48 protein-coding genes, 1 tRNA gene and 4 pseudogenes (1 of these 53 running past the window's edge) are annotated in these 57,671 nt (G+C 61.5%); 24 read left to right on the forward strand and 29 right to left on the reverse strand.

Annotated elements, in window-relative coordinates:
- Window positions 1–67: 67 nt before the first annotated feature.
- The gene (locus BC363_RS20690) at window positions 68–319 is read right to left on the reverse strand and encodes a hypothetical protein (protein WP_244519929.1); all 252 of its coding nucleotides are present in this window, start codon (window positions 317–319) and stop codon (window positions 68–70) included.
- Window positions 320–439: 120 nt separating this feature from the next.
- Window positions 440–2,332 (reverse strand): adenylate/guanylate cyclase domain-containing protein, encoded by a 1,893-nt coding sequence (locus BC363_RS20695; protein ID WP_065785300.1) that lies wholly within the window; start codon window positions 2,330–2,332, stop codon window positions 440–442.
- Window positions 2,333–2,428: 96 nt separating this feature from the next.
- Here BC363_RS20695 and BC363_RS35550 point away from each other — a divergent pair.
- Window positions 2,429–2,617, forward strand: a pseudogene (locus BC363_RS35550) (hypothetical protein); the annotation flags it as partial.
- Window positions 2,607–2,822 (forward strand): annotated as a pseudogene (locus BC363_RS33685) (transposase); the annotation flags it as partial. The pseudogenes BC363_RS35550 and BC363_RS33685, both read left to right, overlap by 11 nt.
- A 46-nt stretch (window positions 2,823–2,868) precedes the next feature.
- Here BC363_RS33685 and BC363_RS20700 read toward each other — a convergent pair.
- Genes BC363_RS20700 through BC363_RS20715 form a run of 4 tightly spaced genes read right to left on the reverse strand, consistent with a single transcriptional unit; the run spans window position 2,869 to window position 7,014 of the window.
- Window positions 2,869–3,621 carry an ABC transporter ATP-binding protein gene (locus BC363_RS20700; RefSeq protein WP_065785301.1) on the reverse strand — a complete coding sequence of 251 codons (753 nt, stop codon included), beginning with the start codon at window positions 3,619–3,621 and terminating at the stop codon, window positions 2,869–2,871.
- Entirely contained in the window at window positions 3,615–4,682 is a 1,068-nt protein-coding gene (locus BC363_RS20705) for an iron ABC transporter permease (RefSeq protein WP_202618597.1), read from the reverse strand. The genes BC363_RS20700 and BC363_RS20705 overlap by 7 nt, the downstream gene beginning before the upstream one ends.
- Window positions 4,682–5,827, reverse strand: a complete 1,146-nt coding sequence (locus tag BC363_RS20710; protein WP_065785339.1) for an ABC transporter substrate-binding protein — start codon at window positions 5,825–5,827, stop codon at window positions 4,682–4,684. Before BC363_RS20710 ends, BC363_RS20705 begins: the two co-directional genes overlap by 1 nt.
- Before the next feature lie 53 nt (window positions 5,828–5,880).
- Window positions 5,881–7,014, reverse strand: a complete 1,134-nt coding sequence (locus tag BC363_RS20715) for an ABC transporter substrate-binding protein (RefSeq protein WP_065785303.1) — start codon at window positions 7,012–7,014, stop codon at window positions 5,881–5,883.
- 106 nt (window positions 7,015–7,120) lie between these two features.
- Between BC363_RS20715 and BC363_RS20720 the strand changes: the two genes are divergently transcribed.
- From BC363_RS20720 to BC363_RS20760, 9 genes are all read left to right on the forward strand, one after another.
- Entirely contained in the window at window positions 7,121–7,924 is an 804-nt protein-coding gene (locus BC363_RS20720) for a class I SAM-dependent methyltransferase (protein WP_065785304.1), read from the forward strand.
- A 284-nt stretch (window positions 7,925–8,208) separates the two neighbouring features.
- A complete protein-coding gene (locus BC363_RS20725; RefSeq protein ID WP_065785305.1) occupies window positions 8,209–9,234 on the forward strand; it encodes a BMP family protein in 1,026 nt (341 codons plus the stop codon).
- 130 nt (window positions 9,235–9,364) lie between these two features.
- Window positions 9,365–10,894 carry an ABC transporter ATP-binding protein gene (locus BC363_RS20730; RefSeq protein WP_065785306.1) on the forward strand — a complete coding sequence of 510 codons (1,530 nt, stop codon included), beginning with the start codon at window positions 9,365–9,367 and terminating at the stop codon, window positions 10,892–10,894.
- The gene (locus tag BC363_RS20735; protein ID WP_065785307.1) at window positions 10,884–11,933 is read left to right on the forward strand and encodes an ABC transporter permease; all 1,050 of its coding nucleotides are present in this window, start codon (window positions 10,884–10,886) and stop codon (window positions 11,931–11,933) included. Before BC363_RS20730 ends, BC363_RS20735 begins: the two co-directional genes overlap by 11 nt.
- 1 nt (window position 11,934) lies before the next feature.
- Entirely contained in the window at window positions 11,935–12,876 is a 942-nt protein-coding gene (locus BC363_RS20740; RefSeq protein WP_065785308.1) for an ABC transporter permease, read from the forward strand.
- Window positions 12,873–14,165: an amidohydrolase family protein gene (locus tag BC363_RS20745; protein WP_065785309.1), complete on the forward strand. Its 1,293-nt coding sequence runs from the start codon at window positions 12,873–12,875 to the stop codon at window positions 14,163–14,165. The genes BC363_RS20740 and BC363_RS20745 overlap by 4 nt, the downstream gene beginning before the upstream one ends.
- Before the next feature lie 353 nt (window positions 14,166–14,518).
- On the forward strand, window positions 14,519–15,853 hold the full coding sequence (locus tag BC363_RS20750) for a TadE/TadG family type IV pilus assembly protein (protein WP_065785310.1): 1,335 nt from the start codon (window positions 14,519–14,521) through the stop codon (window positions 15,851–15,853).
- A gap of 721 nt (window positions 15,854–16,574) precedes the next feature.
- Window positions 16,575–17,021 (forward strand): MFS transporter, encoded by a 447-nt coding sequence (locus tag BC363_RS20755; RefSeq protein ID WP_280137951.1) that lies wholly within the window; start codon window positions 16,575–16,577, stop codon window positions 17,019–17,021.
- A gap of 34 nt (window positions 17,022–17,055) precedes the next feature.
- Window positions 17,056–18,207: an ABC transporter substrate-binding protein gene (locus tag BC363_RS20760; protein ID WP_065785311.1), complete on the forward strand. Its 1,152-nt coding sequence runs from the start codon at window positions 17,056–17,058 to the stop codon at window positions 18,205–18,207.
- A gap of 260 nt (window positions 18,208–18,467) precedes the next feature.
- On the opposite strand, the gene BC363_RS20765 is transcribed toward BC363_RS20760, so the two are convergent.
- From BC363_RS20765 to BC363_RS20810, 9 genes are all read right to left on the reverse strand, one after another.
- The gene (locus tag BC363_RS20765) at window positions 18,468–20,609 is read right to left on the reverse strand and encodes a TonB-dependent siderophore receptor (RefSeq protein WP_065785312.1); all 2,142 of its coding nucleotides are present in this window, start codon (window positions 20,607–20,609) and stop codon (window positions 18,468–18,470) included.
- A 294-nt stretch (window positions 20,610–20,903) separates the two neighbouring features.
- Window positions 20,904–21,407 (reverse strand): NUDIX hydrolase, encoded by a 504-nt coding sequence (locus BC363_RS20770; RefSeq protein ID WP_083223616.1) that lies wholly within the window; start codon window positions 21,405–21,407, stop codon window positions 20,904–20,906.
- A gap of 651 nt (window positions 21,408–22,058) precedes the next feature.
- Entirely contained in the window at window positions 22,059–22,883 is an 825-nt protein-coding gene (locus tag BC363_RS20780) for an inositol monophosphatase (RefSeq protein ID WP_065785314.1), read from the reverse strand.
- Entirely contained in the window at window positions 22,880–23,710 is an 831-nt protein-coding gene (locus BC363_RS20785; RefSeq protein ID WP_065785315.1) for a glycerophosphodiester phosphodiesterase family protein, read from the reverse strand. The genes BC363_RS20780 and BC363_RS20785 overlap by 4 nt, the downstream gene beginning before the upstream one ends.
- Window positions 23,711–23,729: 19 nt before the next feature.
- A complete protein-coding gene (locus tag BC363_RS20790; RefSeq protein ID WP_065785316.1) occupies window positions 23,730–24,560 on the reverse strand; it encodes a glycerophosphodiester phosphodiesterase family protein in 831 nt (276 codons plus the stop codon).
- On the reverse strand, window positions 24,557–25,687 hold the full coding sequence (ugpC, locus tag BC363_RS20795) for a sn-glycerol-3-phosphate ABC transporter ATP-binding protein UgpC (protein ID WP_065785317.1): 1,131 nt from the start codon (window positions 25,685–25,687) through the stop codon (window positions 24,557–24,559). Before ugpC ends, BC363_RS20790 begins: the two co-directional genes overlap by 4 nt.
- 4 nt (window positions 25,688–25,691) lie before the next feature.
- The gene (locus BC363_RS20800) at window positions 25,692–26,609 is read right to left on the reverse strand and encodes an ABC transporter permease subunit (protein ID WP_065785318.1); all 918 of its coding nucleotides are present in this window, start codon (window positions 26,607–26,609) and stop codon (window positions 25,692–25,694) included.
- Between the two features lie 3 nt (window positions 26,610–26,612).
- Complete coding sequence (locus tag BC363_RS20805) at window positions 26,613–27,503, reverse strand: sugar ABC transporter permease (protein ID WP_065785341.1); 891 nt, start codon at window positions 27,501–27,503, stop codon at window positions 26,613–26,615.
- A 71-nt stretch (window positions 27,504–27,574) separates the two neighbouring features.
- Window positions 27,575–28,882, reverse strand: a complete 1,308-nt coding sequence (locus BC363_RS20810; RefSeq protein ID WP_065785319.1) for an extracellular solute-binding protein — start codon at window positions 28,880–28,882, stop codon at window positions 27,575–27,577.
- 203 nt (window positions 28,883–29,085) lie between these two features.
- Here BC363_RS20810 and BC363_RS20815 point away from each other — a divergent pair, with 203 nt between their 5' ends.
- Complete coding sequence (locus BC363_RS20815; protein WP_065785320.1) at window positions 29,086–30,240, forward strand: ROK family transcriptional regulator; 1,155 nt, start codon at window positions 29,086–29,088, stop codon at window positions 30,238–30,240.
- A gap of 73 nt (window positions 30,241–30,313) precedes the next feature.
- On the opposite strand, the gene BC363_RS35555 is transcribed toward BC363_RS20815, so the two are convergent.
- Complete coding sequence (locus BC363_RS35555) at window positions 30,314–30,715, reverse strand: hypothetical protein (protein WP_202618601.1); 402 nt, start codon at window positions 30,713–30,715, stop codon at window positions 30,314–30,316.
- On the opposite strand from BC363_RS35555, the gene BC363_RS20820 reads away from it, so the two are divergent.
- On the forward strand, window positions 30,626–30,829 hold the full coding sequence (locus BC363_RS20820; protein WP_065785321.1) for a cold-shock protein: 204 nt from the start codon (window positions 30,626–30,628) through the stop codon (window positions 30,827–30,829). The two genes, BC363_RS35555 and BC363_RS20820, sit on opposite strands and share 90 nt — an antisense overlap.
- Before the next feature lie 140 nt (window positions 30,830–30,969).
- Window positions 30,970–31,089 (forward strand): annotated as a pseudogene (locus tag BC363_RS34580) (IS3 family transposase); the annotation flags it as partial.
- A 22-nt stretch (window positions 31,090–31,111) separates the two neighbouring features.
- On the opposite strand, the gene BC363_RS20825 reads toward BC363_RS34580, so the two are convergent.
- The 5 genes and pseudogenes from BC363_RS20825 to BC363_RS20835 all read right to left on the reverse strand — a co-directional run bounded on the left by BC363_RS20825 (window position 31,112) and on the right by BC363_RS20835 (window position 35,806).
- Complete coding sequence (locus tag BC363_RS20825; RefSeq protein ID WP_083223617.1) at window positions 31,112–32,551, reverse strand: oligosaccharide flippase family protein; 1,440 nt, start codon at window positions 32,549–32,551, stop codon at window positions 31,112–31,114.
- A gap of 190 nt (window positions 32,552–32,741) precedes the next feature.
- Complete coding sequence (locus BC363_RS20830) at window positions 32,742–33,653, reverse strand: CheR family methyltransferase (RefSeq protein ID WP_065785323.1); 912 nt, start codon at window positions 33,651–33,653, stop codon at window positions 32,742–32,744.
- 315 nt (window positions 33,654–33,968) lie between these two features.
- Window positions 33,969–34,334, reverse strand: coding sequence for a hypothetical protein (locus tag BC363_RS34585; protein ID WP_065797971.1), 366 nt, complete (start codon window positions 34,332–34,334; stop codon window positions 33,969–33,971).
- A 124-nt stretch (window positions 34,335–34,458) separates the two neighbouring features.
- Window positions 34,459–34,593, reverse strand: a pseudogene (locus tag BC363_RS36245) (sugar ABC transporter ATP-binding protein); the annotation flags it as partial.
- A 121-nt stretch (window positions 34,594–34,714) separates the two neighbouring features.
- Window positions 34,715–35,806 carry a CapA family protein gene (locus BC363_RS20835; RefSeq protein ID WP_065785324.1) on the reverse strand — a complete coding sequence of 364 codons (1,092 nt, stop codon included), beginning with the start codon at window positions 35,804–35,806 and terminating at the stop codon, window positions 34,715–34,717.
- A 243-nt stretch (window positions 35,807–36,049) separates the two neighbouring features.
- On the opposite strand from BC363_RS20835, the gene BC363_RS20840 reads away from it, so the two are divergent.
- From BC363_RS20840 to BC363_RS20875, 8 genes are all read left to right on the forward strand, one after another.
- On the forward strand, window positions 36,050–36,523 hold the full coding sequence (locus tag BC363_RS20840) for a YbhB/YbcL family Raf kinase inhibitor-like protein (RefSeq protein WP_065785325.1): 474 nt from the start codon (window positions 36,050–36,052) through the stop codon (window positions 36,521–36,523).
- 384 nt (window positions 36,524–36,907) lie between these two features.
- Window positions 36,908–36,983: transfer RNA gene (locus BC363_RS20845), tRNA-Ala, on the forward strand.
- Between the two features lie 101 nt (window positions 36,984–37,084).
- Window positions 37,085–38,563, forward strand: a complete 1,479-nt coding sequence (locus tag BC363_RS20850) for an extracellular solute-binding protein (protein ID WP_065785326.1) — start codon at window positions 37,085–37,087, stop codon at window positions 38,561–38,563.
- A gap of 131 nt (window positions 38,564–38,694) precedes the next feature.
- A complete protein-coding gene (locus BC363_RS20855) occupies window positions 38,695–39,747 on the forward strand; it encodes a sugar ABC transporter permease (RefSeq protein WP_202618598.1) in 1,053 nt (350 codons plus the stop codon).
- Window positions 39,744–40,769: a carbohydrate ABC transporter permease gene (locus tag BC363_RS20860; RefSeq protein ID WP_065785328.1), complete on the forward strand. Its 1,026-nt coding sequence runs from the start codon at window positions 39,744–39,746 to the stop codon at window positions 40,767–40,769. The genes BC363_RS20855 and BC363_RS20860 overlap by 4 nt, the downstream gene beginning before the upstream one ends.
- 4 nt (window positions 40,770–40,773) lie before the next feature.
- Window positions 40,774–41,823 carry an ABC transporter ATP-binding protein gene (locus BC363_RS20865; protein WP_065785329.1) on the forward strand — a complete coding sequence of 350 codons (1,050 nt, stop codon included), beginning with the start codon at window positions 40,774–40,776 and terminating at the stop codon, window positions 41,821–41,823.
- Between the two features lie 198 nt (window positions 41,824–42,021).
- Window positions 42,022–43,851: a hypothetical protein gene (locus BC363_RS20870; RefSeq protein WP_065785330.1), complete on the forward strand. Its 1,830-nt coding sequence runs from the start codon at window positions 42,022–42,024 to the stop codon at window positions 43,849–43,851.
- Window positions 43,833–45,191 (forward strand): hypothetical protein, encoded by a 1,359-nt coding sequence (locus BC363_RS20875; protein WP_065785342.1) that lies wholly within the window; start codon window positions 43,833–43,835, stop codon window positions 45,189–45,191. The genes BC363_RS20870 and BC363_RS20875 overlap by 19 nt, the downstream gene beginning before the upstream one ends.
- A 62-nt stretch (window positions 45,192–45,253) precedes the next feature.
- On the opposite strand, the gene BC363_RS20880 is transcribed toward BC363_RS20875, so the two are convergent.
- The 8 genes from BC363_RS20880 to BC363_RS20915 all read right to left on the reverse strand — a co-directional run bounded on the left by BC363_RS20880 (window position 45,254) and on the right by BC363_RS20915 (window position 55,414).
- On the reverse strand, window positions 45,254–46,141 hold the full coding sequence (locus BC363_RS20880) for a LysR substrate-binding domain-containing protein (RefSeq protein WP_065785331.1): 888 nt from the start codon (window positions 46,139–46,141) through the stop codon (window positions 45,254–45,256).
- Window positions 46,142–46,254: 113 nt separating this feature from the next.
- Window positions 46,255–47,829, reverse strand: coding sequence for an ABC transporter ATP-binding protein (locus tag BC363_RS20885; protein WP_065785332.1), 1,575 nt, complete (start codon window positions 47,827–47,829; stop codon window positions 46,255–46,257).
- The gene (locus BC363_RS20890; protein WP_065785333.1) at window positions 47,826–48,668 is read right to left on the reverse strand and encodes an ABC transporter permease; all 843 of its coding nucleotides are present in this window, start codon (window positions 48,666–48,668) and stop codon (window positions 47,826–47,828) included. Before BC363_RS20890 ends, BC363_RS20885 begins: the two co-directional genes overlap by 4 nt.
- Window positions 48,665–49,612 carry an ABC transporter permease gene (locus BC363_RS20895; protein ID WP_244519930.1) on the reverse strand — a complete coding sequence of 316 codons (948 nt, stop codon included), beginning with the start codon at window positions 49,610–49,612 and terminating at the stop codon, window positions 48,665–48,667. Before BC363_RS20895 ends, BC363_RS20890 begins: the two co-directional genes overlap by 4 nt.
- 100 nt (window positions 49,613–49,712) lie before the next feature.
- On the reverse strand, window positions 49,713–51,314 hold the full coding sequence (locus BC363_RS20900) for an ABC transporter substrate-binding protein (protein ID WP_065785334.1): 1,602 nt from the start codon (window positions 51,312–51,314) through the stop codon (window positions 49,713–49,715).
- A 64-nt stretch (window positions 51,315–51,378) separates the two neighbouring features.
- The gene (locus BC363_RS20905; RefSeq protein ID WP_065785335.1) at window positions 51,379–52,416 is read right to left on the reverse strand and encodes an aldo/keto reductase; all 1,038 of its coding nucleotides are present in this window, start codon (window positions 52,414–52,416) and stop codon (window positions 51,379–51,381) included.
- 72 nt (window positions 52,417–52,488) lie between these two features.
- Entirely contained in the window at window positions 52,489–53,985 is a 1,497-nt protein-coding gene (locus tag BC363_RS20910) for an aldehyde dehydrogenase family protein (RefSeq protein ID WP_065785336.1), read from the reverse strand.
- A 55-nt stretch (window positions 53,986–54,040) separates the two neighbouring features.
- Window positions 54,041–55,414, reverse strand: coding sequence for a lyase family protein (locus tag BC363_RS20915; RefSeq protein WP_065785337.1), 1,374 nt, complete (start codon window positions 55,412–55,414; stop codon window positions 54,041–54,043).
- Between the two features lie 319 nt (window positions 55,415–55,733).
- On the opposite strand from BC363_RS20915, the gene BC363_RS20920 reads away from it, so the two are divergent.
- Both BC363_RS20920 and aldA read left to right on the forward strand, forming a co-directional pair.
- Window positions 55,734–56,636 carry a LysR substrate-binding domain-containing protein gene (locus tag BC363_RS20920; protein WP_202618600.1) on the forward strand — a complete coding sequence of 301 codons (903 nt, stop codon included), beginning with the start codon at window positions 55,734–55,736 and terminating at the stop codon, window positions 56,634–56,636.
- Window positions 56,637–56,829: 193 nt separating this feature from the next.
- Window positions 56,830–57,671 carry the 5' portion of an aldehyde dehydrogenase gene (gene aldA, locus BC363_RS20925; protein ID WP_065785338.1) on the forward strand. 583 nt of this gene lie beyond the right edge of the window, so only the first 842 of its 1,425 coding nucleotides appear in the window; the start codon lies at window positions 56,830–56,832; the stop codon falls past the right edge of the window.

Raw genomic sequence — 57,671 nt, forward strand, 5'->3', positions numbered from 1 at the left:
TGGTAAACCTTTGCCCCAGCGGCGCGGTATTCTGCGCCTGTGCCGGGCGACCGACAAGCGTGGCAGGTCACTGCCAGCTATACTCCTTTGGGGTGATCTGGCGGCGCGGGCCAACCGGGTCGCTCGGATCCGCCAGCGAACGGGCCGTGCGGACATTCACCTCGGGCAGGATGTCGAGGTCGCCATCATAGGCGCCCCAGTTGATCTCGTTGCCGGGCTCGACGGCGACGAGCGGTAACCCAACCCGGTCGATCCGCTGCAGGACGTCGCCGATACCCGTCAGGTACAATTCCGGCGAGATATCGGAGAGCTGGTACATGTCCCAGATCCGACCGCGGCCGGAACGCGGCTTGGTTCCAACGTCGGATCGTTTCATAGGAAACGACAATGCCACGCTCCAAGAGCGGCGTTTCGAGCAGAGTAGTCATTGAGGTAGATCTCAGACCTGTTTGCCTGCCGGCTCGGTTCGCACCGCCGCTAGCCTTGCTTCTCCAGACGCAATCAGCGCTTGGAAATGCGGATGGCTGTGAAGCGGCACGAGATCGCCGTCCTGTTTGACCCAGAGGACAAATTCAGGGGACATCTTGCGGAGGCACGAGTCTAGTTGGTCGACAGCCTGATCCAGCTCGTTCAAATAGACAAAGGCGCAAGCCATATTGTATTGGTCTATCGGGTCGTCGTCCGGTTCAACGGTCAGGGCGCGCGACGCCCACTCCTGCGCGCGTTCCTTCTCTCCCAAATAGGCCAACGCGATAGCGCCCCTCATCATCGCATTGGCATTGTCGGGTCGAAGCGAAATTTCCCTCTCGATACGCTCCAGCTCCCAACGTGCGGAAGATTTGGCCTCTTCGTGTCGGCCGAGGGACCTGTAACTTTGGGATAAAAAGCCCGGAGAAGCGTAGTCCGTATCGAGAAGCTGCGCGGCGCGCTCGAAATGCGTGACTGCATCTTCATAACGGCCAAGCCATAAGCAGGTTCGACCAAAACTGTGCCGCACGTCATTGGAATCGGGCTCCAGGCGGAGCGATTCCTCATGCGCGGCGAGAGCTCCGTTCAAGCGGCCAAGCTCCGCTAATGCTCGCCCCTTGGCCGCATAAGCCTCAGCCAAATCTGAATCTAGCGCGAGTGCCTTTTCGGCCTCGGACAGGCCAGACTCCTCCGACTTTCCACCCGAATGCAGAATGGCTTGGCATAAGGCAACCAATGCCCAAGCGCGGGCATAACTGGGGTCGATATTCAAAGCGCGTTGGCAGAACCTGATGGCTATTTGCAGATTTCTTGCGCCCCGCTGCCTGTGATAATGCCGAGCCAAGAGATAGAGTTGGTAGGCTTCCGGATTGTGAGTCGAGCGCGTTTCGATCGCCTTCTTTTCCTCCGGTAGTAATTTGCCCTTCAGCGCCGCGACGATTGCGTGCGAGATTTCATCCTGCAGCGCGAAGATATCTTTCAGGTCGCGGTCGTAGCGCTCCGCCCAGACATGATCGCCTAGCTTTCCATTAATCAACTGTGCGCTGATTCGTACGCGCCCGTCGGCCTTGCGTACGCTGCCCTCGAGGACGTGACTGACATTCAACTGTTCCGCGATCTTGGATACGTTCACCGTCTTGCCCTTGAAAGCGAAGGCGGTGTTCCGGGCGATGACGGAGACAGCAGAAGCCTTCGAAAGATCAGTGATGATGTCCTCGGTAATGCCATCGCTGAAGTATTCCTGCTCCGGATCACCGCTGAGGTTTGCGAAGGGCAGCACGGCGACGGAAATCTTGGAAGGCCGGTCGGTCGTGCGGGGGACAACAGCGTCGACGGCAGCTCCCGAGACTTTATACATCCGAACCGGCTCCGCCATGTTCTTCAGGCTGTGCTCGCCGAGGTCCTCGAATCCGACCTGGACCTTGCCACGAACATGTTTGAACACTGTCTCTGACACGAAAACGCTGCCGGGTTCTGCTAACCCCTGGAGCCGCGCGGCAATATTGACGCCGTCGCCGTAGAGGTCGCTCCCCTCCACCAAGACGTCACCGAGGTTGACGCCGACACGCAGTACGATTCGACGATCTCCCGGCAAACCCGCGTTGTCACTCTCCATCGCCTGCTGTAGCGCGACGGCGCAGGCTACGGCGTTGACGGCACTGGCGAACTCCACCAGCACCCCGTCTCCCATCACCTTGACAATTCTGCCCTGATGCTGCCCAACCAGCGGACTGAGTATCGCGCGTCGCCGCTCTTTCAGCCTGACCAGCGTGCCGGCCTCGTCCACTTGCATAAGGCGGCTATAGCCGACCACGTCGGCGGCAAGAATGGCGGCAAGGCGCCGCTGTACGCGTTCTTCGGCCATTTGCGCCAGACTGCATCCAAAGGATATCGTGCAACAAATGTATGCCTGACACTTGTGGGAGTCTATCAGCCGAATTTCCGCCTGGGGTCACATCCGGTGGACCGACTTGTTCATCACGCAACGATCTTCGAGATGAATGTCGAAAGCTCCCGGCGACGTTCCGCCGTGGAAGCCAAACGCCAGCGCGGTAGACGCGCCTCATTCGCGACAATCAAAGCCCTTCCCATGTCGCGGAGCGGCAATCAGAACACGATGAAACTTTTGCCCTCCGACCCGACTGATTGAAGGCGGCATCCCAACGGAGGCAACCGTTGCCCAGGTCCTGGTTTCTAAATACGCCGACCACCTGCCATTGTATCGACAGGCGCAAATCTACAAGCGGCAAGGCATCGACCGCTCGACACTCGCTGATTGGGTCGGCCGCGCCGCCTGGCATCTCCGGCCCGTTCATCAACGGTTGCTCGACGTTTTGAAGACATCATCAAAACTCGGTGCCTTGTCCTTTAACGCCGCCACTTCGAATGCGTTTCTTGCTGCTATAACGACTCGTCGACGATGACCACCGGACGCCCCATCGAGCAAGCCTCGACCCGGGCCTCGACTCGGTAGACCGAGCGCAGCATGTCCATGGTGATGACCTCACGGGTCGGGCCGCTCGCCACAACCGAGCCGCCGCTGATGACAATTGTGTCGTCGCAGTAGCGCAGCGCATGGTTGAGGTCGTGCAGCGCAATCAGCACCGCCATGCCCGACTGCGCCGACAGCCGCTTCATGAAACCGAGCACCTCGATCTGGCGGAAGAGATCGAGCGCCGAGGTCGGCTCGTCCATCAACAGAACTTCGGGCTTGCGCACCAGGGCTTGGGCAATGGAAACCAACTGACGCTGGCCGCCGGAGAGTTCGCCGAGGCCTCGAAAGGCGAGGTCGGCGATCCGGAGTTCGCCAAGCACCCGGTCGATTTCGGCAAGCTCGCCATCCTTCACTTTCCAGCCGGAACCCTGCTTGGCCGACAGGAGCACCGACTCGTAGACGGTGAGCACGGCGTTGGCACCGGTATCCTGCGGCATGTAGCAGATGCCTTCAGGCCCTTTGGCCGCGTCGGACAAATGGACGGTGCCAGGACCTGACGTCAGGCCCGCAATGCGCTTGAACAGCGTCGACTTGCCGGCGGCATTCGGGCCGATCACCGCCGTCAGGCCACCGCCCCGCAGCATGCCGGTGTTGACGTCCGACAGCACCGTGCGCCGGCCGTAGTTCGCCCCGACCTTTTCCAGCGTCAGGCTTACCATGCGCGCCTCCTGTTGGTGAAAATCAGCACGAAGAAGAAGGGCACGCCGACGAGCGCGGTGATGACGCCGATCGGGAGCACCGCGCCCGGGATCAGCATCTTGCTGACGACCGAGGTAACCGAAAGCAGTAGCGCGCCGCACAGCACGGAAGCGGGCAGGAAGAAGCGTTGATCCTCGCCGACCAGCATGCGGGCGATGTGGGGCCCGACGAGGCCGACGAAGCCGATCGTGCCGACGAAGGAGACCGGAATCGCCGCAAGCAGGCTCACCGTCATCATGGCTTCGAGCCGCAGCCGACGGACATTGATGCCGAAGCTTGCCGCCTTGTCGTCACCGAGCCGAAGTGCGGTCAGCGCCCAGGCGTGCCGGGCAAAGAGCGGCAAGGCGAAAAGGAGCACGGCGCCGGTGATCCAGACCTTCGGCCAGGTAGCCTTCGTGAGGCTGCCCATCGTCCAGAACACGACCGCCGCGAGCGCCTGCTCGGAGGCGAGATATTCGAGCAGCGACAGCGCGGCGTTGAAGGTGAACACGAGCGCGATGCCGAGAAGGACGATGGTCTCGACCGTGACGCCGCGCATGGTGGAGGCAAAGTGGATGAAGAGCGCCGCCACCATCGCCATCAGGAAGGCATTGATCGGCACCATGTATTGGACGGCGACTGGAAAGATCGCGACGCCGGCGACGAGGCCGAGGGCGGCACCGAAGCCGGCGGCGGCGGAAATGCCGAGCGTGAACGGGCTTGCCAGCGGATTGGCAAGAATCGTCTGCATCTGCGCGCCGGCAACCGACAGCGAGGCGCCGACCGTCACGGCCATCAGAGCGATCGGCATGCGAATATCCCAGATCACCACCCGAAGCTGGTCACTCACCGTCTCCGACCGAAACAGCGCGGTCAGCACGTCTCGCAAGGGATAATTCGCTGGCCCAAGCGCCATGTCCACTGCGACCGACGCGAAGAGCGCGGCGAGCAGGCAGAAAATCAGCACCAGACGGCGCAGAACGAGGGCGCGGTAACGCCCGCGTCCGTCGATTCCAGAAATCCCATCGGTCATGGCAGCCATCATTCACCATCCTTGGGCAGCGAGACGAAGTAGCCCGGGCGGTAGGTCACCGGCAGGAACCTCTCGTGAAATTCGCGGAATGTCCGCTCCGGATCGATGTCGGCAAATAGCTCCGGATGGAACCATTTGGCGAATTGCTGGATCGGAACGAACTCGTAGGGCGCACCGTAGAATTGGTGCCAGACCGCATGCACGTCGCCCTCTTTCACCGCCTTCAAGCCGGGGAAGCCTGGACGCTGCATCAGACCGCGCAATCGCTCTTGTGCTGCCGCCGCATCCGCGCCGCGGCCGACGCTGACGAACTGGTTGAGATCGGATTCCGCCGACCAGTTGCTGCCGGTGATGATGACATGGTCCGGGTCGCTGACGATGAGCTGCTCGGGATTGAGGTCGCCGAAGGTGCCCTTGATCACGTCGGAACCGATATTGTGGCCACCGGCCTTTTCCACCATCTCACCGAAATTCGCAGGTCCGAAGGTTCTGCAGCAGACAACGTCGCCGGTGATGCCGGGGGAGCGCTCGATGAAAACTTTCGGCCGCGCGATCGCGCCGGCTTTGGCCAGGCGGTCCGTCACCACAGCGATCTGGGCGCTGCGATAGTCGATGAATTCACGCGCCTTCGCTTCGGCGCCGAAGAGTTGGCCGAGGATTTCGACGGATTTCTCGCTGTTGGCCGCGGGATCGACGCGGAAATCGAGATAGACGACGGCAATGCCGGCGGCCGCAGCCTTTTCGATGAAGCCCGATTCATCGACCGCCTTCTGCGCTTCGAGGTTCAGCGTCAGCACATCGGGTTTCAGCGCAATGGCCGCTTCGAGGCTGAAGTCACCTGAAGGGATATAGCCGAAGGGCGGCAGCTTTTCGATCGCAGGAAACCGCTCGAGGTAGGCGGCGTAGGAATCCGGATCCTTCTTGAGCAGGTCATCGCGCCAGCCGACGATCGTGTCGAAGACGTGCTCCCCCTTCAGCGCGGCGGCCATATGAATCTGGCGCGCCTCACCCAGCAGCACGCGCTTGGCCGGCAAGGCAATTTCGACCCGCCGGCCGGTGACGTCGACGATTTCGGCAGCGCTAGCCGGCACCGCCGCCAGTGCGATTGCGGCGATCATCGCCAGGGCGATTTTCCTGAAGATCGACATTCTCATTTCCTTTCGATCGAGACGCCGGAGGCCTCCCATCCTTCCTGCCGCCGATGCATTTACTGGCTGACGTTCAACGAGACGAAGTAACCACTCTTGTAGGGCAGCGGCAGGAAGCGCTCGTGCAACTCCTTGAACGTCGCCTCCGGGTCGAGGTCGGCGAAGAGATCCGGGTGCAGCCATTTGGCGATCTGCTGGATGGCGACGAACTGATAGGGATTGTTGTAGAACTGGTGCCAGATCGCATGGACCTGGCCGTCCTTGACCGCCTTGACGCCGGTGAAGGCCGGACGCGTGGTCAGATTCGCGAGCTTGCGCGTGGCCCCTTCCACATCAGCGCCATAGCCGACGCCGACCCAGTTGCCGCCCGGAACATAGCCCTGCCAGTTGCCGCCGGTGATGATGATCTGGTCGGGATTGGAGGCGATGATCTGCTCCGGATTGACGGTGCCGAAGGTGCCGGGAATGATGTCCTTGGCCATGTTCACGCCACCTGCGAATTCGACCATCTTGCCGAAGTTCTCGTTGCCGAAGGACATGCAGCAATCGTCGGAATAACCGCCGGCCCGCTCGACGAAAACGAGCGGCTTCTTCGGGTTCGCCTTTGCCAGGACGTCGGTGACCTTGGCGATGTTGTCGGCGCGGAACTTGATGAATTCCTCGGCCCTTTCTTCCTTGCCGAGCAGCTTGCCCATCAGCCGCATGCTCGGCTCGGTGTTTTCCATCGGCCTCTCGCGGAAATCGACATAGACGAGCGGGATGCCGACCTTCGCGAGCTTCTCGATATAGCCCGCCTCCTCCGTCGCCGTCTTGGCGTCGATGTTCATCAGGACGACGTCCGGCTTCAGCGCCACCGCCTGCTCGACGTCGAAGGTACCATCCTTCATGCCACCGAAGGTCGGCAGCGCGGCGATGTCAGGATATTCGGCGAGATAGGCGGCATAGCTTTCCGGATCGGCTTTCGCCAGGTCGTCCCGCCAGCCGACGACGCGCTTGAACGGCTCTTCGCGGTCGAGGGCGCCGAGGAAATAAATCTGGCGCCCCTCACCGAGGATCACATGCTCGACCGGTACATTGACCGCGACATCGCGGCCGGTGACGTCTTTCAACTTGACGACATCAGCGAAGGATGTCGTGGGAAAAAGCACGCAAAGTCCCGTGGCGACCGCAGCCACCCTGTTGAAAAGCCGCATTGTTTTTTGCTCCGCTGGGAAAATCGACGCGATCTAATGTTTCATGACTTTATTAGTCAACATTTATCTTTTAGAACGCCTCCAAACAGAGATGAACAGCACCAGCATGAGCGACACCCTAGATCGGCAGAACTACAACTTGCGGGATGAAATCAAGGCCTACTGGTCGGAGCGCGCCGCAACCTTCGATCTTTCGCCGGGGCACGAAATCTTCTCGGAGGAAGAGCGCGCCGCCTGGCATCGGTTGTTGCTGCGGCATCTGGGACCGGGCGACAGTCGTGCAGCTTTGGACCTCGCAAGCGGCACCGGCGTCATTTCGCATCTGCTCGATGATCTCGGCTTCAGGGTGCAGGGCCTCGACTGGGCCGAACCGATGCTCGAACGCGCACGCGAGAAGGCCCGCAAGCGCGGTCGCGCCATCCGCTTCGGGCTCGGCGACGCCGAAAACACCATGGAGCCGGATGGCCATTACGACGTGGTGGTCAACCGGCATCTGGTGTGGACGCTCATCGATCCGGCCGCAGCCTTTGCGGAGTGGCTGCGCGTCCTGAAGCCTGGCGGCACGGTGCTGATCGTCGATGGGGACTTCGTCAATACAAGTGCGCTCGAGCGGCTGTTCTCGAAACTCAGCGCCTGGGGCCAGCGCTTGGGGTTCCTCACGGCAGAAACGCCGACCGGAACATTGCAGATGATGGCGACCCATCGCAGCATTCTCTCGCGTGTGCACTTCTCCGCCGGCGCGCGGGCCGATGACGTCGCCAACCTGCTTGGCAAGGCCGGCTTCGTCGACATAGAGATCGACAGGGACCTCCGCGAGATCCATCGCACGCAGGCCAGGAACTGGAATTTCTTCAAGGGCCTGGCCAGAAAATGCCAGCATCGTTATGCGATCCGCGCGAGGAAGCCGTAAGGCCGTCACGCCCGGCATTCACGACTACAGCGCCGCGCGTCTTATCAGACGCGCAAAGGTCGCTGCAGCACTTTGAATTGCTGCATGTTTTTATCCTTAAATCGGATAGGATTTAAGGAAACATGCAGTAGCGGCCTTTGTGGTCCCGCGTTTTGCTTCCACGGCCTGAAAGCGCGGTGAACTTTCCACCGCACCCAATTGCTGCAACCCCCAACTTCACCTACATTGACCAAGTGGTAAAAAAGACGCGTTCCAAAACGCGCAATCAATCAGAGGGGAATTTAATGCATAGCAATTCCTTCAATTTCGCCATCTCCAGAAGAACCCTGATCAAAGCTGCCGGCGCCTCCGCCGTGGTGGCCGCGGCGGGTCTGCCGAGCAGTCTGCTCGCAGCGGACCCGATAAAGGTGGCAGCCATCTATACCGTCCCGGTCGAGCAGCAATGGGTCAGCCGTATCCATAAGGCGGCCAATGCCGCCAAGGAGCGCGGCGACATCGAATATGTCTATTCGGAAAACACCGCGAACAACGATTACGAGCGCGTCATGCGCGAATACTGCGAGGCCGGCCACAAGCTGATCCTGGGCGAGGTCTTCGGCGTCGAGGATGCCGCCCGCGCCGTCGCCAAAGACTATCCGGATGTCGCCTTCCTGATGGGCTCGAGCTTCAAGCCCGATTCCGCCATACCGAACTTCTCGGTTTTCGACAACTATATCCAGGACGCATCCTATTTGTCCGGCCTCGTCGCCGGCGCCATGACCAAGTCCAAGAACATCGGCATGGTGGGAGGCTATCCGATCCCGGAGGTCAACCGGCTGATGAACGCATTCATGGCCGGCGTGAAGGAAGTAGCCCCGGACACCAAGTTCCAGGTCGCCTTCATCGGCTCGTGGTTCGATCCGCCCAAGGCCAAAGAGACCGCATTCGCCCAGATCGATGGCGGTGCGGACCTTCTGTATGCCGAGCGCTTCGGCGTGTCCGACGCCGCCAAGGAGAAGAAGATCCTGGCCATCGGCAATGTCATCGATACCCAGGCGGACTATCCGGACACCGTTGTCGCCTCCGCGCTGTGGCATTTCGAATCGACGCTCGACAAGGCGATCGCCGAAGTGAAGGCCGGCACTTTCAAGGCCGACGACTACGGCGTCTATTCCTTCATGAAGAACGGCGGCTGTTCGCTCGCGCCTCTCGGTACCTTCGACAGCAAGGTTCCGGACGACATCAAGGCCAAGGTCGCGGAGAAGGAAAAGATGATCAAGGACGGCTCGTTCACCGTCGAGATCAACGACGCCGAGCCGAAGTCGAGTTAGCCCTCGCTTCCTCCCGTTCATGGGAAAGGTGGTTGGCAGTGCCGGACGAGGGATTACCCTTCGCCGGCAGCGACCATTCTCTCCCTGGACGGGAAAGGAAGCCCCCCCCACGCCACTTCCGGTCACCGACGTGTCAAGCAATCCCGTCCTTCGTCTTTCCCGCATCAGCAAGCGTTTCGGCCCGCTCAAGGCCAACGAGGCCATTTCCTTCGACCTGAAGCGGGGCGAAGTCATCGCGCTTCTCGGGGAGAACGGCGCCGGCAAGACGACGCTGATGAACATTCTCTTCGGCCACTACGTCGCTGACGAGGGAACTGTCGAGGCCTTTGGCAAGCCGCTTCCGCCGGGAGATCCGCGCGCGGCCCTTGATGCCGGCATCGGCATGGTCCACCAGCATTTCACCCTCGCCGACAACATGACAGTGCAGGAAAACATCGCGCTTGGCACGCAGAGCCTCTGGCGCATGCGGCTCGACCGGGCCGAGGCGCGGCGGCGCATCGAGCAACTGTCCGCCGATTTCGGCCTCGCCGTCGATCCTGCGGCCACCGTCTCCACCCTTTCGGTCGGCGAACGCCAGCGCGTCGAGATCCTGAAGGCCCTTTATCGCGAAGCCCGCATCCTGATCCTTGACGAGCCGACGGCCGTTCTGACCCCCGCCGAGACCGACGCATTGTTCCGGACGCTGAAGCTGCTCGTCGCCAAAGGCCTGTCGATCATCTTCATCTCCCACAAATTGCACGAAGTGATGGCTGTCAGCGATCGTGTGCTGGTTCTGCGCTCCGGCCAGCTCGTCGGCGAGCGCGAAACAGGCGCGACCGATCGCAAAGAACTGGCGGCCCTCATGGTTGGCCAGGAGGTCAAGCCGGCGGAGGTCAGCCCCGTGAAACTGGGTGCACCGCTGCTGGCGCTCGAACGCGTTTCCACGACGCCGTATAACGGGGCCGGCCTTGATAAGGTGTCGCTCACGCTCACAGCCGGTGAAATCACCGGCCTTGCCGGCGTTGCCGGCAATGGCCAGGCTGTCCTTGCTGCCCTCATCGCCGGCATCCGGCGTCCAACCGGCGGCAGCATTTCCATCGCCGGGCGGGAAGTCGCCGACTGGTCGCCGCGCGCCGCGCTCGCCCATGGCGTGGCCCGCATTCCGGAAGACCGCCACGCTATCGGCAGCATCGGCGACATGAGCGTGACGGAAAATGTCATCGCCGAACGCTACCGAAGCCCGCGGTTCAGCCGCATGGGCTTCCTGAACTGGAAGGCCGCCGGCCGCTTCGCCGAGAAACTCATTGCCGACTACGACGTCAAATGCCCCTCGCCCGAGGCCCGCATCCGCCTGCTCTCGGGCGGCAACATGCAGAAGCTCATCCTCGGCCGGGCCCTTGATCCCGACCCGGCGGTCATCCTTGCAAGCCAGCCGACCCGCGGCCTCGATGTCGGCGCCGTCGCCTATGTTCACCGCATGCTGCTTGAAGCGCGCGACAGGGGCGCGGCGATATTGCTGATTTCGGAAGACCTCGAGGAAGTGCTGGCATTGTCCGACCGCATCATCGTCATGTCCAAGGGACGCCTGTCGACGCCGTCTTCGCGCGGCGAACGCAGCATTCGGGAACTGGGGGAGCTGATGGCAGGCCACAGCGGGGAGCGCAGCGATCATGCGGCTTGAGCCGAAGCCCGCACCGTCCTTGGCGGTCACCTTGCTGTTTCCGCTGGCAGCCATCGCCACCACGCTGGTGTTGACGTCGATACTGGTTCTCGCCGCTGGCGCTTCGCCACTGTCCGTCTTCTATCTTGTGGCCAAGGGCGCGGCCGGCTCACAGTTCGCGCTGCTGGAAACCTTGACCCGCGCGACGCCGCTGATCTTCACGGGCCTGGCGATCGCCGTCGCCTTTCGGGCCAAGCTCTGGAACATCGGCGCAGAAGCCCAACTCTACATCGGCGGCGTCGTGACCGTGGTGCTGGGAACCGGCGCACTACCGCTACCTTCTGTCATTCTGATCCCGGTGATCATGGTCGCCGTCATGGCCGCAGGCGCGCTGCTTCTGCTCGGCCCGGCCGTGCTGAAGACCCGCTTCGGCGTCGACGAGGTGGTCACCACGCTGCTGCTCAACTTCATCGTCCTGCTGTTCGTGTCGATGCTGCTTGAAGGTGTGCTCAAGGATCCGATGGGGCTCGGCTGGCCGCAATCGCAGAAGGTCATCGCCGAAGCGCAACTGCCGCGCCTCATCCAGGGCAAGCGCCTGCACTACGGCTTCGTCATCGCCCTTGCTTCGGCCGTTCTCGTCTGGGTCGTCATGAAAAAGACGGTTCTCGGCTACGAGATGCGCGCCGTCGGCCTCAATCCCGAGGGCGCACGTTTTGTCGGTATTCTGGTCAACCGCGCGCTGATGAAGACGGCCTTGCTTTCGGGCGGATTGGCCGCCCTTGCTGGCTTTTCCGAAGTCTCGGGGCTCAAGGGCAATCTGACGCTCGACCTGTCGCCGGGCTACGGCTACTCCGGCATCGTCGTCGCCATGCTGGCCATGCTGAATCCGCTCGGCGTCATCGCATCGGCCATCTTCGTCGCCGGCATCTTCGTCGGCGCCGATGCCATGAGCCGTGCCGCCAAGGTGCCGAGTTACATAGCCGACGTCATGGTCGCCACCTCGCTGCTGACGATGGTTGTGGCGATTCTTCTGACGCGATTCCGGATCAGGTGGAGGTGACATGGACGCGCTTGAAATCCTCTTCACCGCCTCCTTCTGGGTTGCCGCCATCCGCATAGCATCCCCGCTGATCTTCGCGACCATGGGCGAGTTGATCTGCGAGCGCGCGGGCGTCCTCAACCTCGGCATCGAGGGGATCATGACGGCGGGCGCTTTCGCCGGCTGGTTCACCGTCTATTCTGGCGGCGATCTTTGGGCCGGCTTGCTGGTCGCTGCGCTTGTCGGTGCCATGTTCGGCCTGCTGCACGCCACGCTCACGGTACCGCTCGGCCTCTCGCAACACGTCGTCGGCATCGGCGTTACGCTGCTTGCCACAAGTCTTACCTATTACACCTATCGTCTTGCGCTGCCCGAGGTGACGTCGCCGCCCAAGATCGAGCCGTTCCAGCCCCTACCGATCCCGGGCCTGTCCAGCGTTCCCGTAGTTGGCGAGGCGCTGTTTACCCAGACGCCGCTGACCTATCTCGCATTCGTGTCGGTCGCAGCCGTCGCCTGGATCCTCTATCGCACGCCCATCGGCCTCGCCGTTCGCGCTGCCGGCGAAAACCCGTCGGCGGTCGAAGCGCAGGGCATTTCGGTCACCGGCATCCGCATGGGCGCCGTCGTCGTCGGCAGTGCGCTGATGGCGGTCGGCGGCGCCTTTCTCACCACCTCGGCCTTCAACTCGTTCTTCTTCCAGATGATCAATGGGCGCGGCTGGATTTGCATCGCGCTGGTCGTCTTCGGCTCCTGGCGGCCAGGAAAGGCGCTGATCGGCGCCATCCTGTTCGCCGCCTTCGATGCCTATCAGGTTCGCCTGCAGCAGATATCGGGCGGCATCGTGCCCTATCAGGTTTTCCTGATGATGCCCTATGCGCTGTCGATCCTGGCGCTGATCCTGGTCGCACGCCGCGCCACCTATCCCAAAGCTTTGATGATCCCGTACCAGAAAGGCGAAAGATGAGTTTCGACCTGATCGTAAAGGGCGGCACGCTGCCCGATGGAACCGTCGCCGATATCGGCATCAAGGGCGACAGGATCGCCGCGATCGAGCCAAGCATCGATGCCGAGGCCGGTCGTGTCGTCGATGCCTCGGGCAACCTCGTCAGCCAGCCCTTTGTCGATCCGCATTTCCATATGGACGCAACGCTGTCCTACGGCCTGCCGCGCATCAATGCCTCGGGCACGCTGCTCGAAGGCATCGCGCTGTGGGGCGAACTCAAGCCGCTCCTGACCCACGAGGCTGTCAAGGAACGCGCGCTGGCCTATTGCGACTGGGCGGTCTCGATGGGCCTCCTCGCCATCCGCACCCATGTCGATACCTGCGACGACCGCCTTCTCGCGGTGGAAGCGCTGCTCGAGGTCAAGAAAGAGATCGCGCCCTATATCAATCTCCAGCTCGTCGCTTTCCCGCAGGACGGGCTCTATCGCTCGCCGAATGCGCGCGAAAACACCATCCGCGCCCTCGACATGGGCGTCGACATCGTCGGCGGCATCCCGCATTTCGAGCGGACCATGTCCGACGGCACGCGTTCCGTTACCGAACTTTGCGAGATCGCGGCCAAGCGCGGCCTGATGGTCGACCTGCATTGCGACGAGACCGACGACCCGCTGTCGCGCCATATCGAGCAGCTTGCCTATGAGACCCGGAGGCTCGGCCTGCAAGGCCGGGTGGCTGGCTCGCACCTCACCTCGATGCATTCGATGGACAACTACTACGTCTCGAAGCTGCTGCCGCTGATTGCGGAAGCCGGTGTCTCGGCGATCCCCAATCCGCTCATCAACATCATGCTGCAGGGGCGGCACGACACCTATCCCAAGCGCCGTGGCCTGACGCGAGTGCCCGAGATGCTGAATGCCGGCATCCGCACCGGCTGGGGTCAGGATTGCGTGCTCGATCCCTGGTACTCCCTCGGCACAGCCGACATGCTCGACGTCGCCTTCATGGGATTGCACGTCGCCCAGATGTCCTCGCCCGCGGACATGCGCACCTGCTTCGACATGGTCACCAAGGTCAATGCCGAGATCATGGGACTCGATCATCTCGGCCTGGCCGTCGGCAAATCGGCAAGCCTCGTCGTGCTCGATGCGGGCAACCCCATCGAGGCGGTGCGCCTGCGCGCCGAGCGGCTTTGTGTCGTCGCGAAGGGCAAAGTCGTGGCTGAACGCGAAAAACGCGATACGGCCCTGTCCATCAAGGGCCGTCCGGCGACCATCAACCGCCGCCACGTCGTGCCACCGCAAGCGCGTTGAACGGACTGGACGAGAACAGAACGGCCGCGCCGCCATCGGCGGCCTTGACCTTTAAAGTGATGCGGGCGGCCGTTTTCACGGGCTAAGAATGGTTGGAATGAGACGCACTGGCTCGTCTCCGACATTGGAAAACACCCGATCGTTGGCCGAACGCGCTCGCAGCACCCACTTCGACAAAGTTTAACGAGTTCGTAAGTCATTTCGCTACTATTTTCGGCTAAATTAGCACCCTGTTTTGGAGCGCAGAGAGGGGCGCGGCCAACTGGCCGCATCTAGCTCCAACTCATGCCTTTTTGCGTTGGGGCCACGTGGCTCCGAAGTGGTGGTGATCTGTTGTGGGGGAGCGAAGCAAGATGCGCAGCAATCTGAAGAACAAGCTCGTCCGCATTTTTGAGGACGAAAACGGCAACTTTGCCATCATGACAGCTCTGGTGATGGTACCGTTGTTTACCGCCGCTTCCATTGCCATCAATCTCGCCCGCATCAACCTCGAGTCCGCCAAGATGCAGGACGCGCTCGATGCGGCCGCTTTTTCCGCGGTCAAGTCCTATGGTGAAGGGGAGGATGAGGCCCAGACGAAAGACCTGGCGAACAATACCTTCTTCGCCAATTTCGGCATGCCAGACATCGTCGACGAGATCGGGGCGGGGAGTTCGACGCCGGTGGCGACCCAGGCAATCAAGGTCGCTTTCGGTGCACTCGGCGCGGAGACCACGGCGACGACGACCTATGAGCTCAAATATGCTCCGCTTTTCTGGGGCCTTCGACCCTATACGATCCATCGCGAAAGCGTCGCCGCGCGCATGCCGGGAAGGGAAGCATGCATCCTGGCACTCCATCCGACCGCAAGCCGGGCCTTCGAAGTGAGCGGCAGTGCAAGTGTCGATACGTCCGGCTGTACCATCACCTCGAATTCGAGCGATACGCAGTCGATCTATCTCAGCGGTTCAGCCACCTTGAAGGCCGAGTGTCTTTATGCGGCAGGCAAGGTATCGGCGACGCTGGCTCATCTCGAGCTCGCCTGCGGCAAAGCGGTGGAAGGGGTTCCACCTATCCTGGACCCATTCCGGTTCAAGAAGATGCCGACGACGGCGAGCTGGGTGAACCTCGCCGGATGCGGACAGAACTTCGTGGCGGGCGGTGGCGGCAATGGCGATTGCAACGGCACGAGCAAAACGCCGAACAACGCGCCTGCCGGCTATACTGTCGAACTGAAGCCCGGGACCTATGGCGGTTTGGAGATCAAGGGCAAGGTCCTTCTGCGGCCGGGGTACTACATCATCGACGGCGGCAGTCTGAAATTCACCAGCCAATCGGTGGTCGCCGGCGAAGGCGTTACCTTCTTCCTGCTGAACGGGGCCCAGCTCGACATTCACGGCGGATCGACCTTCAAGGTCAGCCCATCGCTATCGGGTGACTGGGCGGGTTTCTCGATCGTCGCCGCCAGGAACAATACGGCGACCGCGACGATCAACGGCAACAGCGCCTCGTCGCTTGCGGGCATCGTCTACATGCCGGCATCGCGTGAGATCCAGTATGCCGGCAACGGCTCCACCGGCGGTGAATGCGTGCGCATCGTCGCGCAGGAGATCACCATGATCGGCAACAGCAGCTTCGAGCTGGATTGCAAGGCGGAGCTCGCGAACAACACCATCAACAATCCTGGTGCAATCCGTCTGGTCAGATAACAAAAATCAATCAGGCAGCTCGGGCAGCGCAGGGCGACGCGTGTCGCCAGGCGCCTGGGTGCGCCTCAACAAATCAAGCCGAAGCAGTCTCAGCTCTACTGCATAATTCCTTAAATCGGAATCGATTTAAGGACAAAATTATGCAGCAACTCAAAGTGTTACAGCGACCTTTGCGCGTCTAAATAGACGCGCGGCGCTGTATATCGGCCGCCTCCCCCAGAGAGAGCATCGTGTCGGCGGCCCGCCTTCCGACCTCGGCATTGACGGCGAAGCCGAGGCTTTTTCTTGGGTTCCTGACGATACATTGTGCGATGCCGGCGCGGCGAAAGCGAACTGCCGACTCACGGCGGAACAGACCGGCATCCCGCGGGAACCTTCAATTGACCTCGGTGTCGCGAAGATCGCGTGCCTTCCAGCCGTTCCTTATGCAGCCCCGTTGACGGGATGATCATCTATGACTAAACCAGCGACTAACTGGATAGTTACACTCATATTATTAGCATCTCTCTAAACAGTGCGAGGCCGGGCGCGTGGAGCAAGAAATCACGATTCGGTTTCGTAGTTGCTGCTTGCCGCACCGGCCCCGCCTTACCCTGGAGATTGAGGTGCGCGCGGCCCTCCTCCAATGGCCGTGGCCGACCTGCCCGGTCGTGCCGATGCATCTGGAACGCGACCGCTATTGCCTAATCGGGCGCGGCCTCTTCAGGCTCCCGAGTATCCAATGACCGGTGCAATCAGTGCCCTGCGCGGCTTCGGCCCGGTGTTCGCGCTGCTTTTCGGCCTGCAATTCATTTCCATGGGCACAATGGAAATGAGCGGCCCGTTTTGGCCGATTCAGATCCGGGAACTAAGCCCTTCCGACAGCGTCTTCGGCTTGGCCGGCATCGGCGTCTATGTCTGCCCTATGCTCGGCGTGTCGGTGACGAGCGCGTTCTGGGGTCGCATAGGCGATCGCTACGGCAATCGCCTCATGATGGTGCGAGCACTCGCCGGCCTGGCGATCACGCAATTGCTCGTCGCCTTCGCCGAGAACGTCTGGACCATCCTGGCGTTGCGCTTCCTGCAGGGGGCCTGCGCCGGCTACATCGCGCCTTCCCCATCGTTGCTGGCCTTTACGGCCTTTCAAGTCTCGTGGCGCTCGGCCTATGGCTCAAATCGGCCCGCATAATCGACAAAGGAGAACTATCTTGAGGAGAAAACCCATGGTACTGCGCGCCGTGATCGCTGCCCTTGCCTTGGTGGCGTTAAGCCCGTTAGCGGTCGTTGCGAGCGAACCGACGGCGGCCGCGCAAACGCCGACCACCGTCACCGACATCACCGGCCGCGAGGTGACTGTCAATGTCCCGGTCAAGCGCGTACTTCTCGGCGAGGGGCGGCAGCTCTATCTCCTCGCGTCGCTTGAACCGCAAGATCCGTTGGCCCGCGTCGTCGCATGGCGCAACGATCTGATCGAGGCCGACCCTGCCACTTATGACCAATATCTTCAGGCGTTTCCAGGGCTTGCAAAGCTCCCTGCCTTTCCCGGCCAAGAGAATGGACTGATCGACATCGAGTCAACCATCGTCCAGAAGCCCGACGTGGTCCTGCTCAATCTCGAAGCCATGCGAGCCAACGAGGACGCCGAATATATCCAGAAGCTGGCCGAGCTGAAGATCCCGGTCCTCTACATCGACTTCCGCCACTACCCGCTGAAGAACACAGAGCCGACGATCCGTCTTCTGGGAAAGATCCTGGGGCGCGAGGCGCGCGCGGAAGAGATCATCGCATTTCGCCACGAGGCGATGGCACGGGTGACCGATGTCATAGGCCGAGCAAAACCAAACCGGCCCAAGGTGTTTATCGAGCGCATCGGCGGCTATGCAGATGATTGCTGCCTTTCGTTCGGTGCAGAAAATTTCGGCAAGTATGTGGAGCTCGCCGGTGGTCATAACCTCGGCAGCGACTTCCTGCCGAGCACCTTCGGGCAGCTGAACCCTGAGCAAGTCGTCGCCTCCAATCCCGAGCATGTGGTCGTCACAAGCGCCAATTGGCAGGCCTATGTGCCCGGCGGCCACTGGATACCGCTTGGTCCGGGCGCTGATCCGCAGGAGATGCGCAAGAAACTCGATTGGTTCACCACCCGTGACGCCTACACCGGGATTGCCGCCCAGAGGACGCGAAGCTTTCACGGCATCTGGCACCAGTTCTACAACAGCCCTTATGAATTCTTCGCGGTTCAGCAGCTGGCGAAATGGTTCCATCCGGATCTTTTTGCCGATCTCGATCCGGATGCGACCTTCGCCGAATATCACCGCCGCTTCCTGCCTATTCCCTATCGGCCTGGCTATGCCATCAGCCTCGCCGGTGCAGACTAAGGTACTGGAAGGCTTTGCTCCGGGTCCTTCTCGATCGGTCCGAGGGAAATCGCTAACGTGGCGGCTGACATTCGTATGCTCTGAGCGGGCGAGGCTCGTCGATCGACGCCTTCGCATTTCCGCTCCGGTGCCCCGATTGAAGCGTCGATTGGGGTCTTGGACATTTGAACTTGGTTCTCCGCCAACCAAAAAAGGGAGGCGCCGGCCTCTGGCCGCGCCTCCCTTGTGATCACCAGAAACGGCGTTAACTCATGCTGTCATCAGAAATCGGTTGTCATCGAGACCTTGACCGTCAGCGGTGCACCCTGCGAAATCGTGCCGAAGCTCGCGACGCCGGACCAATAATCGAGATCGAAGACGTTCTCGATTTCGGCGCGGAACGTAACGGGCTTGTCGTTGATCTCCGTCAGATACCGGGCGCCGAGGTCTAGCCGCGTCCACGCGGGGATTTCCTGGGTGTTGGCGGTGTTGACGTATTGCTCGTCGGTGTGGATGACATTGCCCGTCAGCGTCAGCCCTTCCATGAACGGCGTATCCCACTCGGCGCCCAGATTGACTTGCACCGACGGCACGCCGATCGGCGTATTGCCACGGGTCGCGGCACTGTTGGTTTTCGTCAGCTCGCCGTGGATGAAGCTCACGCCACCGAGCACCCGGACCTCGGGCGTCACTTCACCGAAGATGTTGAGTTCGAGGCCGCGATTGCGCTGTTCACCGCCTTCGACGAAGACAAGACCGCTGCCACTCGCCTCGAGCTGGCCGAAGGGCTTTTCGATCTGGAATGCGCTGACCGTCACCGCCACACGGCCGAGATCGACCTTGGTGCCGATTTCGTACTGCTTCGACCGGTAGGGCGGGAGCGTTTCGCCGGCATTGATCGCGGTCGTGGGGGCGCTGTCGCCGACGCTGAGACCCTCGACGTAGTTCGCGTAAAGCGCGACGTTGTCCCATGGCTTAACGACGATGCCGACCAGAGGCGTGAACGCGTCCTCATCGGACGAAGTGGTGACAGCACCGGTGGCCGCGCTGTAGTTTTCGGTGTCGATGCGCTGAAGGCGTCCGCCCACGGTCAACTGCAGGCGCTCGTCGAGCATGGACATCGTGTCGGAAAGCGCAACGCCGTAGAACACGTTCTCAGAGACCCTCGGCACGTGAGAAGGTTGCGGCACGTCCTGCCTGGGGCGAGGAAGCAGATTGAAGAGATTGCTAAGCTGGGCGGTTCCCGAGTTCGAGCCGCGGGCGAGGCTCTGCTCCAGACCGCTGACCTGGAAGGTGACGGTATGTTCGACCGCATCGGTGTCGAAAGTCGCGCGAACACCTGTCTCGGCCGTCAGCCGGTCAACGTCGAAAACGAAGTTTTGCGGTGTGATACTGACATCGCCGGCAGAATTAAGAATGACGGGCGTGCCGAAAAGTCGCTCGACGCGCGAGTTGCCGCCGCCGACGGCGCCGAACAGCGTAACGTTGTCGTTCAGGTCATATTCGACCCGCCCCAGCCACGACAGATCTTCGCTCTTCGACCATTCCCACGGCTCCTGGACATTGGAGTGTCCGTCCGGCGCGTCCGGAATTTCGATGCCGGCGGTCGGGAAGAATGGACGTTGCGGAGCGTCGAAGTCTTCCCGCTGGCCAATGACGTCCAGCGTCGCCCTGAACCCTTCGCCCTCATAGTCGAGCGCAAGCGCCCCGACAGCCACGTCGCGCGACTGATTGTCGATCCCGGTGTCGCCGCCGTGATAGCTGCCGTTGAAGCGGACGCCGAGTTGGCGCTCCTCACCGAAGCGGCGGCTAAAATCAAGATGGCCACCGCCATAGAGATCCGACGCATAGTCGGTCGTGAGCCGGGTCAGGTCGGCATCGGCCGCACGCTTGGGCACGATGTTAATCGTACCGCCGACGCTGCTGTTCGGCGAGATACCATAGATGAGCGCGGTTGGACCCTTGAACACCTCGACACGCTCGACGTAGTCGGTGAACAGGCGGTAAGTCGGAGCGACACCGTAGACGCCGTCGAACGCCACCTCACCGAAGTTCCCCTCATTGAGCGGGAAACCCCTGATATAGAAGGAGTCCAACATACCGCCGGAGGCATGGGTGCTTCTGACCGAAGGATCATTGGCCAGCACGTCGGCCACTGTCCGTGCGCCCTGGTTTTCGATCGTCTGAGAAGTGTAGCTGGTGATGTTGAACGGCGTGTCCATGAAATCGCGGTTGCCGAGCAGACCCACACGGCCGCCGCGGGCGACCTGCCCGCCGGCATAGGCTTCCGGTTCATTGCCTATTGTCGCTGTCGAACGGCCCGCCGTCACCTCGATACGCTCCAGCACGGTCGTATCTTCCGCCAGCGCAACACGACTTACCGTCGCCAGCAAAACCGCCAGCGACCCCACACGCAGTATCATCCATAGCCCCCTGTAACACATTGACCAAAAACATTTCTTGGCCCCAGACAGGCCTGAATGTGTCGGTCCCAGGGGTGCTAAATAACTTGATTCTAATTGTCAAGATATCCCGCACGAAGAAAGGCTCGCGTTTATCCGCGCAAGCCGCAGCTTGGTTTCTGCCATTCGGCACCAATGAATTACGCTGTCGGCGCGCGTCGCTTGCGGGAAGCCCCCATTCCTTGGCTGTTGTTATACGGTCCGTGAAATTCCGCGTTTTGCCAAAGGCCGGGTCTCGATCAAATCGGGTGTGCATTACGGGGAGAGATTGCCTCCGAGAAGGCAGCCTATCTCGAGGTTACCAGCCAAGAGCAGCAGCAGATCTCGAAGCTTTGGGTGAGAGACTTCCTGGACCGCATTTTCAAGCGGGGCCCATCGCAGTTTCCGGCTTCGTCTCTCGGGGAAGTCCAACAGAGTTTCCTGGACCTCGAGCAAATGCACGTCGAGGTGATAGGTAAGATCGCTGCTATCCTTCATGTAAACGAACGAACCAAGTGCGTCGTTTGATATGCGGCCTCTAACGCCAGCCTCTTCCATCGCTTCCCTTGCAGCCGCCACACCGGAAGTTTCTCCTGTTTCGATGCGCCCTTTCGGTATTCCCCAGCGGCCGTTTCGGCGGCTCGCGAGAAGCAGCACCTCAGGAGAGCTATCTGCAGAGATTCGAAAGCAGATCGCGCCTGCTTGTTGGACACGCGCTCGCGAACAACCGGCGGCACTTTGAAGGGTCACTGCGCATACCGGCGAGAATTGGTCTACCATCTCTCACGGCCTTGATGGATTGCGACGAGGAGCTCGCCGGCGTTTATGACAGCTTTGCGACACCCCGTCTTGCAATGAATGATTGAAAATGCGGTGAGATGCGAAAACCGAAGGCTGGCTTGGCCGCTTGGTCAGCAGAGCGATCCGGTGACCGCAACCAAGCAAGCGACGGATCTACACCTCAACGATAAGATTTACGATCGAGAGCCTTGTCTTGCCTTCACCGCATAGACCTCAATGCCAATGCCTTCGCTCATGACCGAAGTGGCGGGCAAGCGCTCACCACACTGACTTTCGGTGCCTCAGACTGCGCGAGAACATCTGCCTTAGCCGGCTGGTCCAATGCCAAATTGCCGTCTGGCATTGCGCGCGCCTTGCAAAGCACCTGATCAGTCAGTCCTTCGCCGTGTTTCCTGACCAAAAGCTTTATGAGATGTCTGGTCCAGCCAAGAATGATCTCGACGCCTTCATCGCGGGTCCACAGCGCGGGTTTGATACGTGTGATAGGCTTGAACGGGATCGAACTATGGACTCCGTGGTCCGTCGCTTGGGGCAACATCCTTGATGCGCCGCCGGTGGATGCCCAAGCGGCGCGCTCTGGTGAAGGCGATAGGGACCCGTCAAGCTGCCCCGTCTCTGCGAATGCCAAGCTTAGGACAGCGCGTCCCTTATCGCCTTCCACGACGCCTCGTCCGGCGCCGCCAGCAGGTGGCCCTCTGTCATTGTCGGCCGATAGGTCTCTCTGGCCATGGTTGCCGCAAACCCGCCCGCTTCCGCATGGATCAGCACGCCGGCGGCGTGGTCCCACGGCTTCAGGCTCTCGTTGAGACAGAAGCCCATCGCGCCGGTCGCAAGCATACGATATTCCCAGGCCGAGCAGCGCCATGTGGTAGTGCGCAGAAAACGCAGCACACGCGGCGCCAGCTTTGCCTGCAGGTCCGGCTCGAACATATGTAGCGGAATGAAACCGTGAATTTGGTCGATCGGCGTCGGCGCGGCGACGGAAAGACGCGTTTTCGTGCCATCTGCGGCCACATGCCAGGCCCCCTCGCCGCGGCGGGCGACAAGGAAATCGCCCAGGATCGGGTAATGGATCAATCCGGCGATGGTCTCGCCGCCGGACACGATGGCGAGGATACTGCCGAACATCGGCACGCCATGGGCAAAATGCCAGGTGCCGTCGACCGGATCGATAACCGCCGCAAGGTCGGCGTCGGCCAGGCGCGTGAGGATGGAGGCGTCGTCCGACACCGCCTCCTCGCCGACGATGGCAATGCCAGGCAGGCGCTCAGCCAGCCTCTGGCTGAGCACGCGCTCGGCGGCGATATCCGCGTCCGTGACGATGTCGTCGGCTGCAGTCTTAGCGCGGATGGTGTCGGCGGTGATGGCGCGGAAGCGCGGCAGGATTTCGGCCCCGGCCGCTTCGCGCATGTCGCCCATCAGGGCGAACATGAGTTCGTTGGTGACGGGTTTCATGCGCGGCGCGCCTCGAGATAGGCTTTCAGCGCTTCCGGCTCGTCGGTCTGGAAGACGCTGATGCCGGCATCCATCAGGCGACCCCAGATACGGTCCGGATCGGTGAGCGCCGTTTCGTCTAGCCACTCGCCGCTGGCAGCCATGTCGAGTGTGTTCGACCAGAGCGCCATGCCGGCATCGCGGAACAGCTGCCGGTTGTCGGCGATCGTCTCAAGCCGGTCGAAGCGCATCTCGCACATGAATGGCTTGATTTCGGAGAGCAGCGCCATGGTCTCGTGCAGGCCTTGGGCCGTGAATTTCGCCATCGCCATGAACGGTACGCCTTCGATATTCTGGGCACGGACCCAGTCAAGTTCCTCGCGGGTCATCACGCGCGTCTTCAGGTCGACATAGGGTGCGGCATTCATCTCGCGAGCGCAGGCAGCAACCTCCGAAAACAGGCCGCGATCCTTGAGGTCGAGATCGGCGAAGATCCGGCCGCGGATGATTTCGAGCGCCTGCGTCAAGGTCGGGATGCGCTGGTCGGTGATTTCGCGATGCGCGCCGCCGTCGTCCTCGCGCAGCGCGATCGCCTGCAGTTCGGCGATGGTGAAGGTCTCGGCGTCGCGGTCGATACCGGCCATCCGCAGTAGCGTGTCGTCATGCATGATGAAGAGTTCGCCATCGGCGCTCTTGCGTACGTCGAGCTCGACGATGTCGGCGCCAACAGCGATCGCCTTTTCAATGGCGGCCAGACTGTTTTCCGGCGCACCGTGCCAGGCACCGCGATGGGCGACGATGGCGGGCGCGCGCTTGGGATCGGCGATATAGTCCTTGTAATGGGTCATTTTGTTTTCCTTGGGTAGGTCAGGCGCGGCGTGCCGCCAGATAGGATTGAAGGGCCGCCGCCTCGTCAGTCTGGATGACCGAGATGCCGGCATTGATCAGGCGACCCCAGACGGCGTCGGGATCCACAAGTGCTGCGGTATCGGTGAAGCCGGCGCAGGCGATGGAATCGAGCGTGTTGACCCAGAGCGCCATGCCGTTTTCACGCAAAGCACCATCGAGGGCGGCCAACTCTTCCAGCCGATCAAAGTAAATTTCGCAGACAGAAGGCGAGAGTTCCGACAGAAGCGCGATCTGGGCTGCGGCGCTCGGCACGTTGAGGCGGGTCTTGGCCATGAACAGAACGTCATGCGGGATGATGGTCTCGCGGATCCAGGCAAGGTCCTTTTCGGTTTTCAACGAGGCCCATAAATCTATCTGGCTTTCGACACCCATGGCCTTGGCACAGGCGATGACATCCGGGATGACATCCCGATCCTTGACGTCTAGATGCAGAAAAATGCGGCCGCGCGTCAGTTCGAAAACGTCGGCGAGGCTCGGCAGCTTTTCGCCGGTGAACGCATTTTCGGCACCGCCGTCGCGGTTGCGCAGGGCAAGCGCGGAAAGCTGCTGCGACGACAGGTTTTCCGGCGCGGCATCGAGACCGGCCATGCGCTCCAGCGTCTCGTCATGCAGCAGGAACAGCCCGCCATCGGCGCTGCGGCGGATATCGATCTCGACCACCTCGTAACCGGCGTCGATCACCCTTTCGATGGCGAGAAGGCTGTTTTCCGGCGCATCCCGCCAGAAGCCGCGATGCGCGACGATGGAGCAATCGCGGGCCGGATCGGCGATAAACTCTCTGTAGTTCACTGGTATTCTTTCACTGATGCGGGCGCGGACTTGGTCTGATCGAAGGCGTTGGAAATCGCGCGGCCGGTCTCATTCTCGAAGAGATGCAGCCGGGCCTGGGAAAAGGACAAGGACAGCGTCGATGTCGGATCGATTTCGGCGCCGTAGGGCGTGGCGATGCGCAGCGGCTGGCCGGCGATGTCCGCTTCAAGGATTTCGTGGGAGCCGAGGTCCTCACGGTAGCGGATCTGCGCCTTGATCGGACCGCCTGCCTTGACGGTGATGTCTTCCGGGCGAATGCCCAGCTGGAAACTGCCCTTGCCGGCAAAATTCGCGACCACCTGGCCGTCGGCCAGCCGCAGCGCGGAACCGTCGCCCGTCACTGCCAAAATGTTCATCGGCGGCGAGCCGATGAATTTTGCAACGAAGATGGAAGCTGGATGGTGGTAGATCGCCTTCGGGGTATCAAACTGTTCGATGTGCCCCTTGTTAAGGACGAGTATGCGATCGGCGAGCGTCATCGCCTCCACCTGATCATGGGTGACAAAAACGCTGGTGGCACCGATGCGGCGATGCAGGTCGGCGAGTTCGACGCGCATGTCGTGCCGCAGCTGTGCATCGAGGTTGGAGAGCGGCTCGTCGAACAAAAGCACGCCCGGCTCGCGAATGATGGCGCGGCCGATCGCGACGCGCTGACGCTGGCCGCCGGACAGCTGGCCCGGTTTGCGGGCGAGGAAATCGGCAAGGCCGAGCATCTTTGCGACGGTGGCCACCCGTTCGGCGCGTTCGGCCTTCGAGACGCCAGCGACCTTCAGGCTGTAGGCCATGTTTTCGGCGACCGTCATATGCGGATAAAGCGCATAGTTCTGGAACACCATGGCGCAGCCGCGGTGCTTTGGCTCTAGGTTCTGCACCTCGCGGCCGCCAATGAGGATCTTGCCGCCGCTGACCCTTTCAAGACCGGCGATCATCTGCAGAAGCGTGGACTTGCCGCAGCCCGACGGGCCGAGCACGACGGTGAACTCGCCGGGGCGAAGCGCCACGTCGAGTTGTGGGATGACGACGGTCTTGGCGTCATAGGCCTTGGTGACGCCGATGAGCTCGATATCGGCCGCGGCGGCGCGAATGGCTGTGTCGATGGCGGTCATTGGGTCATTTCTCCGAAAGAACGAGGCCCTGGACGAGAAAACGCTGCAGCAGGGCGATCATCGACAGGGGAACGAGGGAAACGAGCACGGCACCGGCCATGATCATCGGGAAATCGGGCACCTGGCCGTCGGCATCCGGCACGAGGCGGGCAAGCCCGACCACGGCGGTCTGCATGTCAGGCGTCGAGGCGACGACCAACGGCCAGAGATATTGTGTCCAGCCGCTCAGGAAGGTGAGCACGAACAGCGAGGCGACGCTTGTGCGGGCAAGCGGCAGCAGGATATCGAACAGGAAGCGGATCGGCCCTGCCCCATCCATGCGGGCCGCCTTGAACAGGTCTTTGGGCAGGGTGAGGAAAAACTGCCGAAGCAGGAACGTGCCGGTGCCATGCGCGACCAGCGGCGCGATCAGGCCGAAATGCGTGTTGAGCACACTGAGTTCGAGATGGACTGGCGCGCCGAAGGTATTGGCGATTAGATCGTTGAGGCCGGTGACATCCAGCACGGCATTGAGCGGCGAAAAGATGTTGGAAGCGACCTGGTAGGTGGTGATCACCCGAATATCGAGCGGCAGCATGATCGTTGCCAAGATCAGCGCGAACACCACGCCGGCCCAGCGAATGCGGAAATAGACGATCGCATAGGCCGACAGGAAGGACAAGGCGCAGGTGGCAAGCGCATTCGAGAAGGCGACGATCATGCTGTTGAGCATCTGGATCGGGATACGCGTGTCGTTGATGACCTTGCCCATATTGGCAAACAGCTCACCGCCCGGAACCCAGGCGAGCCCATTGCGCAGCATGTATTCATAGGACTGCGACGCGGTGGACAGCGTCAGGTAGAGCGGGCCGACGATATAGACGATGCCGATGATCAGCAGGATGCTGGCGGCGATGTTGATGGAGCGTGCGTTCTCGACCATGGCTCAGCGCTCGTAATTGATGCGCCGGCCGAGGAAGACGAACTGGCAGGCTGCGAGGAGAAGGACGAAGACCATCAGGATGGCCGTCTGGGTGGAAGCGCCGGAAAGATCAAAGCCGCGGAAGCCATCGACATAGATCTTGTAGACGAGCAGCGTCGTCGAACCGCCCGGACCGCCGCCGGTAATGGTATCAATCAGTGCGAAGACCGAGGTGATGCTCTCGGTGAATTCGAGCACGAAAGTCAGAAACAGCTGCGGCATGATCAGCGGCAGCTGCACGTCGAATATGCGTCGCCAGGGCCCTGCCCCGTCCATCGCCGCAGCCTGGTGCATGGTGTGCGAAATCGAGCGCAGGCCGGCGAGCAGGATGACGAAATTGAACGGAATGCCGCTCCACACATGTGCAGCGACCAAAGTGATGAAGGCGTCGGTGCCATCGATGCCGGGGTTCCACAGGCCGGGAACCAGCGTATTGAGCGGCGCCATCACGCCGACGAACGGGTTGAAGATGAAGGCGAAGACGACGCCGATCGAGGCGCCGGCGATGCCCTTCGGCCAGACCAAAATGTTGCGGGCCGGGATAGACAGGGCGATCTTGCGGTCGGCGGCGATGGCGAGCATCAGCGGCACGATGACCGCGAGCGAGGATGCCGTCAGCATGAAGACGATGGTGCGCCAACCGGCCATCCAGAATTCCGGATCCGACAGGACGCGCGCAAAATTCTGGAAACCGACGAATTCCGAGCCGCCGCCAAACGGCTGCTCCAGGAAAAACGACCAATAGAAGGCCTGGAAGACCGGCACATAAAAGAACAGGACGATCAGCAACATCAGCGGCGCCGCAAGGAGAAGCGGCAGCCAGCGATGGCTGAACAGGGAGGATTCCGACGACATGGAGACAGTCCCAAAACAGAATGAGGACATGGGGCGGTTTTCCGCCCCATGTCGCGGATGCGAGATCAGGATCAGGGAAGCTTCTTGCCCTTGTAGGTCTGCTCGAAGCGACGCAGCAGTTGGTCGCCACGCTTCTTGGTGTTGTCGAGGGCCGCCTGCATGGTCTGCTGGCCGGCAAAGGCCTTCTGGGTTTCTTCCATGAAGACTTCGCGGAACTGCACGTAGAAGCCGAGGCGGATGCCGCGGGTATCTGCCGTCGCCGGCTGGTTCATGGATTCAACGCCGAGCTTGGCGGTCGCGTATTTCGGCGAGTTCGCCTCGCCGCTTTTCGCGATGGCGTCCAGCACATCGGTCGTGACCGGCACGTAACCGGTATTGGCCGTGAAGAACATCTGCTGTTCGGGACGGCGCAGGAAGTCGAGGAAGGCCTTGGCGGCGTCGATCTCGGCCTTGTCGTGGCCCTTCATGACGTAGATGGAGGCACCGCCAACGAACGTGTTGTGGCGCTCATAGCCCCTGTACATCGGCGCCATGTTGACGGCCAGCTCATACTTGCCGTCGAACGCCTTGGCGGCGGCAGTGTAGGAGCCGGAGGACTGTTCCATCATCGCGCATTCGCCGGCATTGAAGGCGGCGGTGTAGTTGCCGGCCTTGGTGTCGGCGGCGAGACGCACCAGGCCTTCGTTGCGCCACTCGACCAGGTTGGCCAGATGCTTGGCGGCGAAGGTGGCGTTGATGGCATATTCGGCGTCGAGGCCGTCATAGCCGTTGTGCTTGGTCGCAATCGGCAGGCCGTGGCGGGCGGAGAACTGCTCGAGCACGCGCCAGGTGTCGCCATCGGTGACGAAGGGGCAGGCATGACCGGCGGCCTTCAGCTTGCGGGCGGCCTCGATCACCTCTTCCCAGGTGGTCGGCGTCTGCATGATGCCGGCTTTCTCGAGCTCGGTCTTGTTCGCGTAGAACAGCAGCGTCGAGGAATTGTAGGGCTGGGCGAACAGCTTACCGCCCGAGGTTTCGTAATAGGCGCGGGCGCCGGCGATGTACTGGTCCCACTTGACGTCCGGCATCAGGTCCTGAACCGGCTCGACGGCGTCCGACAGCATCAGGTCAAGCGTGCCGGCGTCGAAGAACTGGATAAGAACCGGATGGTTCTTGGCACGGTAGGCGGCAATCGCCTTCTGCATCGAGACTTCGTAGCTACCCTGGCCGACGCAATTGACGTGATTCTCGCTCTGGGCGGCATTGAAGGCATCGCACTGGGCTTTGATAGCGGTTTCGACCGGGCCGGTATTGCCATACCAGAATTCGATATTGGTGGCCTGGGCCGCGCTGGCACAGCCGAGAAGCGCGACCGTGGCCGCAAGAGTGGAGATCTTCATGTTCGCTTCGCCCTTTTGGATACCCGAGCCTTTTCGGGAAGAATTACGGGCCGTTGTTACACTTGATGTGTGACAATTAGTTGAAGGTATTCTCGGATGCCGCGGCATCCTCCCTGCGTTATGGGCGATACGCACGGAAGGAAGACAAACTCCTAGCAGTTGTCACACGCGCGTGGTAACTACCCTGCGCAAGGAGACCGAGCATGCCTTATTCACCGGAACTGCTGATCGACCAGCACTTTCTTCGCGCCAACGACGATGCGGTCGCTTCCGCAAACGAGCGCAGCCTGATGCGATTGATCTGGCGCCACCCGGGTCTCTCCCGCTCGGAACTGACGGGACTGTCCGACCTGACGCAGCAGTCGGTCCATCGGATCCTGGACAGTCTTTCTGAACGTGGCATCGTACTTCTGGGCCAGCCGAAGCCCGGGCTTGGCAGCGGCCAGCCGAGCCCGATGCTGCGTCTCAACGGCGACCACGCTTATGCCTGCGGCCTGTCCGTCACTTCAGATGTCGTTGACATCTGTCTCATCGACCTTTCCGGAAAAATCCTGGCCGAAAGCAGCATCCTGCTGTGGAACCGCAGCATGCGGCAAACGCTGGAGCTTGTTCGCGAGGAACTGACAGGGCATCAGCAGCGTCTCGGGCTGTCGTCGGAGCGCTTCTTTGGAATTGGTTTCGGCATCGCCGGCTTCCACGTGGACGGGACGCGCTACAATGCGTCCCTGCCGTTGCACGAATGGTCGTTGATCGAACTCGGCCCGTTACTTTTCGAAACCTTCGGAAAACCGGTCTGGACCATGAACGGCGCCAAGGCCGGAGCAATCGCCGAGATCATGTTCGGAGCCGGCCGCCACATCAAGCATCTGGCTTATCTGAGCTTCAACTACGGTTTCGGCGGCGGCCTGATCAGCGATGGCGAGCTTCTGCTCGGCGGTAACGGCAATGCGGGAGAGTTCTCGCAGATGTACGACTATGAGGAAAACAAACGACGGCCGGCACTGCAATATCTGCTGGAAAGGCTCAATCGCCACAACGTCAACGTTCCCTCGATCAGCTACATGCGAAAGCACTTCGATCGGACTTGGCCAGGTGTGGAGGAATGGGTCGACGAGGTGACGCCGGCCTATAACCGTCTCGTCAACGCGATCTGGGCCGTCTACGACCCGCAGGCGATCGTCTTCGGCGGGCAGGTCCCAATGGATCTTGCCCAGATGCTGATCGACCGCACCGAACTTTTCGGGAAACCCCGCTACGGCGTTTCCCGTCCCCATCCGAAACTGATTATTTCGGAGATCGGCAGCGACGCGGCGGCGATGGGAGCAGCGGTAAAGCCGTTCCAAGCATGCTTCGTTTGAGACCGCCCGCCGCGGGGGCGGCAAAGGTCGCCTTGAGTGGATTCGAACCGACGACCGAAGGGAGACGGGGATTTCAACGACAGCCAAGCCCAACCGCGTTGATGCGGATGTCGTAGAGAGCAAGTTCAATCGCGATGCACGCCAGCGTTTGCGGCCAGATAGGGCGTTGAAAATGGTCACCCAAGCGCTCGCATGCAGATCTGGTGCGTAGATATCCCTCGGCTTCGACCATTGTCGCAAAGACCGGAGAGCCAGTCGAGCAACCAAGCCTTTTATAGGATTCTATTTGGTCCGCGCTGTCGCGCAGAGGAAAGGTTGCATGCGAGCGCAGCGATGAATAAGCTCTGCCGGCGGCACGTAAGCCGCTTCGTTGACGAGGATAAAGATGGCAACCGGTACCGTTAAATTTTTCAACCAGGACAAGGGTTTTGGCTTCATCACGCCCGACAATGGCGGGGCAGATGTATTCGTCCATGTGTCGGCGGTTCAGGACTCCGGACCACTTCGAGACGGACAGAAGGTCAGCTACGAACTGGGCCAAGACCGCAAGACCGGGAAGTCGAAAGCGGAAAACGTCAGATCAGTTTGATCTGCATCTCTTCTCACTCAAAGATGGCCCATTGGCAACGTCGCCTGTTTCTGGCGGCGTCAGCGCTCGCGGCGCAAGGTGCATGACGATCCTAAGTAGGTTCGAAGCCGAGCACGAAATCGATGACTTTCGACGACGACATGCCGACCTACGGCTATCGCCGGGTTCATGCCATCCTGCGCCGCAACGCCCGCAGCGAAAGCCGCTCGTGGCCAAACGTCAAACGCGTCTATCGGGTGATGAAGGTGCACGACCTGCTGCGGAGAACCAGTTCGCCGACCTCTACAACGATAGCTCACCTTGCCGGGCAAGCTTCACGCGTCCTGTCCATCGAGCAAGCAGCAGGAAGATCGAGCAATAGACCGCAGCGCCAATCCCAACCTGTAACAGGAATGTCGACATCAACGGGATCGACGGCACCTCCAACTTGCCATGAAGAACGACAACAACGGCGACCATTGCTGAAGCGGCTGGCGCGATCAGGATTGCGATATTCTTCATCACGCTTCGCCAGTCAACGCCGCCGAACCGTATCTGTAATCTGACCGACGTCGTCACCGCAAAGGCGGCGCTGACGCATTGTCCCACCGCCAACGGCAGCAGACCAAATGGCGCGAGCGCGACGATGAGTGACAGCGACACAAAGACGTTCAACAGCGTAACCGGCAGTCTCTTGCTCACGTTCCCCATCACGGACAGCAACGGTTCGGTGATGTAACCCGGCAGGAGCAATAGTTGCTTCAGACATAAGACTGACACGATGAGCGCGACAGGCATCCACCGCTCGCCAAGTACGAAGTAAACCAGGGCGTCCGACACCTGCATCAGCCCAAGATAGATGGGGGAAGCAACGACAAGCAAGACTGTCAGAAAGCGACCGCTCGCTTCGGCAACTGAATTGTCCTGGTGCTTGGCCTGCCGGTCCCGAGCACGCCTGAAGACGACCCAACCAAGTGCCCGGGTTGGCTCCCCTAAAAACTCGGAGATGGCCGAGACTATTCGTTCCGCAGCGCGATAGTACCCGGCCTCGGTTATGCCCAGGAAACTACCGACTGCGAGCGTTCCAGAATATGAGCTGAGAAAGACGATGATCCGGTTCGCGACAATATGCCGTGAGAACTCAAAAACGTCCTTCACCACCGATCGCGTGATGGATAAATGCGGCCTCCAGCCAACGATCCGGGCTGATCCCATAAGCACCATTAGCTGGATGGCAATTCTGCCGATGACAAGCGCAGCCGCATGCCATCCAAGAAGAAGCCCTGTGATCGCCGCACCAACGCCGACCACCTCCGCCAGGATCCGAATAACCGCCTGCTGACGCAGCTGACCACGAACGACGAGGGTCCCGTCATATACGGTCGAAACGGCGGCTGGCAGCATCCAGCAACTGAAGAGTACGAGAAGTGCACTTTCCCAATACCTCTCCGTCCAGAGATAAAGAACTGCCGAGGCACCGAACCCCAACACTGTAAAGAACAGACCACTCAGCAAAGCGATTGTCGCCACCTGGTCGAAACGATCGCGGTCGTCACCGGATTTCATTATGAATTCGGCCCAACCTCCTTCCGCAAGAACAACGCAGAGAATGGCTATGGCCGAAATGAATGCGAACAATCCAAACTCGGTCGGCGCGAGAAGTCGTGCGGCAACAAAGAACGTACAAAGCTGTGTGACTTGAGCAGTCGCCTTGGCGGCAATCACCCAAAATCCTCCGGCCATGACTGATCCGGTGGTGTTCGAGCTTACCGTACTTCCACCTTTTTCCCGTAGCGGCTGGTTTGGTTGGTCTACCGACCGGTCAACTGGCAATGGACTCGTCCTTCATTAAAGAAAAAAGTCTCGGCAGCGATAGGGTGGCCGGACGGAGGAATACGGCAAAGCGTATCCCCCTCGCCTATCCACCTTCTGCTTAACCTTGGGTACGCTGAAAGATTATCGAGTATCGCAACTCCCAGGTTGGTTCGGTCCGATCCAAAGGTTCACGCCCCCAACGGACCCACGGCCATCCGTCCTTCGACCCATCAGCCGACCACAGTTCTTCCTGTCCCAGGAGGACCGGCTTGAAATCGGACGTTGCCAAAACCCGTGTCTTCAGATCGAGGTCGATACCATCGATAACAAGGTATCCCCCGGGCTCGACTAAGTTCATCATGTTCCGCAAGCAGACTTCGGCGAGCAAGTCGTCCATCGGACCGATCACATTGTTTGCAAGAACGATATTGTGCGGTCCGAGGGTGTCAGCGAGCCCACTTTCCGTTGCATCGGCTGTAAACCAGATGGTGTCCTTGCGAAGCCAATCCTGCACCCGAAGCGTTCCACCGTGCTGAACTTCAAACACGTCGCGAAGAGCATCGACCTCTTCCAAGAAGACTTCCGGTCGCCCTTCCAGATACAAGCCGTTTATTGCGGCGGACTGGTCTGGACAATAGATGCCTCGTTCGGCAGCTTTGACGACCTCGCTTGAAATATCCACGCCAGTCGCCAGAATCTTTAAGTCTGGCCGGGCCCGACGCAGCACATACATGGCCGAATATAGCTCCGCGCCTGTACTGCATCCAATTGAAGCCAGTTTGACGGTCGATCCGATCTGATAAGCGGACAAAAACCGCGCCAAGACATCCAGCAGCGGCGGGTTTCGCATGAACTGTGTGTAGTGGCTTTGGATCCGAACCGTGTGGCGGGTGAACCTGCGATAAATGAATCTGCCCAAACGGCGCATAGCGCGGGTCTGCGTAATCGCGCCTGGCAGCCCGTCCCAGATACTGTGGCAGACACGGCGTGGCGTTTGGAAAACGGCAACGGCGAAATTGATGGTGGACATGTAAGGAACTCCTGATCAGTTGCTCCGACGCCGCGCAATCCGAAAGGCAACGACCTCTCTTTAGCGAAAGGTTCGCGCCAGTCGGTGCCCAAGCGAGGAGCAAGTGAGTTCGGTCGATGAACGCGCGGGATGAATCCAGTCCGCCCGCACATAGTCAGCCATCGGCTTTCGGAAGTGTGCTGGATGGGACCTGCGCAAGACCGGATGTGAAACCCGTTCATCTCTGAACCTAAGTTTTGTGATATCTCCAACAGCGTGAGCCAACTGAGCGGCTTACGGGATTACGCGTCGCGGATACGGCGCGATTTCACAAAATCAGGCGATTGGAGGGCGATAGAGGCGGGGGGGAAAGAACGAATTCGGCTCGGACCAAACAGCACGTGGGTGCGTCGTGGCTGGCGCCCGGTCAGCCAACGTCGGGACGTCCGTCAGAACCGCTAAAACAGTGCACATCGCACGGCAGCACTTCCGGTAGCTATGCTCGCCGTTATGGTGATCGCTCTTCTCATCCGCCGCGCTCACGCAGTGATGCGAATGGCCGACATCAATAGCGGCTTCAACTAAGGCAGCGCTGCTATGAATGGCGACCTGCTCTGAATTGCTGAAGGTGAATGCAGCGAACGACAAAATGATCGCTAGCTTCATCAAACCACTCAGATATGAGATCCACAGCTTTGCCATCCCGCATTTCTAGGTTCGTTGGGGTGTGCGATCAACTCCGCAGTCTGGCCAAAAATTCAACCAAATTGCGTAATGCATCTAGTCACCTGAATCTAAAGTTCGCCGCATGATGTCTGCTCTGCTTTTTGGCCATCTCGAGTGGAAAGGCCATGTTGTTGCGCACGGTCATGTGCGGATAGAGCGCTTAGGACTGGAACGCCATGGCGAGCCCGCGCTTGGCCGATAGAGCCTTGGTCACGTCCTTACCGTCGATCTCGATGAGGCGCTCCTCGAAATCGCGCAATCCGGCTCGATTCCGCTCCTTGGTAGCAAGTTGGACATGCCGTTGCCCCGCTCAAGTCTTGCATGCGGACATATCCGGCTTCCCTATCGCTAGACCGTCAGGCCGCACTAAGGCTGATCAACGCATCGTCCCCCTTCGCAATTCGGCAGCCCCGGCTCCGTCTGGAAAGCACCTCGGCGAGCCATACGGCGTCGTCGTACTCAGCACGTACGAGACGAAATCTTGTCCGGCGGAACGCTACCATTTCGAAGCCGCGACAGCGATGGTCGCGGTCGTCGATGTCCACGAAATAGGCGAGCGCGAGATCCGGTCTCAGGGCCTCGTGACCGCGTATCCCCTCGTAGTCGTTGATGAAATCGCCACACCCATAAAGTATTGGCCTGCCGCGGTAGATTTCCACACCGATCGGATGGTGGGACGAATGCCCGTGAACAAGGCCGACGCCGGCTTCGTCGATCAGCCGATGGGAGAACTGTCGATGCGCTTGCGGTATCTCATAGCCCCAGTTTGGCCCCCAATGGATCGACACGACGACGAGGTCCCCGGCGCTTTGGCATTGCTCCGTGCCGCGTATGACCCGCGCGACAGCAGCGTCCCCCAGATCGCCAAGGAAATTCACGCCCGGCCTTTGCTTTCTGGCGGCCCAATGGGCCGAGACGCCCGCAGAAGGACAGCCGAAACCGAACACCAGCACCCGTCGTCCTGCTGCCGTGTGCAGCAGCGCCGGGCGACCCGCGGCTTCGGCATTGTCGCCGGCGCCGGCGCTGGCGATTCCCGCTTGCGCAAGGTACCTGACCGTATCGGACAAAGCCGGCATTCCCCAATCCGCAACATGATTGTTCGAAAGCACGCAGCAATCGATCTTGGCAATGGCGAGGCAGCCGATATTGTCCGGATGCATGCGGTAGTTGATGCCCTTGGCTTCTGGCACGCCATTCGCGGTGATACTCGTTTCGAGATTGGCAATGCGGAGATCCGCTGCTTGGCTGTCGATCTCCAGGAGCGCGTCGCCCCAGATATAGTCGAGCGATACAGGGCGCGGAATAGGCCCCGAACACCGTTCGGCAAGCCTGACATAGTCCAGCGCCGATGAGCAGTAGCGTTCAAACAGAGCCGGATCGCAAGGATGCGGCAGGATCTGGTCGACGCCGCGGCCGGTCATGACATCACCGCAAAGAAAGAACCTCATGCATACTCCTTCTCGGCCAATGGCAATTCAACAATGGTGATCCCGCGCGCGTCATTTCATTGAGCCGCATCAACGCAATTGCAAACCATCCGGCGTTTCGCTTGTCAGGCTATCGAAACCGACAATCGGGCGATGTCCCATGTCCTCTCTGGACCGGACCCCTGTCTAGATGGACAATGCGCCAGGCAGTGGCTCATCACGAGTGCCGCTAGGAAACTGCTTCCTGAACTCGCCGAGGACCCCATGACTTTTACCATCACATCACCCGCCTTTGACGATGGCGGAACCATTCCCAGCCTCTACACGTGCGAAGGACGGGATATCTCACCACCTCTTGAATGGACGGACATCCCGGCCGGAACCAGAAGCATCGCGCTGATCGTCGACGATCCGGATGCCCCGGATCCGGCCCATCCGAAGATGACCTGGGTACATTGGGTTGTCTTCAATCTGCCGCCCGATCTGTCCGGGCTTCCGGAAGGGATCTCGCAACTGCCGTCAGGCGCCGACACAGCCAGGAACGGCTGGAATCGCAATGCCTATGGCGGCCCTTGTCCTCCCATCGGCATGCACCGCTACTTCTTCAAGCTCTACGCACTTGATGACCGGCTGAATGTATCTGCGGCGGCCAGCAAGGACCAGATCGAAGTGAAAATGCGCGCCCACATCATCGCCAAGACCGAGCTTGTTGGCACCTACCGCAGGGCGGCACACTGACGGGCCGGCAGCGTGGCTGAGCGTACTGCCAAACTCTATGTCCAGGCCCCGGGCCCCACGGTGGGAACCGTGATCCGGGCGGAGACGCGATGATATGGCTCCCTGACCTCGGCGAGGGCTTCGAAGGCGTCATTCCGTCCATCATCGCGGCGGCGGCGGACGGCACGCCCAATATCGGTAGCGTCGCCTTAGAATATTGAATGACGCAGTCGCGATGGCCAAGGGTTCGCCCCCTTCGCCACCAGTTACGGCATCGGGTCGGGCCCAACAGCTACCCCCTTGCAAAGAATAGGGATCCGTTCATGATTCGCGAGATGCTCTACCTTGATGCGTGCATACGGTTACTGGCACGCTCGGCCGAGTGTCGAATTTACGGGGCGGAATGGGGTCGTAGCTCAGTTGGGAGAGCGCCGCAATCGCACTGCGGAGGTCGAGGGTTCGACTCCCTTCGACTCCACCAAGATGACCCTGACCTAGTTTCAGGAGAATGGCAATGTAGCAAGAAAATCAACAACTAACAGGCGGCCTCGCAAATGGGATGCCTAGTAAAGGGAGGAAGTAATGGCTATTCGTTTATTGTTTGCCGGCGCTCTGATGACGGGCGTGGCAGCTATGGGCTTTGCGGGTTCCGCATGGGCTGGCGAGTTTGACGGTGTGACCGTCAATGTCATAACCTTCACCGGCCCGCAGATTGCCGAGCCGATGCAACGCCGCGCTCCTGATTTTGAGAAGCTCACGGGCGCCCACATCAATGTGATCACGGTTCCCTTCTCCGATCTCTACCAGAAGATCCTCACCGACTGGTCGACGGGTACCAACTCGCTCGATGCCGGCGTGTTCGCGCCGCAGTGGATGGTGGACTATGTGACACCGGGATTCATGGAAGACCTTAGCCCGCGTGTCGAGGCGGACGCCGCTCTCAAGCTCGACGACATCGGCGGGTTTTTCCGCGATTTCTCGATGAAGTTCGCGGGCAAGACCTACACCATTACCCTCGATGGTGATTTCCAGATGGTCTATTACCGGACCGATGTGGCCAAGGAGCTTGGCCTCGGCGCGCCCCAGACCTGGGACGACTACATCGCTTTCGCCAAGGCAGCCAACGGCAAGGACATGAACGGCGACGGCAAGCCGGATTTCGGCTCCTGCATCGCCAAGAAGCGCAATGCCCAATCCTACTGGATGGTGACCTCGGTCGCCGGCGCCTTCCTGCAATCCAAGGGCACGTCGCAGGGTGCCTTCTTCGACGTCCGCGACATGAAGCCCCTGGTCAACAACGAGGCCTTCGCGGCGGCGCTCGCTGTCTACAGTGAGACCACCAAATATGCCCCGCCTGACGAGATCAACCTCGACGTGGGCGACACGCGCAACCTGTTCACCTCGGGTCAGTGTGCGCTGACCATCGACTGGGGCGACATCGGCACGCTCGCCATCGACCCGGAGAAGTCCAAGGTGGTCGACAAGGTAGGCGCCGTCATCCTGCCGGGGTCCGCCAAGGTGCTCGACCGTGATACCGGCAAGCTCGTCGACTGCACAGCCGATATCTGCCCCTACGCCATCGACGGGGTGAACCACGCGCCCTTCGCGGCCTTCGGTGGCTGGTCGGGCGGCATCAACGCCAAGGCAGCCCCGAAGGTGAAGGATGCGGCCTACGCCTTCTTCAGCTACATGAGTGCACCCGAGCAGTCCAATGTCGACGTCACTATCGGCATCACCGGCTTCAACCCCTACCGCCTATCGCAGTTCCAGGGCCTGGATAACTGGCGCAAGGCAGGCATGAGCGAAGCTGCGGCCAAGGACTATCTGGGCGCCATTGAGGCGAGCCTGAATTCGCCCAACATGGTGCTCGACCTGCGCATTCCGAACAATCAGAAGTATCAGCAGATCGTGCTGGATACGGCGATTGCCCGCATGCTCGCCGGAGAAATAGACATTCCGACCACGATGAAGACCATCGAAGACGGCTGGAACGAGATCACCGACGAAGTTGGCCGCGACAAACAGCTCGCCGCCTACAAGTCGACCATCGGCGCAAACTAGCGTCACATCGACCCGGTTTCTCCCGTCCTCCGGGACGGGAGAAACGTCAAATCCAGATGGAGCACACGCCCTTGGAGACTTGGCAGACACGCGCTGTCGATTGGTTCGATCGGCATTCTGGGCGGTTTTTCGTGCTTCCGGCCAGCCTGCTCATTTTGGCCTTCTCGATCTTCCCGCTGATCATTTCGGCATGGCTTGCGCTGTCCCGCTTCAGGCTGGGCAGCGAAGGATACGAACTCATCTTCGTCGGCTGGAACAATTTCAGGAAGCTGCTGTTCGGCTCCGAGCAGTATCATCTGCTTGGCACATTCATGCCCACATCGTGGCTCGGCTGGCTCATTGTCGCGGCCGCGATTGTCCTGATCGGCTGGGGCATTCGCAGCTTCGTTACTTCCGGCCACGTGACCGTCATGGGCGCGATCGGCCGTCTCATAGCCTTTGGTCTTTTCGCCGCGCTCGCCTGGCTCTTCGCCGCCACGATCGGCGACAAGGGCCAGATCGGCTCGCTGTCGACGACGATCTTCTACGTCTTGCTGGGGGTCGCCATCCAGTTCGTCATCGGCGCCGGGCTGGCCTTTCTCTGCTCGCTCAGAATCCGCGGGCGAAGCTTTTTTCGCGTGGTGTTCTTCGTCCCGCTCATGGTCACGCCGGTGGGCATCGCCTACACTTTCCGCATGATGGCCGACATGACGGTGGGGCCTATCTCGCCCCTCTGGCACTGGCTAGGGTTGGGCGATTTCTCATGGGCGACCAATGCCTGGTCGGCGCGGCTCGTGGTCGTTCTGGGCGATTCTTGGCAATGGATCCCGTTCATGTTCCTGGTCATGCTGGCTGCCTTCGAGAGCCAACCCAAGGATGAACTCGAGGCGGCCGAACTAGACGGCGCCTCCAGCTTCCAGATCTTCGTCGACATCACCTGGCCCTCCGTCGCCCCGGTCGCGGCAACCATCGTGCTGATCCGCATGATCGAGGCCTTCAAGATCGTCGACCTTCCTAACGTCCTGACCAATGGCGGTCCCGGAATCGCGTCCGAATCCCTCACGCTGCACGCCTTCATGCAGTGGCGCGCCCTCGATCTGGGCGCTTCGGCTGCAATCTCCTATGTCCTGCTCTTCACCTCGACGATCATCTGCGTGTCGTTCTTCAACTTCGTCGTCAATCCTGCGAGGAGGGCGCGCCAATGAGCATTTTCGAATCCAAGAAGCTCGGTGAAATGGCCGTCGGGACCAAGATCGTGGTCTACGGGGTGCTTGGCATCTGGACCTTCATTGTCCTGTTCCCGCTCTATTGGGTGCTGATCACCTCGTTCAAGGTGCCTATCGCCGTATCCGGCGGACCTTTCTACCTGCCCTTCGTCGACTTCTTGCCGTCGCTGCACGCCTGGAGCTACATCTTCTTCGATCTGGGCAACGATACGTTCCGGCCCTATTTCAACTCGGCGGTCGTGGCCGTCTTCTCGACGCTTCTTGTAATGATCGCCGGGTCGCTGGCCGCCTATGCGCTGTCGCGGTTCACGTTCCGGCCGCGGCTCTTGACCATCCTCATCTTCATACTCGCCGTCGCCCTCGTCATCGTGCTGGTCGCTGCACTGGGCGTGAACTGGCTGATCGCGGTCACCGTCGGGTTGGCGCTGGCCGTCATCGGGGCAGGAATGTTCCGCAGGACCCCTTCGCCCACGCTGGGTAATCCCGACATCCTGTTCTGGATGATCTCGCAACGCATCTTTCCGCCGGTCGTGGCCGCGATCCCGATCTACGTGATGTTCCAACAGGTCCGCCTGCTCGATACCCACGTGGCGCTGATCCTCACCTACACGGCGGTGAACCTGCCGATCGTGGTCTGGCTGATGTACGATTTCTTCGTCTCGATCCCCAAGGATCTTGAGGAATCAGCCGAGCTCGACGGCGCCTCGAGAATCCGCATCTTTTTCGAGATCATCCTGCCACTATCCAAGCCGGGCCTCGTCGCCACGAGCCTTCTGGTGCTTATCTTCTCCTGGAACGAGTACCTGCTGGCTCTGTTCCTCTCGACAGCCAACGCCCAGACCATGCCCCTTTTGGTCGCCGCACAGAACGCGACGCGCGGACCGCAATGGTGGTACATGAGTGTGCTCATCATCATCATGATCGTGCCGGTCATTCTGCTCGCCCTTGTCCTGCAACGCTTCATCGCCAAGGGACTGCTCGTTGGCGCCGTCAAAGGTTGAACACATGACCGTCAGGCTCGAGAAGGTAGTCAAGTTCTTCGGTTCGGTGCGGGTGCTGCACGAGCTCGATCTCGACGTGAAGGAAGGCGAGTTCCTCGTGTTGCTCGGTGCTTCGGGCTCGGGGAAAACCACGGCGCTGCGGATGATCGCCGGGCTCGAGACCGTGAGTTCCGGCATCATCACCATCGGGGGGCGGGATGTCACCAATGTGCTGCCCAAGAACCGCGACGTGGCGATGGTGTTTCAGTCCTATGCGCTTTATCCGCACAAGACAGTCGCCGAAAATATCGGCTATCCGCTAAAGATCCGAAGACTTCCAAAGCCCGAGATGGAAGCCCGCATCAAGGATGTGGCCGACCAGGTCCAGTTGACGCCCTACCTCGCGCGCTATCCCCGCCAGCTTTCGGGCGGGCAGAGACAGCGCGTGGCGCTGGCGCGGGCTATGGTCAGGCGGCCCAAGGTGTTCCTGATGGATGAGCCCCTGTCAAACCTTGACGCCAAATTGCGAGGTCACATGCGGGCAGAACTCGGTCACATGCAGCATGACCTCGGGATCACGACCATCTATGTGACCCATGACCAGATCGAGGCGATGACATTGGCTCACCGCGTCGCCCTGCTTGAAGGAGGCAAGCTGCAGCAGCTGGATACACCGGCGAATATCTACAACGATCCTGCCAATCTCTTCGTCGCGCAGTTCATCGGTTCGCCATCGATGAACGTTGTGCGCGGTACGCTTGACGGCAATCTTTTCATGACGGGCGGGACGAAAATCATGGTTCCGGTGATGGGCAAGGTTGCAGAGGCCGTGCTTGGCGTGCGTCCCGAGGACTGCGCCGTGACGGCGCCCGAAGACGCCGACGTGAACGGGAATATCTACGCGATCGAACTCATCGGCGATCACACCTTAGTCACGGTCAAGACCGAGTCGGACATGCTCACGGTGAAGGCGGCGAAGGATTTCTCTGCGAAGGTCGGCAACGCCGTGGGGGTAAGATTGTCGAAGGACAACCTCTACCTCTTTGAAGCCGAACACGGTGTGCGGGTGCGATAGAGCGTCTGCTTCCCGGCCCGATGAGCAACCTCTCCGCGCCATGTGGAGTAACTGGCGAAGGTCCGCGGATTACTATTCCTTCACAGGCCCGCTGGTTCCGCGGAGCAAGATCGACTATTTATCGGTGTGAGTTGTTGCGTCGTCGCCATCTAAACTCTGGCGTTCAATTGTCCATTCTAATTTTTTTGGAGTTTCGCCATGCCCTCCAAACCCAAGACAGTGGACACAACCAAAGCGACTAAAGCCGCGCTCTACGCCGCGCGCAATGTCCTAACGCGCGACGCCCAAGAGGAGCTGCAGCTCCGCATTCCGTTCGACGTCTATTTCCAAGATCCCGCGCTCCGCACACTGCGTCGAAACTTCGACTTCGACGAAACCTTCGATGTGCCTTGGGAGCCGGGCATCGGCGACGGTCCTACCAGCGCCCGCTTCGCTGTTGTCGACTACGATTCCTCTGCGGAAACCCTTGCGCCGCCGGCAACCTGGGACGCCGAGAACAATGTCTTCACGGACACAAATGGCGTGCCTCTCAACAAAGCCAACATCGCGTCACCGCAATATCGTCAGGTCAATGTCTGGGCCACTTTGCAAAATGCGCTCGACTTCTATGAGAACGGTTTTGGCCTCGGCCGACGTATCCCATTCGGCTTTGAGGGCAACAGGTTGATCGTCGTCCCCAACGCCGGCTACGGCGAGAACGCCTACTACGACCGCGACAGCAAGTCACTCCAATTCTACTATTTCGACAGCGGCAAGAAGCGCGTCTATACCAGCCTTTCCGCCGACATCATCAATCACGAGTTCGGCCACGCCGTGCTCGATGGCCTCCGCCCTTTGCTGGCCGAGTCTGTCAGTGCCGAAACGGCCGCCTTTCATGAATTCTTCGGCGACCTGTCGGCCATCCTCATCGCCTTCCGCAACAACAAGCTGCGTAAATGGCTCGCTGCCGAAACCGGCGGCGACCTCTCCGTCGACAGTGCGCTGTCAAATTTGGCAGAGGAATTCGGCGGAGCCGTCCAGAACCAGCCATATTTGCGCAGCGCGCTGAACAAGCTACGTTACAGTTCAATCAAGGATGACCAACGCCAGCACTACATGTCGCAGGTTCTGACCGGCGCGATGTTCGACATCGTCCAGAGGCTGTCGCGCCACTACATGAAGCGCGGCCGAACTCTTGGGGAGGCCTTCTGGCATACCATCCGCCGCATGCAGTGCATGGCGATCCAGCCCCTGGATTTGTTGCCGCCCGTCGACCTGACGTTCGAGGACTATGCCCTCGCGGTGCTGCGCAATGAGGAAATCGTCAACCCGACCGATCCGGATGGCTACCGGCAGATGATGATTGACGTGTTTCTAGAGCGCGAGGTCCTAAGCCCTGAGACGGGTCGCAAGCTGCAGGAACCGCACGACGTTTTCACGCGGTTGCGCACGCAGGTCTATCATCACGCCGCCGATATCGCCAGTTCCCGCGCCGCGGCCTACCGCTTCCTCGACGACAACCGCAGCGCTCTTTTCATTCCCTACAGTGCCGATATCGCGGTGCAGGATCTCTCTACCGCAGTTAAACTCACTGCCGATGCGCGCCGCCAGCCGCGGCAGGTTCTCCTCCAGTACACCTGGCGGGAGGACGTTGTTCTCGAGGGCGGACGCTTCGGCCAGTTCGCCGGCGAGACGACCAGCATGCTGTGCGGCGGCACGCTGGCGCTCGATATCGACGGCAATCTGCTCTCCTGGATGCGCAAGCCCGGCACCCAGCCGCTCATGGGCAAGGGCGCTGACGAAAGTGCTGAAGAGCAGGGCGGCGCCCTGCGCAAGGAAGCGTTCCTCAATGCGCTGGCGGCTCGGATCAAGGCCGGGCGGATCGGCGAGATCGCGGGCGGCGAACTTGGCATCCTCGAGAAGACGGTTGCGCCCCTGACCGCGAGCAAGGTCGGTGGCATTTTGCGCTTCTCGCTCTCGCCCCATGTGGGCATCCACAGCGACGAGCACGATGAAATGGGAGAAAGCCAATGGCAGATAAGCTCCTGATCCGTGCCTACAATGTGGGCTGCGGCGACTGCATCTATGTCCGCATTCCGAAGGCACGGAAGAAGGACGGCCAGGTCGACGACTTTCACATGCTGATCGATTGTGGCAGCAAAGCCGGGGAGGCGGTCCTCAAAGCCGCCCTCAATCTCCTGAAGCCTGAGCTGCCGCTCGCCAATGGCAAGCGGCGCCTCGATCTCGTCGTGCTCAGCCACGAGCACGAGGATCACATGAAGGGCTTCAACCCACTGTTTTTTGAGGACGTTGCCATCGAGAACATTTGGCTGAGCGCGGCCATGAATCGCAAGCATCCGCAATCCAAGATCGCTCGTGCCTTCCACAATCTCGCCGAAACGGCGATGCGTAATGTTGCCAAGCGCCGCGTCGCCCTTAGTCCGGCTTTGCAGGAGATGGTCAGTCTCTACAGCATCAGCAACGAGGCGGCTGTCAAAACGCTCACCGAAACCCTGCCGGAGCAAAACGGCATTGCGCCGGTCTACGTCCATAGCGACAGCAAGGCCGCGGAGCTCAACCTCAAGACCCTCGTTGGCGACGTCGCGTTCACGATCCTCGGCCCCGATTACAATATCGACTACTACTACATGGGCGATGAAGGGGCCATCGATCTAAGGGCCTTCTCTGAGGCTGCCGCCGGCGTGCTCGCCTCGGGTCGAGCGCCGGCCGGCGTGCAGCCTGGCAATATTAGCAGTCTCGACTTCCGCCGGTTGCAGTCGCGCATGATGTCCAACGCCTTTGCTTACACTGCCAAGGACAGCACCTTAATCAACAACACAAGCATCATGTTGTTAATCGGATGGCGCGGCCGACGCCTACTGTTTGTCGGCGATGCAGAATGGGAGGGGACATTCGTCGACGGGCAGCATAATGGTGCCTGGAATGTTGCGTGGAAAAGGCAGAGAGCGAAGCTCGACCAGCCGGTCGACTTCCTCAAAATTGGGCACCACGGCAGCACCAACGCCACCCCATGGAATGATAAGGAGGATGGCACGGTCACCGAGGCCAGCACCATTCTCGACGCTATCCTGCCGCTTCCCGCCGGCAACATGCCGAAATCCGGGCCAAAGGCGGTCGTCTCCACCGCCCGCACCCCTTATGACGTCATTCCGCGCTCCACTTTGTTGGTCGAGATCGCCAAACGCGTCTCCAATACAAAGATCTACGCGCCGCTGTTGTCTGCGGCGCAGATCCAAGGCCTCCCAAACTACGCCGGCTTCGAGGAGACATTGCTGGGCGAGCCGCAACCTCAGCGCACCGACATGGAAACGCTGGTGACCGGAAAGCCCTATGTCGATATCGAGATCGAACCTGCGGCGGGGCATTAGCGGTAGTGCCACCACCGTGTGTCTGCGCCGCGTCGCGACCTGCGCTCCATGGAGTGGCGCGGCTATGGAAGGGTACCTTCACGGCCGGTTCCGGCCATCTGTTGCAACCAGCGAGCGAAATGCACCACGCGCGAGCGCGCGAGGCGCTCGCCGGAAATGTCGAGCCAGTAGCCGATTGGCCCCGTCACCACCACCGGGTCGAGCTGGATCAGGCTGCCGGCCTGCAATTCGGCTTCGATCATGTTGCGGTCCACCACGGCAAGCCCCGCCCCGGTCAGAGCGGCCTGAATCACCATGTCGAGTGTGGCGAATTCCATGGCATTTTCAGGCAGATCCCGGCGGTCGCGCTGCGCGGCGGCAAACCAGTTGTCCCAGGTGGGCAGGCGGCGGGATTCATCCAGCACATAGAGCAGGCAGCTGCGACGGAGGCGCTCGGGATCGGCCTGAAGCTCGGGCGCGCACACCGCGATATGCTGTTCGGTCATCAGCCGCGTGCTGGTATGACGCTCCCGCGGACCGGCGCCGAAACGGATCACGCAGTCGAAACGCACATTGTCATCGCCCCGCATATGCAGCGACAGGTCGAGATCGGGAAAGCGCTGGCGGAAGGAGGTCAGCCGCCGCGACAGCCAGCGCGCGGCAAACGTCGGCGGCGCCAGTACCTTCAGGGTCTGCCGCGGGACCGTCGCGCGCACCTCGCGCACCGCGTCGTCGATCAGATCGAAAGACACCACCAGTCGCTCATGCAGCACGGCACCTGCTTCCGTCAGCGCGACGCTGTTGCCGATACGGCGGAAGAGCGCGACGTCGAGCGTGCTCTCGAGCTGTCGGATCTGCCGGCTGACCGCGCTCTGGGTCACACCCAGCCGGTGCGCCGCCTGGGTAAAGCTGAGACATTGCCCCACGGCGGCGAAGACCCGCAGAGACGTCAGGGACGGAGAAACCGACATCGTAACGACACCTGGCTTTGCGCCCGGAGCAGCAGGTCCCGGCCGACCGGTTCCGTCCCGCCCCGATCGGCATTGAGATCTGGACCCGGCATGTTCGACGCTTGCCGGCAGCGTCAGAAAGCGCCGCGCCCCGGCGCCGCCTCGATAAGATCGCGGGTATAGGGATGCTGCGGCCGGGTCAAGACCTGGCTTGCCGGGCCACGCTCGACCACATGGCCCTGGCTCATCACCACGATCTCGTCGCTGATCTGGGCTGCGACCCTGAGATCATGGGTGATGAAGACCACCGCGAGCGACAAGCGCTTCTGCAGATCGGCCAATAGATCGAGCACCTGTGCCTGGACCGAGACATCCAGCGCCGAGACGCTTTCGTCGGCGATCAGCACATCGGGCCGCATCGCCAGTGCCCGGGCGATGCCGATCCGCTGGCGCTGTCCGCCGGAAAAGGCAGCGGGACGGCGGTCATAGGCGCTGGATTGCAGGCCGACGAGTTCCAGCAGTTCCTTTGTCCGCGTGACCGCCTCCGTGCGGCTTGCACCCGACAGCATCGCGGCGCGCGCGATCATCGGCCCCACCTTACGGCGCGGATTGAGCGAACCGAAGGGGTCCTGGAAGATCATCTGGATCCGGCGCCGCATGCGGCGCAGCGCGCCTCCCTTGAGGTCGAGCATCGCCTGCCCGGCGACGGAGATCGTCCCCGAGGTCGGGTCGGTCAAGCGGATCAGGTTCTTGGCGATGGTGGACTTTCCCGACCCGGATTCGCCGACGATCGACAGCACCCGCCCCGGCGCGACCGAAAGCGCGATGTCATGCAGCACCTGCTTGACGCCATAGCAGTGGTTCAGCCCGGTGACCTCCAGCGCCGGCGCCTCGGTCCCGGCCGACGGGCGATCGTGCGGCACCAGACTCGGCACGGCCGCGATCAACGCCCGGGTATAGTCGTGCTGTGGCGATGTCAGCACTTGCTTGGCGCTGCCGACCTCCACCACCTCGCCACGGCGCATCACGGCGATCCGGTCGGCAATATCGGCCACCACGCCGAGGTCGTGGGTTATGAAGATGATGCCGTGGCCGTGGTTGTCGCGCAGTTCCCGGATCAGCTTCAGCACCTGGGCCTGGGTCGTTACATCGAGCGCAGTGGTCGGTTCGTCGGCGATCAGCAGCTTCGGATTCATCGCCAGCGCCATGGCGATGACCACCCGCTGGCACTGGCCACCTGAAAGCTGGTGGGGGAAACTCTTGAGGATACTGTCCGGCTCGGGCAGGTGCATTTCCTCGACCAGCTTGCGCGCCCGCGCGGCACGTTCCGCCCGCGAATAGTCGGAATGCAGCTCGAAAACCTCCTCGATCTGCTGGGCGACGGTCAGGGCCGGATTCAGCGAGGCCATCGGCTCCTGGAAGATCATGCCGATATCCTTGCCGCGAATGTCGCGCCACTGGCGTTCGCTCAGCGTGAGCAGGTCGCGCCCGCCCATGAGGGCCCCGCCGGCGGCGACGCGCAGTCCTTTCGGCGCGGCTCCCATCAGCGCGGCCGTCAGTACGGACTTGCCCGAGCCGGATTCGCCGACGACGCAGAGGATCTCGGCGGGCCTCACCTCCAGCGAGACGTCATGCACCGCGAAGGGCCGGTCGGCGCCTTTCGGCAGCGCCACGGAAAGATTGCGGATTTGCAGCAGGGGCTGGGTCATGCCTGGCGCTCCTTCGCGTCGTTCACCTCACGCAAGCCGTCGGCCAGCAGGCTGAGGCCAAGGGTCAGGGACGAAATCGCGATACAGGGGAAGATCACGAGATGAGGGAAGGCGATGGCCATGGACCGGCCTTCGTTGACCATGCCGCCCCAGTCGGGTGTCGGCGGCGGCAGGCCGAGCCCCAGGAACCCGAGCGTGCCGATGGTGATCGCCGTGTAGCCGAGCCGCAGGCAGAAATCGACGGAGAGCGGTCCGGTCGTGTTGGGCAGGATGTCCACGAGCAGGATGCGCCAGGTGCTTTCGCCCTGGGTGATGGCGGCCTTGACGAAGTCGCGGCTGGCGATGTCGATGGTGATGCCGCGCACGATGCGGAAGATGGCGGGCGCGCTGCTGAACGTTACGGCAATGACGATGTTCACCGGCGAGGCGCCGATCACCACGATGATGACGATGTAGAGCACCAGCACCGGGAAACTCAGCACCACGTTGGCGAGGAACGAAAGCACCGCATCCGTCCGCCCTCCGGCATACCCTGCCACGAGGCCGAAGATCAGCCCGAACGCGTAGGCGGTCAGCGTGGCCAGCGTGGAGTAGATCACCACCGTGCGGGCGCCCCAGACGAGGCGCGAGAAGATGTCGCGCCCCAGCATGTCGGTGCCGAACAGAAAGAACTCGCCCTTGGCGCCCACCGTCATCGGCTTGGTGAGCGGCTGCAGCGTCTGCAGGGGATCATAGGGAGCGATCAGTGGCGCGAGGATGGCGACCAGCAGCCAGCCGAGGGCCAGCACGCCGCCCACCAGGACGAGGGGTTTTGTCAGATAGGGAAACAGCGTCTTCATGCCTTGGCTCCCAGGGCGATGCGTGGATTCAGCCAGCCGTAGATCAGGTCGGACAGGATCTGGCTCAGCACGACGACGAGAACCGAAACCATGGCGCAGGCTTCGATCAGGTAGATATCCTGGTTCAGCGCCGCGTCGTAAAGAAGCGTGCCGAAGCCCTTGTAGGCGTAGAAGACCTCGATCACGATGACGCCCGACAGAAGCCAGGGCAATTGCAGCATGATGACCGTGATCGGGGTGATCAGCGCATTGCGCAGCGCATGACGCAGCACGATGCGGCCCATGCCGGCGCCCTTAAGCCGCGCGGTGCGGATGTAGTGGGTGCCCATCACGTCGGCCATCGAGGCCCGCGTCACCCGCGCAAGATAGCCCATAGAATAGAGCCCGAGCACCGAGACGGGCAGGACCAGTTCGGCCAGCGAAAACCCCGAGATCATCGTGCTCGCCCCCGGCAGGAGACCCAGCCAGAAGACGAAGATCCCCGACAGGAACACCGCCGATGCGAAATCCGGTATGGAGGTGGTCACCACCGAGAAGACCGAGATCACCCGGTCGAGGAGCGAGCCCGGCCGCATGCCGGCAAGCACGCCGAGGCCGAGGCCGAAGACCACGATCACCAGCAGGGCCCCGCCGGCGAGAAGGCCCGAAGCCGCAAGACGCGGCATCACCATCTCCGCCACCGGGGCGCGGAAGAAGGTGGACATGCCCCAGTCTCCCGTCACGAAATTGCCAAGCCAGCGCACGTAGCGCAGGGCGAAAGCATCGTTATAGCCGTTCTGCGCCAGCCAGGCCGCGCGCTGCTCGACGGTCGAATATTGTCCCAGCACCTTGACCGCGACATCCTCGACATTCACTTCCAGCGCCAGAAAGATCAGGAACGAGACCACCAGCATCGTCGCGACCGCAATCGCGACCTTTCTCATCAGGAATATGCCCAGAAACACCGATTCTCCCCCTTCTCCCTGAGATGCGGCCAAGGCCGCATCCTTCGTTCCCGCATGTTCTGACGGCCGGGCGCCCGGCACCCGGCCGTCTCGCCCATTCTCAGGCGAGCCAGACGCCATCCATGCGGAAGTAATCCGACGGATGCAGCACGAAGCCGCGGACCTTTTCGGCCGCCGCGCTAAGGCGCTCGGCCCAGAACGGCTGTACCATCACGGCATTGTCCTGGAGGATGCGCTCGACCTCCTGCATGGCGGCTTTGCGCGCCTGCGGATCGACCACGGCCATCGCCTTGTCCAGCGCTGCATCGAATTCGGGGCTGGCGAAGCGGCTTTCGTTCCAGGACCCGCCCGAACGGTAGGCGAGGTCCAGGGTCATCGTACCCAGCGGACGATGCGCCCAGAATGTCAGGCCGAAAGGCACCTTGTTCCAGATCGGCCAATATTGCGATGCGGGCAGCACGTTGAGCTTCAGCCGGATGCCCGCTTCCGCAAGGTTCTGCTGCAACACCTGCGCGGTGTCCTGCTCCCATTTGCCCTGCGTGTTGCCGAGGGTCAGCTCGATATCCAGCCCGTCGGCATAGCCGGCCTCGGCCAGCAGCGCCTTGGCCTTTTCCACATCGCGCGCAGTCGCCGGCAAGGGGAAATAGTCGGCCTGCGTGGGCGAGACATGGTGGTTCGCGCCCAGATCGCCCTGGCCGCGATAGGCGACATCGAGCATCTGCTGGTTGTTGGCGGCCAGCACGACCGCCTTGCGAACACGGATATCGTCGAAGGGCTTCTGATCCACCTGCATGCGCATGACGATGGTGTTTGCGCCCTTGACCGAGAGGATCTGGATGTTGGGCAGCGATTTCATCAGGTCGTATTCGGCGATGGTGGCGCGATAGATGACATCCACCTGCCCGCTGGAGAGCGCCGCCAGGTGCGTCGTCACATCCGGGCCGAGGTCGATGTACTGGATTTCGTCCAGACGGGCGGGCGTGCCCCAGTAATCAGGCCGCTTGCGGAAGATGGCCTGCCGGCCGACCTCGTGGCTGACCAGCGCGAACGGCCCCGTTCCCACCGGATCGGCCGGCCAGTTGCCCTTGAAGCTGCGGTGCACGATGGGGCAGGTGTAGGAATAAAGCTGTTCGGGCAGCGACGCCATGGCGCGCGACAGGGTGATGCGTACGCTGTGATCGCCGGTCTTTTCCACGCGCGAGATCGCGCCGAAGGCGGTCTTGTTCGAGCTTTGCGAATCCGGGGCGATCCAGCGCTCGATGTTGAAGATCACGTCCTCGGGCAAGAAATCGTCGCCGTTCGACCATTTGGCGCGTTCGTCCAGCTCGAAGTCCCAGACGGTGAGGTCCGCCGAGGGTGTCCAGCTTTTCGCCAAATAGGGGTGGGTGACGTTGTGCTCGTCGACATAGGTCAGGAATTCGAGGCTGTTGCGGAACAGGTTCGATGCCTCGATCCAGTTGGTCATCATCGGATCGGTGATTTCCTGGATCTGGCAGGCAAAGCGCAGGGTGCCGCCGTCCTTCGGGGTTTCCTGGGCGAATGCCTTGCCGCCGAACGCGTTTGCGCCGCCCACGGCTACGCCGAGCCAAGCCAGAGCGCGCAGAAAGCCGCGCCGGTCGATCTCCCCGGCCGCAAAGCGCTGCTTCAGCGTCTCGGCCTGCGGATGAAGCGGCGCGCCGCTGAGTGTCTTGTAATCCGTCATTTCCTCTTCTCCCTTTTTTAGAAATGCCTCACTGGCCGGACCGCGATCCGGTCCGGCCCTCCCCTCAGGCAACCGCTGCCATGGGCGTGGCGAAACGCCCGGCCGCCGGACGCGGCTCGCGCGGCTTGCGTTTGCCGGCGGTGTAGTCGTTGATCAGGTCGCAAGGCGTGTAGTTGCGCTCGATCTCGAAGACCTCCTCGTCGTCAAGATCGATCGACAGCGCGGCCAGCGCGCTGTCGAACTGCGCCTTCGTGTCGGCGCCGACCAGCATGGACGAAATCTCCGGCTTCCTCAGAACCCAGGCCTGAGCGACCTGCGCCGGGGTGATGCCGCGCGCCTCGGCCACGCGGGCGACGGACATGGCAATGTCGCGCGAGGCGCGATCATTATACATCTCCGCGGTGAAGAAATCGGTCTGGTTGCGGATCGAGTTCATGTCATTGGTCAGGATGCCGCGCGCCAGCGGGCTGAAGACAGAAACGCCCACGCCCCGATCCACGCAGAAGGGGATCATCTCGCGCTCTTCCTCGCGGTAGGCGCAATTGAGCTGAAGCTGCATGTTGATCGGGCGGGCCCAGCCGTTCCGTTCGCAGACGTTCAGGATTTTGGCGAACTGCCAGGTGAACATGGTCGAGACGCCGATGTAGCGCGTCTTGCCCGCGCGCACGAGGTCGTTCATCGCCTCCATGGTCTCTTCGACCGGGGTTTCGGCATCGAAGTAATGCAACATGTAGATATCGACATAATCGCTCTTCATGCGCGCGAGAGAGCCGTCCATCGCGTCGAAGACGCGCTTGCGCGAATGGCCGCCATTGTTGGCGCCGCCACCGATCGGGTAGCCCAGCTTGGTGGTGATGATCAGCTCGTCACGCCGCGCCAGGCGCCGCAGCACGTTGCAAACCACTTCCTCACCTGCACCCGCCGAGTAGAAGTCAGCAAGGTCGATGAAGTTCACGCCGTTGTCGAGCGCATGGCCGATGATCGGCTCGCTTTCGGTTTCGTCGAAAATCCATGGTTTCCACGACTTGGAGCCCATGTTCATCGTGCCGAGGCAGAGCCGCGAGACCTTGAGGCCGGATTGGCCGAGACGGATGTATCGCATCGTTTGAGACTTTCGGGTTGAGCGATGGGAGGTGTGCGCCCGGGGCATGCCCCGGGAAAATCCGGTGCGGGATCAGTCGCCGAAATAGACCCAGACCCCCTTGGTCCGGGTATAGGAAGACAGGGAATGGATGGCCATTTCCTTGCCCCAGCCGCTTTCCTTGAAGCCGCCGAAGGGGCTGGAAAGGCCGTAGCAGCCATAGCGGTTGACGAAGACCATGCCCGCATCCAGCCGCTCGGCCATGCGGTGCGCCAGCGTTACGTTGCCGGTGTAGACCCCGGCGGCGAGCCCGTAGGCCGTGCCGTTTGCGATTGCGACCGCCTCTTCCGGCGTCGAGAACGGCGTGCAGGACAGCACCGGTCCGAAGATCTCCTCCTGCGCGATGCGGGCGGTTTCCGGCACGTTCGAGAAGATGGTGGGGCGGATGAAAAGGCCGTTCGCATTCTCGCCCGCGCGGTCGTCCCGCCCGCCCGCGACAAGCTCGGCCTCGGTCTTGCCAATCTCGATATAGCTCATGATGCGGCGGAACTGCGCCTCGTTGCATTGTGGACCCTGCTGGGTCTCCGGCGCCAGCGGATCGCCGCAGCGCACCGCCTCGGCCTTGGCGATCAACCGCTCCAGAACGTAGTCGTAGATGCCCTTCTGGATCAGGAAGCGCGTCGGCTCGGAGCACTTCTCGCCCTTGTGCGAGAACATCACGGTGAAGGCGCGGTCGATCGCCCCGTCGAGGTTCGGCGTATCATCAAAGAAGATGCAGGGCGACTTGCCGCCAAGCTCCAAGGTTACGGCCTTGAGGTTCGAAACGCCCGAATTCTGCACGATCTTGCGCCCGACCACGGTCGAGCCGGTGAAGGAGACCTTGTGCACGTTGCGGCTCAACGTGAGTTGGTTCGCCGCCTCGCCATCGGTAAGGATGAGGTTCAGCAGGCCCTTCGGCAGGTCAAGTTCCAGGTCGATCAGTTCGAAGAGGTAGAGCGTGGCAAGCGGGGTAAATTCCGAGGGCTTCATCACCACGGTGTTGCCCATGGCAAGCGCCGGAGCGATCTTCAGGCTGGCCTGGTAAAGCGGGAAATTCCACGGTGCGATCAGCCCGCAGACGCCGACCGGATCCTTCGAGGTGAAGTTCAGGAAGCCGTCCTCGACCGGTGAAACCTCGCCGTAATACTTGTCCGTCCAGCCCGCATAATATTCGAAAATGTCGGCGCAGGTCGGGATGTCGTCGACCAGCGCCTCGGCATAGGTCTTGCCGTTCGCGAGCGATTCCAGCAGCGAGAGTTTTTCGACATTCTCGCGGATAAGCCGGGCGATGGCGTTCAGCAGGTCGGCCCGCGCCTTGCGCGACGTCTTTCGGCTCCAGACCTCGCTGCGGTGGCAGCGGTTGGCGGCGAGCGCGGCGGTCTCGACCTGGTCCGCGTCGGCGAGCGCGATCGAGCAGAGCAGCTTGCCGGTCGCCGGGTTCATCACCTTCCATTCGGCGCCCGCGCCCCGGACCCATTCGCCGTCGATATACTGCTTCTTCTCCGCGGCCAGCCAGCGTTCGGCCCAAGCGAGATCAGTTTGCTGCAACATGTCTTTCATGCCTTGGTTTGTGAGAGAGTGAGGTTGGAAATCCCTATGGAAAGGTTCAGCCGGCTTCCGCCTCGGCCACCTTGCGGCGAACGAAGGCGAGGTCTCCAGCCGCCTCCTTCGCGACCGCCGAGGCGTGGCTATAGCCCTTGAGCTGCTTCAGCCGGATCAGCGAGGGCAGCAGGCTTGTGGCGTTGTCGGTGTTGCGCGCCGCATCGGGCCGCATCCCCTGCACGCAGTTGCGTCGCAGGGTGGAAACCCCGGCCTGCAGGATCGCGATCATGTCGAGGAGGCCGGTAATGACCACGGCTTCCCACGGGTTGTAGTCCATTTCGCCATGATCTCCGGTCATGGCCACCGCGGCGGCGCGGCCGCAGGCCAGCATGCCGCACTGCACCATGAATTCCGGGATGGTCGGGTTGACCTTGCCCGGTATGGCCGACGATCCAGGCTGCACCGCAGGCAGGCGGATTTCGCCGAGGCCGCCATGCGGTCCCGATGCCATCAGTCGCAGATCCTTGGCGAAGCGGATGAGCGTGCGCGCGGTCTGGTCGAGCGATCCGGCCAGCGCCAGCAGACGGTCATGCGCCTGCGAGGCGGCGAACAGGTTGTCGGTGCGAACGAGCCCGTCGGGCAGGCCCGCCTGTGCGAGCTGCTCGTTGAGCACGGGAATGATCCGCGCGAAGAAGGCAGGTTCGCAATCGGTCGAACGGCCGATGATATTGCCGCCGATGCTGATGCGGCGCAGCCCCTCGGCGTCCTGCGCGGCCCGCGCAACATTGAGCCGCAGGCAGGCGGCGACGCCGCCGAGATAGTCCTCAAAGCCGATGTCAACCGCATCCTGGAGACAGGTGCGGGCGAGCTTGCGCAGCGGCGCCCATTCGGCGCCCAGCCGGTCAAGATCCGCCGCAAGCCCTTCTATTTCCTGCGAAATACCATCGAAGGCGACCAGCGCGGAGATATGGCAACCGGTGGAAAGGCAATCGGCCGTGGAATGGTTGAGGTTCACGTGGTCGTTCGGATGGATCGGCGCATAGCTGCCGTAGGCGGCGCCGAAACCTTCGGCATTGGCGAGATTGGCCAGCACCTCGTTGACATTCATGTTGAAGGAAATACCGCCGCCGCCATGGAAGGCATGGACCGGGAAAGCCTCGGGGCGCGGCCGCGCCAGCAGCTCATCGACCGCGCGGGTGATCGCTTCGCCCATGGCGGCAGCGATCGCGCCGATCTCGATATTGGTGCGTGCCGCCGCTTTCTTGACCTGAAGCATGGCCTCAAGGAGCAGCGGATAATCGGAAAACCGCGCCGCGCCACCAAGCGGATAGAGTTCGACCGCCCGTTGCGTCTGGATGCCGAACAGCGCCGACGACGGTACGGTGTGCGCGCCGATGCTGTCGAATTCCTGACGGGTCGGGGGATGTTCTGGGGTCATGCACGCTGTTCTCCTCTCCAGCGGGGCGCATAGATCGGGTATTTGACCACGTGTGACAAACGACTATCGTGCAGAGGTCATTCCTAAAACTCATGTGCTGTGCGAGGCCGGATGACAGAGCCGCACCGGAGAAAGCGACCACGCCGCCCGGGAGGTGTTTGCCGCCGTGGCATCCCGCTTTGTGCGGCAGGAAGACCGCCGCTATCGTTTTGTCGCTATCCATTTGACTATGCTGCCGGCGATCTTCGCGTATGATGCCGGACGTTTCCCGCACCGCCGCACCCGAGCCGGCGAGTGCGCAACATCGTTCGAGAGGATCATGCGAAAGCTTCCCGGTTTGTCGGCAATGAGGGTGTTCGAAGTGGTCGGGCAGACCCGCAGTTTCACGCGGGCGGCCGAACGGCTGAACCTGACGCAGAGCGCCGTCAGCAAGCAGATCAAGAATCTCGAGGACGACATCCGCGAACCGCTGCTCATCCGTCATCACCACCGCCTCGAACTGACCCCGGCAGGCACGGCCCTGCTCGAAACCATCCGGCAGGCGTTTCACGACATCGAGATGTCGCTGCGCGGCATCGCCGAAAAGCAGAACCGTAACCGGCTCCGGATCAATGTGCCGCCGACATTCGCCAAGCGCTGGCTGGTGCCGCGGCTGGCGGGCCTCAAGAGCAGCCTGCCGGAACTCGACATCAGCATCGGCACGGAGCTTTCCGACAGCATGGCGGAACGGGGTCTGCTTGACTGCGCCGTCCGTTTCGGCGACGGCGAATGGCCGACACTCGATGCCAGCCTGCTGATGAGCGAGAAACATATCGTCGTCGCCGCGCCGTCTCTTCTCGAAGGCAAGGTGCTCGCCACGCCCGGCGACCTCGCGCGGTTCACGTTCCTGCACGTGCTGGCCTCTCCCGACCAGCGTTACCTCACCTGGCGGCACTGGCTGGATGCGGCCGGATTCCCGGAACTGGACACGAGCCGGGGACTGGAATTCGACGTTCTCGACCTCGCCATCGAGGCGGCGCGCTGTGGCCTCGGCGTCACCATCGCCGACCGCTCCATGGTGCGGAACGACCTTCGCAGCGGAACGCTGCGGCAGCTTTTCGACATTCAGGTCGAGGGCCATGAATCCTACTGGTTCGTCACCCGGCCGCAGGCTGCTCTCGCACCCAACGTCCAGGCGTTCCGCGCGTGGCTGTTCTGCGAAGCCGAGGCGGAAAGCCGATGAGCTCGGCCCGACCATTCCTCTGAGGAATGCTGCACCCGAAAATTACTCGTTTGTGCATTTCCACCCGCGAGCGCATCTGAAAGGGCGCAGCGAACGCGGCTAGGGAGAGAGGTCGCCGCCGTGAATTCTTGAGGTTCTCTCCTTCGGCCGCCCCGTCTCTTTGGCGACTGGCGGCCCGCCGAGGTGAGACACCATGAGCGACTATCGCAACTTTTACGCCGGCCGCTTCGTCGAAGCGTCGTCCTCCAATCGGATCGATGTCAGGAACCCGGCGACCGGACAGGTCTTCACCTCCGTACCCGCGGCCACTGAGGCCGATGCCGTCGCCGCCGTCGAAGCCGCCAGTTCGGCGCAGCAGGCCTGGCGCATGCTGCCGGCCATCGAGCGCGGCGATGCCCTGCGGCGCCTGGCCGACGCGCTCGTCAAGCGCGCCGACCGCATCGGCGCGGCGCTCGCCGCCGAATCCGGCAAGAGCTTGGCCGACGCAACCAGCGAGGTCGTCTACGGCGTCGAGTTGATGCGTTACCATGCCGAATGGGCGCGGCGCATCGAGGGTGAGGTCATCGAAAGCGACAACGCCGACGAAACACTCATCCTGCGCCGCGAGCCGATCGGCGTGGTCGCCTGCCTCATCCCCTTCAACTACCCGATCTACACGCTCGTGCGGAAGATCGCGCCGGCGCTGATCGCCGGCAATGCCGTCGTCGTGCGGCCGAGCAACAACACGCCCGCCTCCGCGCTCGTCTTCGCCGAAGCCGTGCTGGATGCGCAATTGCCGGCCGGCCTCGTCAACATCCTGACCATGGACCACGGCGTCGCCCGCACGCTCGCTACCCATCCGGCGGTCGGCATGATCACCCTGACCGGCAGCGTCGGCGCCGGCCAGACCGTGCTCGAATACTGCAAGGCCAACATCGCAAAGCCCTCGCTCGAACTCGGCGGCAAGACGCCCGTCATCGTCGAGCCCGATGCCGACATCGACGCCGTGGCGGCGATGATCGTTTCGGCAAAGACCACCCATTGCGGCCAGGTCTG

It is taken from the genome of Ensifer sp. LC384 (assembly GCF_001695865.1).
Taxonomy (GTDB): Bacteria; Pseudomonadota; Alphaproteobacteria; order Rhizobiales; family Rhizobiaceae; genus Ensifer.

Bases quoted from the DNA above. Each gene is read 5' to 3' on its own strand.
- BC363_RS20690 (WP_244519929.1), bottom strand. From the start codon at position 319: ATGTACCAGCTCTCCGATATCTCGCCGGAATTGTACCTGACGGGTATC.
- BC363_RS20695 (WP_065785300.1), bottom strand. From the start codon at position 2,332: ATGGCCGAAGAACGCGTACAGCGGCGCCTTGCCGCCATTCTTGCCGCC.
- BC363_RS20700 (WP_065785301.1), bottom strand. From the start codon at position 3,621: ATGGTAAGCCTGACGCTGGAAAAGGTCGGGGCGAACTACGGCCGGCGC.
- BC363_RS20705 (WP_202618597.1), bottom strand. From the start codon at position 4,682: ATGGCTGCCATGACCGATGGGATTTCTGGAATCGACGGACGCGGGCGT.
- BC363_RS20710 (WP_065785339.1), bottom strand. From the start codon at position 5,827: ATGAGAATGTCGATCTTCAGGAAAATCGCCCTGGCGATGATCGCCGCA.
- BC363_RS20715 (WP_065785303.1), bottom strand. From the start codon at position 7,014: ATGCGGCTTTTCAACAGGGTGGCTGCGGTCGCCACGGGACTTTGCGTG.
- BC363_RS20720 (WP_065785304.1), top strand. From the start codon at position 7,121: ATGAGCGACACCCTAGATCGGCAGAACTACAACTTGCGGGATGAAATC.
- BC363_RS20725 (WP_065785305.1), top strand. From the start codon at position 8,209: ATGCATAGCAATTCCTTCAATTTCGCCATCTCCAGAAGAACCCTGATC.
- BC363_RS20735 (WP_065785307.1), top strand. From the start codon at position 10,884: ATGCGGCTTGAGCCGAAGCCCGCACCGTCCTTGGCGGTCACCTTGCTG.
- BC363_RS20740 (WP_065785308.1), top strand. From the start codon at position 11,935: ATGGACGCGCTTGAAATCCTCTTCACCGCCTCCTTCTGGGTTGCCGCC.
- BC363_RS20745 (WP_065785309.1), top strand. From the start codon at position 12,873: ATGAGTTTCGACCTGATCGTAAAGGGCGGCACGCTGCCCGATGGAACC.
- BC363_RS20750 (WP_065785310.1), top strand. From the start codon at position 14,519: ATGCGCAGCAATCTGAAGAACAAGCTCGTCCGCATTTTTGAGGACGAA.
- BC363_RS20755 (WP_280137951.1), top strand. From the start codon at position 16,575: ATGACCGGTGCAATCAGTGCCCTGCGCGGCTTCGGCCCGGTGTTCGCG.
- BC363_RS20760 (WP_065785311.1), top strand. From the start codon at position 17,056: ATGGTACTGCGCGCCGTGATCGCTGCCCTTGCCTTGGTGGCGTTAAGC.
- BC363_RS20765 (WP_065785312.1), bottom strand. From the start codon at position 20,609: ATGATACTGCGTGTGGGGTCGCTGGCGGTTTTGCTGGCGACGGTAAGT.
- BC363_RS20770 (WP_083223616.1), bottom strand. From the start codon at position 21,407: ATGGTAGACCAATTCTCGCCGGTATGCGCAGTGACCCTTCAAAGTGCC.
- BC363_RS20780 (WP_065785314.1), bottom strand. From the start codon at position 22,883: ATGAAACCCGTCACCAACGAACTCATGTTCGCCCTGATGGGCGACATG.
- BC363_RS20785 (WP_065785315.1), bottom strand. From the start codon at position 23,710: ATGACCCATTACAAGGACTATATCGCCGATCCCAAGCGCGCGCCCGCC.
- ugpC (WP_065785317.1), bottom strand. From the start codon at position 25,687: ATGACCGCCATCGACACAGCCATTCGCGCCGCCGCGGCCGATATCGAG.
- BC363_RS20800 (WP_065785318.1), bottom strand. From the start codon at position 26,609: ATGGTCGAGAACGCACGCTCCATCAACATCGCCGCCAGCATCCTGCTG.
- BC363_RS20805 (WP_065785341.1), bottom strand. From the start codon at position 27,503: ATGTCGTCGGAATCCTCCCTGTTCAGCCATCGCTGGCTGCCGCTTCTC.
- BC363_RS20810 (WP_065785319.1), bottom strand. From the start codon at position 28,882: ATGAAGATCTCCACTCTTGCGGCCACGGTCGCGCTTCTCGGCTGTGCC.
- BC363_RS20815 (WP_065785320.1), top strand. From the start codon at position 29,086: ATGCCTTATTCACCGGAACTGCTGATCGACCAGCACTTTCTTCGCGCC.
- BC363_RS20820 (WP_065785321.1), top strand. From the start codon at position 30,626: ATGGCAACCGGTACCGTTAAATTTTTCAACCAGGACAAGGGTTTTGGC.
- BC363_RS35555 (WP_202618601.1), bottom strand. From the start codon at position 30,715: ATGGACGAATACATCTGCCCCGCCATTGTCGGGCGTGATGAAGCCAAA.
- BC363_RS20825 (WP_083223617.1), bottom strand. From the start codon at position 32,551: ATGGCCGGAGGATTTTGGGTGATTGCCGCCAAGGCGACTGCTCAAGTC.
- BC363_RS20830 (WP_065785323.1), bottom strand. From the start codon at position 33,653: ATGTCCACCATCAATTTCGCCGTTGCCGTTTTCCAAACGCCACGCCGT.
- BC363_RS34585 (WP_065797971.1), bottom strand. From the start codon at position 34,334: ATGGCAAAGCTGTGGATCTCATATCTGAGTGGTTTGATGAAGCTAGCG.
- BC363_RS20835 (WP_065785324.1), bottom strand. From the start codon at position 35,806: ATGAGGTTCTTTCTTTGCGGTGATGTCATGACCGGCCGCGGCGTCGAC.
- BC363_RS20840 (WP_065785325.1), top strand. From the start codon at position 36,050: ATGACTTTTACCATCACATCACCCGCCTTTGACGATGGCGGAACCATT.
- BC363_RS20850 (WP_065785326.1), top strand. From the start codon at position 37,085: ATGGCTATTCGTTTATTGTTTGCCGGCGCTCTGATGACGGGCGTGGCA.
- BC363_RS20860 (WP_065785328.1), top strand. From the start codon at position 39,744: ATGAGCATTTTCGAATCCAAGAAGCTCGGTGAAATGGCCGTCGGGACC.
- BC363_RS20865 (WP_065785329.1), top strand. From the start codon at position 40,774: ATGACCGTCAGGCTCGAGAAGGTAGTCAAGTTCTTCGGTTCGGTGCGG.
- BC363_RS20870 (WP_065785330.1), top strand. From the start codon at position 42,022: ATGCCCTCCAAACCCAAGACAGTGGACACAACCAAAGCGACTAAAGCC.
- BC363_RS20875 (WP_065785342.1), top strand. From the start codon at position 43,833: ATGGCAGATAAGCTCCTGATCCGTGCCTACAATGTGGGCTGCGGCGAC.
- BC363_RS20880 (WP_065785331.1), bottom strand. From the start codon at position 46,141: ATGTCGGTTTCTCCGTCCCTGACGTCTCTGCGGGTCTTCGCCGCCGTG.
- BC363_RS20885 (WP_065785332.1), bottom strand. From the start codon at position 47,829: ATGACCCAGCCCCTGCTGCAAATCCGCAATCTTTCCGTGGCGCTGCCG.
- BC363_RS20890 (WP_065785333.1), bottom strand. From the start codon at position 48,668: ATGAAGACGCTGTTTCCCTATCTGACAAAACCCCTCGTCCTGGTGGGC.
- BC363_RS20900 (WP_065785334.1), bottom strand. From the start codon at position 51,314: ATGACGGATTACAAGACACTCAGCGGCGCGCCGCTTCATCCGCAGGCC.
- BC363_RS20905 (WP_065785335.1), bottom strand. From the start codon at position 52,416: ATGCGATACATCCGTCTCGGCCAATCCGGCCTCAAGGTCTCGCGGCTC.
- BC363_RS20910 (WP_065785336.1), bottom strand. From the start codon at position 53,985: ATGTTGCAGCAAACTGATCTCGCTTGGGCCGAACGCTGGCTGGCCGCG.
- BC363_RS20915 (WP_065785337.1), bottom strand. From the start codon at position 55,414: ATGACCCCAGAACATCCCCCGACCCGTCAGGAATTCGACAGCATCGGC.
- BC363_RS20920 (WP_202618600.1), top strand. From the start codon at position 55,734: ATGCGAAAGCTTCCCGGTTTGTCGGCAATGAGGGTGTTCGAAGTGGTC.